The following is a 57,671-nucleotide window of genomic DNA, read 5'->3' on the forward strand; positions in this document are numbered from 1 at the left end:
GCCCCCCGGCGACTCTTTGCCCTTGCTCAATGCGGCGATGCCGCTGTTCATCAGGTACGCCGCGCCACCGCGGCGCGTACAGTTAATGACACGGGTCCAAGGCTGCGCGGCCTGCGGCCTTGCAATCGGCCGCTCTTGCAGCAGCGGGCCGCGCAGCTCGACGCGCTCAGCCGGCGCCCAGGTGCCCCGCGGTTTCCACTGCTTGCGGTCGGACAGGATCCACTCGGACGGCCGCGCCGCGTCATACACGCCTACGGGGCGGTAACGCTGCTCGACGCCGTAGCGGCCTTCTTGCGGCTCGCCATCGTCAATCACGCGCACCCGGTAATCGCGGCCCATCATGGCGCCGCCCTGCGCGTCCATGTAGGCGCGCCAGCAGGCACGGCGCCCGCTGGTCTTGCTAACTGCCGCGTGCGCAGCCTGCACGCAAGGGGTGGCGCCCTGTGCGGCAAGTTCTGACACTCGCCGCAGCTCTCGCCATACGGTGACCGGCGGTTGGCCGATCGCTTGAAATTGCCGGATGCCCCAGGCGGCGGCCCAGCGCTGCACCCGGTTGGCGGTGCCGTCGAACATATCGGACTGTTCGCCGCCGCGTTCGTCGGTGTGACCCTCGGCGCCGATCGCGCCGGTGTCGTCAATGCCCTTGCTGATGTACTTCGCCACATAGGACACGGCGCCGCCCTTGTCGAGCGGCTTGGCCTTGAAGCGATGTTCAGTGGCGCCCGGTTCGTCGGGATGGTCGGCCAGCCAATAGGCCCGGATGGTGGCGCGCAGCGCGTCGAGCTGCGCCGGGTCGCACCACAAGAGCATGTGCCAATGCGGGCATGCGTCGTGATGCGGCTCGGCGACGCGATAGCCGAACACCCGCAAGCCCTGGCGCTGCAGCGCGGCCCGCGCGCGCGCCCAGGTCGTGCATAGCCATGCCTGCGCGTCCTTCGGTGTGTTGGGGCGCACCGGGCCGTAGTTGCCGGCGCCGGGGCTGCTCTCGCCGCCGGTGTGTCGATGGTTGGCGCCGCCCTTGAAGTGCTGCGGGTGGAAGCGCGACGGCGCGGTGTTGGTCGTGAATAGTCCGACCATGCCGCGGGCCTCGGCCCATTCTTCGGCGCCGCGAATCCGCGTCATCAGCTCGGCGCGACGGATGCCCTTGTTCGCGGTGCTGGCCTCGATGGCCTGCAGCAGATTGATTGTCTCGCCGTCAGCACTCTCCAGCTCGGTCGCTTCCAACATGGCGCGGTTGCTGCGGTCGGCCAGCTCGTACCGGCGTAACGTGTCGTTCGTTACGTAGGGCTGGCGGCGCCGGGCGCAGACCTCGCCGGCGTGCATCGCGGCGGTTTCGCGCGACAGCACGGCGGCGCGTCGGAGCTGGCGGCGCCACCACAGGCGACAGCATGCCCGCTTGACCATGCCGGGCAGCTTGTCGGCCTCGTGGCCGGGCTTGCAGACGAAGGGGCGGGCCTGCAGCAGCTCAAGCTGCTTGTTCAGCCACGCGACGGTGATCGCGCGCGGATAGTCGCGGACCAGCGCATAGATCGCATCGGCGCGGGCCTGCGCGACCTCGCGCAGCCGCGCGTCGGGTTCGCTGCCGTCAATGCGCGCCGTCGCCGTGTCGATACGCTCGCCGGCCGCGCGCAGCGCATCATGCGCCTGACCCTGGCGCACGGCCTCGTAGTACGGGGCATCGGCCTGGGCGCGCGCCCATGCGAGGGTTTCGGCGCTGTAGGTCACTTGCGCGGCGCCCTTGTCGCGGGCAGCTTGTCGCCCAGCAGGCGGCGCGCCTTCACCCAGGGGCACCCGCTGCGGTGCTGGTCCAGGCTTCGCCCGTCCGTGATGTATTCCGGCCCGCAGCAGTGCATGCAGTAGGAATATTCGCCGTCCGTCAGCGGAAACTCAGGCGCGAGTGCCTGCAGCAGCTTGCGCGGGATCATCAGCAGCGCCTCGCCAGGTCAACCAGCCACGCTGCGAGCGCCGGCGGTGTCCGCTCGCGCTCGGCGGTGCACATGTTCTCTATGCGGCCTTCAGGAATGCCCAGGGCCAGCGGCATCGCGGGGATATTGAACGGCGCGCAGCCCTTGACATAGAGCCACGTATCTTTCGGGGCGCGGTGGCCCCACCAGCTCTGCAGAATCGGCAGCGTCCAGCCGCCATAGCAGTCGGTTTCGCCGGGCTTGGGCAGGCCGGCGACTTCCCACAGCTTGGAGTTGGCTGGATGCTCAAGCACGCCATTCCATCGGCGCACTTGCTCGACGCCGAACAGGGCCAGCTCTTTTTCGCCGGGCTTGATCTTGGCGACATGGGCCAGCCGGCCCCAGCCGCGGCACGGCGGGTGCGCAATGACCGGCGCCCCGCCCCCGTACGTACGGGCGTCGCGCTGCTCGTCGTACACATCGCAGCCGGGCAGCGTCTTGTAGACGCTCGACTTGCGGGCGAACAGAACGGCGACGCGCATCAGAACAGCGAGGAAACGTCGCGCAGATCGCGCCGCAGCGCGCGCGCGCTCGATGCCATGCGGCATTGATCGGTCGCGCTGAAACTGTCCCAGGGCTGGCGGCACAGGCGCTGCGGCTCGCCGGGTGCCTCACAGGCAACCATGACGATCAGCAGGCGCGTGCTTTCGGGGATGCCGGCCCAGGTGCGCGCCGGCAGGCTCTCGCGTTTGGGCGGCCGATGCTCGCCCATGCTCTTGAGGAAGTTGTCGCGGACTGCTTCGCCGATGCTGACGCCCATAGCGCCAGCCTTGGCGCGCATCGCGTGGCCGGTGGCGGCGCCGGACAGTGTCGGGTTGAGGGCGCCGCTCATGCCGGCATGCCCGCGAAGATCAGGCCGACGAAGCCTAGAAACAGGGTGATCGAGCCTACGACAGCATCGACGCTGTACGCCCGCTTGATGGCTTGGCGCTGGGCCTGGGTGATGAGTGCGCTACGCATGGAGCCCCCGTTCGGTGCCCTCCCCCCTGTGACCTATCGGTGAGCGGCCCGGGCGTCGAACTCGCCGCGCGGGTTAACGGTCCGCCGCAGATCGCGGGCCGCTCGCCGATAGGTGCTGCGGCCGGGGAGGCACCGGGGGAGGTTTGACAAGGAACCCGGCCGCAGCGGAGCGGACGATAGTCAAGCGACACAACCCTAGTCAAATGTCGTCTTAGTATTCCCCCGCTTTCGTACAGGGTATAGAGTCCAGCCTGTCGCACCTCAGCGACGAAACCGGGGGGTTTCCATGCTTTCTACCGTTCAACTGCTCGACTTGGCGAAAGAACACCAAGGCGGCGTCACGGACTACCGAATTTCCAAGTTGCTCGGCCTCAAGCCGCAGCACGTTTCAGGCTACCGCTGCAACCGCAATACGCCATCAAACCCAGTAGCCATGCGGCTTGGCGAACTGGCCGGGGTCGATCCGGTCGAGGCCATGGCCTGGGTCAATTTGGAGCGCGCCAGCACCGACGAAGAGCGAAAAGCCTGGGAATTGGTGCTGCAACGCTGCGCCCGCCCTGCCGCGTCGTAATCGTCACGTACGCCACCAAAAAGCGCCCCACCGAGGGCGCTTTTTTCTTTGTGGAATCAATAACTTAGCGCTGCGCAGCCCGTAACAGTCTGTGTATTATGTTAAATCTCGTCGCCGGCCAGCTGCCAATGATGAGGCATTCGCCGCTGTGGCGTAGCGTTAGACAACCCACTAGAAAGCCTCCCCTGGGAGGCTTTTTTCATGCGCCCTTACGTCCTCGATTTGTTCGGCGAGGTGCCGGTGTATCACCACGATATCGACGCCTGGTTGCGCGCGGTGCCGCGCATAGAGCCTGGCACGCGCCGGGCGGCGCACTATGTCGAGGCCTGGTCGGTGGTCGAGAAAATCAAAGCCGCCAAGCTGGCCGGGCGGTTTGATGAGATCGTTGACCAGGTCGAAGCGCCCTCGCCGTTCTGGTGGACCAGATTCAGCTGGGCGCGTTGAGGTTGCGCGAGTTGTACGAAGAGCGTGCCGCAGCGCCGCGGATCTCTCCAACGGCGCCCATTGCTGCCTTTCGGGCGGCGGCCGGATTTTACCGGCGCACCTGGTCAATTCCAGGCGTCTTTAACCCAGGCCCTGACGCCGGGCAAATTGCGCATTACCAGCGCGGCCAGAAGCGCGCCGCCAATGACGACGGCGGCCTCTATGCCGATCTTTTTTACCAGCGGCGGCATCACTTCTTGCGCTTGCGGAACTGGCCGTTTGCCTTGCGCGGCGGGGTGCGTTTCTTCTTGCTCATGCTCGTTTCCTTTCAAGGGTGGTGATTCGTTCGCCGTGCTGGGCTTGCACGGCGGTCAGGGTTGCCAGCTGGCCGCTGATGCGCCAGAGCAGCGCAACAGATGGGACCAGCAGCAGATTCAGCCAGGCCAGGTCAGCCATGGGCATCGGGCTTGACGATGGCGACCAGGCCGGCAATGCCGCCGACGACTTGCGCAGCCAGGTCGACGGTGCCGGGCGGCAAGCCGAACAGCGTGGCCAGCGCGGCCAGGCTGGCCAGCGTCGAGGGCTCGCGCAGGCGGGCCAAGGTGAAACGGATAAGCGGCTTGATGGCCATGGTCAGAAACTCCGGGTGTAGGTGATCGAGTGGCGGGAGAACAGCAGCCCGCCCAGCTGCACGCCGACATAGGCGCCGATGCCGTCGGCGACCAGGTCGGCGACCGAGAACCCCGTTCCGCCCCTGCGGGCGTCGTACACCTCCTTGGCCAGGCCCGGGGCCATCGCCCAGGCCCAGGCCTTCAAGGGGTCGGAGATCTGCGAGCGCGCCGCGGCGCCCAGCGCGACGGAGACGCCGGCGTGCATGTACTTGTCGCGGCCGATCACGGGCTGCGCCTGGCCGAGCGGTGGCGCGAACAGCACGGCAAACGATGCCGCAGCGATTGCAAGGGCGATGAAGAGGCCGAGGAACTGGGTGACGGTTTTACGCATGGTCGAGGGTCAGAGTGGGAAAGCGAGCGAGTCGAAGCCACCTTGGCCCAGCCCGGAGAGCTGGCCCCAGCTGGTGGCGCCGTTGAAGATGGATTCCGCGCCGGTGCCGCCCGGTGCCGGGTAGCGCGCGGCCAGGCGGGCGGTCTCGTCGTAGCTGGCCTGAGGCGCGACCAGGCCGAGCAGCGCGCGGCCGGCCGGGCTGTCAGCCGCCGGGGGCTTTCCCGAGCCGCTGGCCATCGTCAGCGCGGTCAGGAAGGCGGGCGCGCCGGCCCATTTGCTGGCCTCGAAGGTGCCGACGTTGTCGATGATCCAGCGGGCGACCTCGGCGTCGGTCGTGGTCTGCGCCGGCGTGGGCAGGCCGACCGATTCGGAGACGGCCGAAACCCCGCCGGTGACCAGGCCGCCGGCCGCGTTCACCACGCCGGCGCCGACGGCCTCGGCGGCTTTGGCGATGCCGCCCTTGTGCCAGACGAAAGCCGCCACGCCGGCCAGGCCGGCGAGGGCGAGCAGTTGCACCGTGCGGCCCATCAGCCCCACATCCCGGAGAACAGGCCGGCGGGCGCCTGCGGGCCGACAGCCTGGCGCGGTGCGTTCGGCACGGCGGCCGAGGGCATCGCCGGCATGCCGGGCATGGAAGGCATCATCGGCATATCGGGCATGCCGGCCAGGCGCGGGCCGGCGGCGTCGTTGCGGTTGGCGGCCAGGTCGCCGCGGCGGGCATGCCAGAGGACCAGGGCGCCGAGGCCCAGCGCGGCGACGGCGCCGGCGATCAGGTAAGGGGTTTTCATGCGAGGGCTCCGCCTGCGTTGAGGAATGCGACGCGCAGCGATTCCAGGCTGCGTTCGGGTTGGGCGTAGCCGGCGCCGGGCAGGCTGGCCCAGATGCGGCGCACGCGGCCGACGGCCTGGTCGAAGCGGCCGGCGTCGACATCGCCCAGCGCGCCGGCTTCGCGGATCAGCTCGATCGCGGCGGCGTCCTGGCTTGCCGGCGAGAAGTCGGGCAGACCCAGGCGGGCCGAGACCACATCCCAGGTATTCACTTGGGTCGAGCCGCCGCCGGGAATCGGGCTCTTGGCCATGAACTGATAGGCCCCGGCCGCGCTGGTCCAAAGCCGCTGCCCTGCCCCATTGGTGAAGCTCTGCGCCAGGCGCGGGTGGTCGGCGTAGCTGTCGAAGAGGCGGCCGCCGAAAAGCGTTCGGTAACCGTTGGCGCCGGCGGTGCCCTCGGCCTGGCGGATGGTCAGCAGGAAGGCGGCGCGGTTGCGCGCGGCCTGGTCCTGGTCGGTCGGTTGGATCATGTCTTGCAGCTGGTTGAATACATTGGGCAGTTCGTAGAAGTCGGGCAGCTCTTGCGCGGCCTCGCCCTCGGCGCTTTGCACGGCGTCGGCGCGGCGCAGCAGCAGCCAGGCGGCCAGGCCAGCGAGCGCGGCCAGGGCGGCGGTTTTCGTCATCCGTAGACGGCCACGTAGTAGGTCGGATGGTCGGTGAGCGCGCCGCCGGACGCATTGCTGGTCGTCAGCGCGATAGTCGTCGCGCTGCTGATGGTCGATTTGAAATTGGGCGCGGCGGCGTTGTCCGCGGACGCCTGCATGGCGGTGGTCACGATGACGTCGGTACTTGGCATCGCCTGCGCCATCGTCAGCGTGTAGGTGCCGGCCGCGGTGCGCGCGACAGTGATTCCGGAGCCCTTGACTAGCGCGCCGGTGGCGCCCTTGAACAGCGCCCAGCCCAGCAGCGCCAGGCCCGGCACCTGGCCACCAATGATCGATCCACTCAAAGCCATGGTCAGCCCTCCACCGTCAGCACGTTGGCGTTGTTGGCCAGATCGCCGATCGCATAGATCGCCCCGGTCGGCACGACGGCGGGCTCATAGTTGCCGCCCGGCCCGATGCGGATGCCGTTGGCCTGCGTCGCGGCCGCTCCGAAGTTGATCCAAATGGAGCCGGTCGAGTCCTTGTTCTGGATCAGCAGATAGGCGCGGGTGCCGCTGGCCGCCAGCAGCTGCGCGCTGGCGTTGGTGACGGTTTTCGCGGTGTTGGCGAAGGCGGCCGAGGTAGGCAGCTTGTTGGCGACCATGGTCGTGCCGACCTGGCCGGACAGCGAGACGCGCGAGACGCTCACCTTGCCGACGCCGATGCGCACCGAGCCGACCGCGCCGGCGACCGGCGTGACCTCGATCATCGTCACATAGGCCGGCAGCTCGGCCGAGTCGCCGGGCAGCCATTCGCCCAGGTCCTGGCCGTCTGCGCGGATGCGCACCAGCGCATTGATGGCGCCGCTGGTTTCGGCCTCGTAGCGGATGTAGGACGCCTGCGCGTTGATCTGCCGGCCGCCGCCGTCGAACGTGAAATTCTGGAACATGGGGTCAGCCCTTTCGGAAGACCACGGCAGCGGCGACGACGGCGACGGCCGCCAGCGCTGCAATGGTCAGAGTCTTGTTGCCGTTAGCCTGGCTGGCGGCCGACGAGTAGGCGGCCTGGGCGGTGCCGGCGGCCTGGTCGGCCTGGCGCTGCGCGGAGCCGATCAGCGATTCGGTGAGCTTGGCCATCGTGCCGATGCCCTCGCTGGCGAATCCCATCGCATCGTTGGCCGACTTGAAGGCCTGCGTGTTGCTGCTCTTGGCGAAGTCGAGCGCATCGCGCTGGCTGGCCGTTACCGTGGACATGGCCGATTCCTGCGCCCTCACCGCTGCGCTGGCGGCCATGCTGGCGTTGTCGCTGCTGATGCGGGCGATCTGCTCGGCCAGCCGCGACTGCTCCAGGGCCACGTCTCGCATGCCGGCAATGGCGCCGCCATCGGTCACGTTCTGGGTCCAGCTGTTGTGGCTGTCCTGCGTCCAGGTCGTGTTGCCGCTGTTCCGAGAGTCGGTGTTCTGCGTCCAGCTGGTGTTGCCGCTGTTGTCGTAGCTGCGCGAGCTGCTGTCGCTCAGGTTCGTCGTCTGCGTCCAGCTGGTGTTGCCGCTGTTGCTGGCGTCGGTGGTCTGGTTCCAGGTCGTGTTGCCGCTGTCCACCGTCGAGCGGTTGTCGGCGATCGACTGCTGCCATTGGCTGCTGGTGGTCTGGTTCCAGTTGACCGAGCTGTCGAGCGTGCCCGAGCCGATCACCCCGCCGCCGGCGTCGTTGACCTGGCGCGAGTCGTAGTAGGTCTGCTTGGTGTCGTTGACCGTGTCGTTACTGCGGGAGCCCATGGGCTACCTCCTTTCGCATCACGTAGCCGGCCACCTGGTAGCCGGCCCGCTTGAGTTTCTTGACGAGGCCAGGGCGACGCGTCGTGCAGGTCAGCGCGCGGGCGCCGCCAGGGCCGACCGCTTGCAGCTGCGCCCATGCGTCGATGACGCTGGTCAGGTCGTAGCCCGGAAGGCCGCCGGCCGCCGTCACGGTGATGACGGCGCCGTCGCTGTAGCTGTCCCGCCGAGCCGCGAAAGCGCCGACCAGGCGGTCAGCGTCCCAAAGCTCGAAGAGGCAGCAGCCGCCGACCAGGTCGACCAGCTGGCCGCCCTGCTCCGGGCCGGCGCCGACCTCAAAGGCCAGCGCCCGCGCCAGCAGCGGGCCGGCCAGGGTCAGGTCATTGACCTGGCGAACGGCGATCACTTGCCGCCCTTCTTCTTGATGAAGACCATCCCCAGCAGCAGCAGGGCGAGCGGCCACATGACGCCGGCCTGGCTGGCGGTATTGGCGAGCGGCATAGTGGCCTGGCCGCTCAAGTCCGCGCCGGCGCCGCTGCGCGCGCCGCCGGTGGCCTTGCTGCTGCCGGTACTGACCGTCCAGCCGGAGGCATCGAACGATGACCGGGCATCGTTGAAGCCGCCGGAGGTGGACGGGCCGCCGCCGCCGCCGCCAATCGCATCGCCCAGGCCTTTACCCAGCCCGCCGGCCAGGTTGTTCAGCGCGGGCATGAACAACTCCAGCATCGTCAGGACTTCGCCAGGAAGTAGACGACGCCGGCGACCATTAGCAGCGGCAGGATGGCGCTCAGGTTGAGCGTGGCCACCTGCTGGCCGGTCTGGGTGCGAGTGACCGCGCCATAGCCGGCGATGCCGTTCTGCGTCGTGCCCAGCATCGGCTGCGGCATGCGGCCGATCATCCGGCTTTGCAGGTCGTAGTCGATGTAGCGGCTGAGCGTGCCGGTCGCCAGCGATGCGAGCTGCTGGTAGGCGCTCGAATTGGTGTCGACCGGGCTCTGCACGTAGTAGGCGCCGGAGCTATCGCCCACGCCATCGTTCGACGGGTCGCCGGAGTAGCCGCCGCCCGTCAGGGAGTCGAGTAGTGCGCCCATGCGCCCCTCCTAAAAATGCGCGCAGGCCCGCGCCCGGTCAGGGGCGCAGGCCTGGCCGGTTCATCACAGGTTGCCGGGGGTGTCCAGCACTTCGGCGATGGCGTAGAGGGTGTCGCCGGCGCCCAAGGCGTAGTTGATTTCCAGCGAGCGCGCATCGGCCGTGCTCATGGCCGCGCTGTGGACGTTGTCGGCGATGAAGTCGGTCACATAGACCTTGCTCTGCGGGACCTTCTTCATCTCCTGCTGGTAGAAGCGGGCGTCCTTGCAGGCCACGCGGTCCCAGACGGCAATGCCGTTCTTCTTGACCTCGACCGTCTGGATATTGCCGTCGGTCGACGCGCCCCAATCGGCGCCGGTGTAGAAGTTGTAAATCCGCTGGACCAGCGCGCCCTTGAACTGCGGCGTCCAGGTGACGGCCGTGCCGCCGTTGCTCGGGATCTGGATCTTGACCAGCTTCTTCACCAGCTGGCCGCGCGGGTCCGGGTTGCGCGGGTCGAACTGCAGCGTGGTGAAGTAGCCCATCGCGTACAGCGCAGGCGTGCCGGCGCCGGCGGTGTTCATCACCTCGATGAACATATCCTGGCCGCCCAGGGCCGGAATGTCGTAGCCGCCGACTTCCTTGGCGTCCGGGCTCAGCGCGTCGCGTTCGGTGAAGTCGATGGTCAGGCTGTCGGCCTGGTCAAAGATGCCCTTGTATTTGTTGATCTTGTCCAGCTCGGCGGCGCTCAGCGGGCCCCAGACGGTACGGGAGCCGACCTTGACGACGATTTCGGAGATGGTCGCCTTGGTCAGCGAGTTGGCGCCGATGAACTTCAGCGTGACGCGGGCCAGCGTCATGTCATAGCGCGGGATGGCCAGCGTGGCGCGGGTGCCGTTGGCAACGGGATTGAACGGGGGGAGGCGAAGAGGAATCATGCTCTGGTGTGGTCAGGTTGTCGGGAGGCGATCAGCGTGGCGCGATCACTTCGGCAGGTAGTCGCCGACCACGGGCACAGCGATGAACTTGCGCTGAACGAATGCGACGGTGGCGAATGCCGCCAGCGCAACGGCAGCGGTCATCAGATGGGCCTTGGAAATGGGCATGGGGTCAGTCCTTGCGGGTTGGGTTGGTGGGTGTCACAGGTCGCCACTTTTCCCGTCCCCTGCCCTGCCGGCCAGGTCTGCCCGTCTCTATGGAAAACGGCCCAGCGTCTATAGAGGCCGGGCCGTTTTTCTATGGAGAGCGCGCCTATAGAGGCCGTCGCTTTTTCGCCCGGGGGCTTGACCCGCCGAGGCTCACCCGTCCATGGGCGCGCGCCTTGGTCGCCTTCACGTATTCGATGAACTCGAACTGCGCGAGCGCGTCTATGTCCTCGGCCGAGCAGCCCATGTGCGCCGCGGCGGCCTGGCGGTGCCGCGGCTCGCCCAGATAGCCAACGTGCATATGGGTCGCATTGCCCAGCGAGGCCTTGTCGATGAAGGCCGGCGACTGGCTGCACCAATAGAGCGTGAGGCCCTGGTGATGGCGGCCGCGCGTGTTCAGCTTGCGCCAGGCGGGCGGCGCGTAGCTGGGCGCGGTCACATCGGCCAATTCCTCTACCACGATGGTCGCGCCGACGAAGTGATAGACCAGCAGGCACCAGGCTTCAAACTCGGCGCGCAGCTGCTTGTCGGTGCGCGAGCGCGGGACGTAGCGAATGCGGGCCTTCGGGTTGCGCTGCAGCGTGGCCAGCAACTCGGCCAGGCTGGCGACCTGGCCGGCGACCTGGTCATATTCGTCATTGGTGTCCCAGATGATGAGCGGGGCCGGCCGCAGCTGCGCCAGGCGCTGCTTGAGCCATACCCCCTTGCCCATCTCGGAAGCCGCCAGGACGGCCCAGCTTTCGCCCTTGCGATCAGCCGCCATCAGTAGCCGATGCGCAGGGTCAGGTGCAGAGGGCCCAGCGCAACGAAGAACCGGCGGCCGGAGTAGCCGAGGCCAATGACCAGGTGGCGCGGCATGATCGACGTCTCGAAGATCAGCCGCTTGCTCATGCCGTCACCTCGGCCGGCCGCTGCGCCTGTTGCGTCTGCTGCGCTTGTACGCCGGCGGGGCCGCCGCCGCGGGCGGCCAGCTGGCGGGCGCGGGCCTCCTGCGCTTGGGCCTGCAGCCGCGCGCTGCGCTCTTGCCAGACCATGAAGGCCGGCACGGCGATGGCGGCGCCCAGCTTCAACTCGGGGCCGGTGGCGATGTTGCGATGGAAGGTCCAGCCGTATTTCTCGGCGCACTCCAGGTAGGCGCCGGCGATCTCGCCGCAGGCCTCGGGCGTGTAGTAGCGCGGCAGGGCCGGCTCCACATAGCCGCCGAACTTCACCGCCAGGCACAGAGCCGCGGAGATCTCGCCCAGTTCGCGCTCGGCCTGGTCGGCCGCTGCGGCGGTCTGCTGGGCGGCGGCCTCGGCCATGCCGGGCAGGCCGGCGCCGGCGTCGATCTGAGAGTCAGCCGCCGCCGCGATGGCGGCCAGGTCGGCGGGGATGGCGCCGCCCTCGGGCGCCAGGTCTTGCGTGTCGGTGGTCATTGGGTGTTCGTGGCGTTGAGCAGCGTGTCGAAGAAGCCGGCGCGCTTCACCGGCGCGGCCGGCGTGGGCGCCGCTGCCGGCTGGGCCTGCGTGGCGGCTTTCGGTGCGGGCGGCGCATCGGTCTTGACGATGATGGGTTGATCGGTCGCCGGCGGCTCGGGCATGGCGCCGGTTTCCGGGCGGGTGTTCGCCAGGATCGCGCGGGCCTGCTGGCCGTTCTTGGCCGTGGTCATCATTCCGCAGTCAGGGCAGTGGACATAGGGCAGCTTGCCCTCGTTGCGCTTGACATGCGGGGCGGCGAAGCCGCACAGGCACGGCCTGGTAAGGCGACCGATCAACGACATGCTTAGCCCTCCTGCGGCGTGTTGGCCAGCTCGACCAGGTCGGCGACCTGGTCGCCCATGCGGTCGACGGTCATGGCCATGGTTTCGAGGGCCTGGCGCAGCTCGCCGGTGGTCTGCGCGACGGTGCCGATGGCGGCGACGGCGACATTCACCGAGTCGATCGTCAGGCACGCCGTGGCGACCTGGTCGCGCAGCTGCGTGAACTCGACCGAACCCGGCGGCAGCGGCGTGGCCTCTTCGGCGGCTTTCACCGCGTCGGCGACCTGGTCGCGGATCTGGTCCAGGCCGGTGCGGAAGGTCGAGAAGCGCTCGGCGTGTTCCGGGCGCACGGCGCCAATGGCGTGGATCTCGGCGGCAGCGCCGACCAATGCCGCCACGGCGGCCAGGATGGGGGTGAGGGTTGCTTTCAAGCGTTGGGCTCCTGGGGGTTGCAGGACCGGCGCTCAAGCTCGGCCAGGCGCTTTTCGATGGCGTCCAGGCGGTCGAGCAATGCAGACAGAACCGGCCGAACGAAGGCCGGGGCGAAGTGGAGAAGGTTGCGCGGGTCCATAGGCCAGCAGGTTGCCGCCTATGGGGGTGGCTCACAAGATGAGCCACCAGTCGACCGCGCCGGATCTTGCGCGGCTCTATGGATTCGCCTATAGAGGCCAGGCCCCGTGCGGCGGGTCGATGCGTGAAGCCGCGGCGCAATAGGCCGGGCCGCAGAGCGGGCAGAGGATGTCCCACTGCGGGCCGGTCCAGCCGTCATGCCGCAGCAGCAGGCCGCGCAGGTAGCCGGCCGGCCGTTCGTAGGGGGTCGGGCCGCGCAGGTAGCCGGCCGGCCGTTCGTAGGGGGTCGGGCCGCGCGTCATTGGGCGCGGCTGGCCAGCCAGGCAAACGGATCGTGCCAGCTGTAGCGCCAGCAGTGGCGCTGGGCCGCCGTGGCGGCGTCCATCCATTGGCGCCGGCCCTCCCGGGCCAGGTCGGGGCCAATAGCGGCCCTATGGGGCGTTTTTCCGGGCTGGGTGATGCCCTGCCCTGCCCTTGCCCGTTTAATCGCGTCCTGGTTCATTCCTGCGGCTCTGCGCGTGCTTGATCCTCGGTCATCCACCGCAGGCCATCGCTCAGCCTGGGGTATGGGCACATCGGGCCGTCCGCATCGCCCGCTGGTGGCTTCGCTGCCAGACCGCCGCCGGCATCCACCTTCAAGACTGCATTGCTGGGCCGTCGAATGCGCGCTGACGGTGGCTTAGCGGCCGTGGCGCCCTGGGGGGCGTCAGGTCGTGCCCCCTGGGGGGCACTCGATTGATTCAGCCTCGCACGCATGGCCCTGGTCGTTGGAGAGGCCGGGGGGGCGTGCCCTGCGCCAGCAGGGCGAGTGTCTGGCCCCCTGGGGGGCCCAAATTTTTCCCCCGCCGCGATGCTGATGCTGTCGGCTGGAATTCCCGTCCCTGGAGGCTCAGGGATAACCCTCGTTTTTGTGGATAACTCGTCAGTCTCAATATGACCTTGAATTCCTGTTGTAAGAGGGGTTCGAGTCTGGGGTTCGAGTTCGGACCGCGAATCGTCAGAACCACGATGGATAGGGCCTTTACGGGCCTTGGAGGGGGTTCGAGATAGGGGTTCGAGTTCGGACAATGGGCGAGCTTCAGCGTACCGGGGCGCAACCATAAAAAGAAGCCGGCCCTCGGCCTGGCTGTGCAGCTTGTCGCGCGACAAGATGCGGCGGTCCTCGAGCTGGCGGATCACCTTCTTGATCGCCTGCACATCGGGGACGAAGTGCTTAGGGCCGCTGCGCGGCTGGATGGGCGTCATCAGGCGCACCAGGTGGGCATAGCTGGTCTCGCCCTGCCCTGTCTTGTGGCTGGCGCAGCGCAGCAGCATCACGAACAGGCGATAGACCCAGGGGGCCAGCGTCATCAGCACCTGGTCCTCGTGCTCATGGAGCAGCAGGAAGGCGCCGGTCTGCTTGGCCGCGCGAATGGCGCGGATCTGGAGCTTCGTCACGTTGGCCCCTTCCCAGGGGCCAGAAGCGGCCGATTAGCCGATGGCCAGCGGGTGCAGGTACTGGCTGCAGCGGCCGCCGCTGGAGACGAGCAGGCGCATGATGCCGCAGCGATGCACCAGCGGCTCGCCGGTGACGTTCTCCGAGTGGCCGCAGGTCGAGCAGTGGCCGCCGAGTGGCACCCTCTCCTCGTAGTCGCAGAGGTCAAGGCGGGCCAGTATGTCGGGTGTGAGGTCGTCGTTGTTTGGCATCGGGCCGCTCCCTGTTGAAAGGGCGCCATCATGCCTCGGCTGCTGGCGGGTTTCACCGGCGCGCAGCGCATCACGCGACTTGGACGACTGAGCGAACGACCAGGCCGAAACCTGGCCAGGCGCGGCGTGCAAGTTCTACGGCCTGGCGCGAGGCCTGGTCGGTAGTTTTTGCCTCGATGGTCCAGGTATCCACATAGGCCGTGCCCTGCGCCTGAACCTTCACTTCCCATCGTGCCCCCAATGCGGGGGTGCCGGTCAGCCTCTGCGGGCCTTGTGCCGTTGATTGCTGGTGCATAGCAACCCTCCTTTTCAATCCACACGTGAAACGCGAGTAAACTATACACCACAAAAGCGAGTAAACTAATCCGGCCGAATTAGGAGGATCACTATGAAAGTATCTAGCGGGGACTACCTGGCTCAAGCCAAAGAATCACTCGGAAATCGATATATGAGTGATCGAGAGCTAGGCGAGCGTCTCGGATATTCGCAGCAGCACATTTGGCGCGCGAAGGCAGGCAACATGAGCGACCCATTGGCCCTGGCCATCGCCAGCGTGCTGCCCGACGTAGACGCGGGCGAAATCTTGTGGGTCGCTCGCGTCGAGCGCGAGAAAGACGAAGCGGTCAAGGCCGCGCTGGCGTCCTACGTGGGAAAAATCCTTTCCGCCATGCCCTCGAAAGCCGCAGCGCGTAGCCTGGCTGTTGGTGGCATGGTGGCGGGTTCCCTGCTGCTGGGCGCAGCGCCCTCCCCGGCCGAGGCCAGGACAGCTCCCGGGGAGGGTCTGGGCTCTGTGTATTATGTTAAATAACATTTGAAACCAAACGCCCCCAGCACCCCCCAAAGCTGAAGGCCCCCCGCGGCCTGCCCCAATCTGGCCCCTCGCGCAACACTAGACGGTCGGGATCTGGGTGGGGGATTCATGCGCAAGGCACCGAGTGAACAATCGCGTGGCGGCGTGGTCGAGGAGCGGGATCGTCCATCGAGCGCCATGCCGCGCCTGAGTCTGAAGGCGCTGACGGAAGGCGTTCGCAAGGCGTTCCAGGCAGCCCGGCCCGCGCGTCCGCGGCTGACGCCGCGCATCCAGTTCGACTCCTTCGAGCCGCGCGTGCTGATGTCGGGCGACGGCGTCGTGCCCGAAATCAAGGGGCGCATCGAGGTGCCCGGCGAGGTCGACCGCTACACCTTCACCTTGCCCAGCGATGTCAAGATCGTCTTCGACTCGCTGACCTCGGACGACAAGCTGCAATGGTCGCTGCAGGGGCCGCAAGGCCAGGTGAGCGCACCGCGCGCGCTGGACGCGACCGACGCCAACGGCCAGGGCGGCAATACCGCGCTGAACCTGCAGGCCGGCAGCTACACCCTGCAGATCGACGGCGTCGGCGACCATGCCTCGGCCGACTACGGCTTCCGCCTGATCGACCTGAGCCGCGCGACGGCGATCACGCCGGGCCAGCTCGTCCAGGGCACGCTGAGCCCCGGCAAGGAGACCGACGCCTACCGCTTCAATGCGCTGGCCGGCCAGGTCTTCTATTTCGACGCCCTTTCCAACCCCGGCAGCGTCGACTGGCGGCTGATCGGCCCGGACGGCAAGACGGTGTTCGGTCCCACGGCCGCCAGCAGCGACGTCGAGAACCAGTTGCTAATACAGAGCGGCGTCTACACGCTGCTGATCGAGGGCCGCATCGGCAATAGTGCCGACAGCAGCGCCTATGCCTTCAATGTGCAGCCGGTTCAGGATGTCGTGGCCGCGCTGCAGCTGGGCCAGTCGCAGATCGCCGGCCCGGCCTGGCAGGGCGGCGCCCTGAAGCTGGGCGGCGTGAGTTCGGTGCAGGCGCCCCTGGCGCCGGAGCTGGAGCTGACGCGCACCGTCACGATGGAAGCCTGGCTGACCGTCGACCGGTTCAGCAACAGCTATATGCCCATCGTCTACAAGGGCGGCAACGACGCCAGCCTGGGCGCGCACCGCAGCTACGCCCTCTTCCTCACCAGCGGCGGCGACCTGCTGCTCAGCAGCGGCGATGGCGGCGAGCAATACCTGTACAGCAGCGGCGGCCTGATCAAACCGGGCCAGCGCACTCATGTGGCCGCCAGCATCGACCGCGACAGCGGCCTGATGAAGCTCTTCGTCAACGGCAACGAGGTCGCCAGCGGCGCGGTGCGCACCAACGCCGACGCCTTCTCGGCCGCGAGCCAGCCGCTGATAATCGGCCGCACCGACGAGCCCTGGGGCGGCTTCAGCCCCTTCGCCGGCAGCATCGACGATCTGCGCATCTGGAAGAGCGCGCGCAGCGCCGCCGAGATCGCCGCCCATATGGGAGCGGAACTGGCTGGCGCCCAGCCCGATCTGGTGCTGAACTACCGCTTCAACGAGAGCGGTGGCACGGCGGTGCAGGACAGCGGCCCGCTGGGCCTGGGCGGCAGCGTGGTCAACCCGCTGCTGGGCGTCGAGGGCGCGATCAGCGGCCGCATCGCCACGCCCGGCCAGCGCGTCGTCTACGGCCTGGATCTTGACCAGACCCGGCGCCTGGTCTTCGATGCCCTGCGCGACAGCCCCCTGAACTGGAGCCTCGCCGGCCCGGGCGGCCAGCTGGTCAACGGGCGCGGTTTCGATGCCAGCGACTCGCGCGACCGCGCCGGCGTCGATGGGGTCAATCTCGATCCGGCCGCCTTCAACCGCGTCGTCTACGACTTGGGCCCCGGCCATTACACGCTGTCCATAGACGGCGCCGGCGATACGACCGGCGAATTCGCGTTCCGCCTGCTCGATCTGGGCGCGAGCGCCCTGCCCCTGACCCTGGGCGCGAGCAGCGGCGCCATCCTGCCGATCGGCAGCGCCAGCCAGGCCTGGTTCTTCAGCGTCGCCGCCGGCGACCGCCTCGCCTTCAGCCATCTGACGGCCGACAACCCGGATCTGCAGTGGCGGCTGATCTCGCCGACCGGCGAGCAGCTGTGGAGCACCTATTTCGGCAGCGACATCGCCGAGCGCACTTACACGCAAGCGGGCGTCTACACGCTGCTGGTCGAGGGCCGCCGTACGGCCCTCGCGCCGAACAGCCTGAGCTTTAGGGTCGACAAGACCGGCAACACGCTGGCCGAGCGGGTGGCCGGTTTCGATCAGGGCTTCGACGGCCCCGCGCTCGACCCGCTGTGGCAGACCGGCGGCGTGCCGAATACGCTGACGCCGGTCGGCGCGCCGAGCTACCGCTTCGAGACGCTGGACGGGGCCAGCGTGATCCGCCTGAACAGCGCGATCACCGGCCAGTACCGCGGCGCGGGCTGGACGACGGCCACCAACGCCGTCGGCCAGGGCTTCAGCTACGAGGTCCGTTTCAACACCTTGCTGCAATCGGCGGCGACCGGCTTCGACGAGCTGATCGGCCTGTCGATGATGGACGTGGCCGACCCCAGCCGCTGGGTGGCGACCGCGCTGGCCAGCAATGCCAGCGGCGGCGGCCGCACGCTGCGCGTCGACAGCCGCGGCGTCGGCGGCAGCGGCTTCCAGTCGCCGGCTTACGATTTCGCGGACAACACCTGGTACCGGCTGCGGCTCTGGGCCGCGAGCGACAGCACGATCAAGGCGACCCTGCTCAGCGATGCCGGCGCCGAGCTGATGACGCTGGATTTTGGCGTCACGACCGAGGTTTTCGGCGGTGGCGCGCGCTTCGGCATCTACCAGTCCAACACGACGACCGGCGGCACGGCCACGCACGATGTCGCGCTCGACTGGGCGCGGCTGAGCACGACGCCGGCTGCGATCAAGCCGCTGGTGCTGGGCGAATTCAATACGGGCAAACGGTTGCTGACGACCCAGCGCGATGTCTACGGCTTCAGCCTGGGCCAGCCGGGCCTGTTCGTGCTGGACACCCGCGAAAGCGGCTCGGCGACGCGCTGGACCCTGAGCGACGACCGCGGCACGGTGGCCAGCGGCAACTGGCTGGAGTGGCCGACGCTGGCGCTGAAGGCCGGCGACTACACGCTGCGCATCGACGGCAACACGAGCGGCGACTATGGCTTTCGCCTGCTCGATCTCGGCGCCGCCCCTGCCCTGCCGCTGGACCAGACCGTCAGCGGCACGCTGACGCCCGGCTACGGTGTGCAGAGCTGGCAGCTGGACGCGACGGCCGGCCAGCGCATCTTTTTCGACAGCCGCATGTCGCCCGACGCGGACTGGCGCCTCGTCGGGCCGGACGGCGATCAGATCTTCGCGTCCTGGGCCGGCTCGGACCAGGAGATCACGCTGGCGCAGACGGGCCGCTACACCTTGCTGCTCAATGGCTACAACAGCCACCCGGCGGCGCAGAACTTCGCCTTCCGCGTCGGCGACACCGGCGACCGCAGGGCCGACATCAGCATCGGCAGCGGTATCGACACGACGCCGCTGTGGGTGGCCGGCGCGCCGGGCCTGGGCGGCACGGCGCTGGAGCTGGACACGCAGCGCGACCTGATCCTGCCGCATGGCGCGGCCACCGATCTGCGCAATGACCTCAGCTTCGAGGCCTGGATCCGGCCCGATCGCTACGCCAACACCTGGCAGCCGATCGCCGTCAAGAGCGATGCCAGCGCGCAGCGCGAGTATTCGCTCTGGCTCAACAACAGCGGCTACCTCTATCTGTCGACCGCCGACGCCAGCGGTGAACAGGGCGTGTCCAGCGCCAACGGCTCAATCCAGCTGGGCGAGTGGGCGCATGTGGCCGGCGTCATCGATCGCAGCAACGGCCAGCTGCGCCTCTATATCAACGGCGTGCTGGCGGCGCAGAAGGACGGCCTGCGCAAGCAGGCAGCCGTCGCCAGCCCGGCGCCGCTGCGCATCGGCTCGACCGCCGAGACCAGCGGCGCCTATGGCAATTTCGACGGCGCGATCGACGAGATCCGCCTGTGGAACGTCGCCCGCAGCGGCCAGCAGATCGCCGACAACGCCGGAAAGGCCCTGCCCGGCCCCCAGGCCGGCCTGGCGCTGCGCCTGGGGCTGGACGAAGGCAGCGGCGACAGCGTCGCCGACAGCGGCCCGCAGGCGCTGAACGTGCCGATCAACAAGGCCTTTGCCGGCCTCCCCGGCGTGATCCAGGGCACGCTGAGCCAGCCCGGCCAGACCGACCGCTACCGTTTCACGCTGACGCAGCCGACCTGGATCGCCATGGACGTGCTGAGCAATGCCTACAACGTAGTCCGCTGGAACCTCAGCGGCCCGCAGGGCCTGGTGGCCAATGTCGGCATGACGCAGACCGACGCCAACGACGGCTTCCCGCTCTACCAGCTGCAGCCCGGCGACTACCAGCTGAGCATCGACGCCAGCACCGACAGCACGGCGCCCTATGCGCTGCGCCTGCTGGACCTCGGCCAGGCCGCCGAGCTGCCGCTGGGCAGCGTCGTCAACGGCATGCTCGCGCCGGCCTCGCAGACCCTGGCCTACCGCTTCGAGGCAACGGCCGGGCAGAAGTTCTTCTTCGATCGCCTGGGCGACGGCGGCGGCGACGGCTATTACCGCCTCATCGGCCCGAACGGCCAGCAGGTCTGGGCCAGCAATATCGACAATGACGTGGACACCTTCGCGGTCCCGCTGGCGGGCCGCTACACGCTGCTGGTCGAGGGCCGGCGCAACGAGCCGCGGCAGAACAGCTTCAGCTTCCGGCTCGTGCCGCAACCGCAGCTGGTCACGCCGATTACCTTGGGCGACTCGGTCGGCACCACGCCCCAGCTGGCGCCCGGCCGCTTCGGCATGGCCCTGCAGGCCGATGCGGCCAATTTCGTCCAGGTGCCGGACGGCCCGGCCACCGATCTGCGCGGCGACCTGACCATTGAGGCCTGGATCAATCCGGCGCGCTTCTCCAGCAGCTGGATGCCCATCGTCGCCAAGGACGATGCCAACAACCAGCGCGCCTACACGCTGTGGCTGAACGCCGACGGTTCGATCTACGGCGACACCCGCGACGCCAGCGGTCTGCAGGGCGCCCGCAGCGTGGCCGGCCTGGTGGCGACCGATCGCTGGACCCATGTGGCGATGGTGATCGAGCGCAGCGCCGCCACGCCGCGCATCCGTCTCTTCGTCGACGGCGTCGAGACCGCGCTGGCCTCGGGTGGCGCCTTGCGCAGCGCGCCCGGCATCGACACGGCGGGCACGCTGCGGGTCGGCAATGCTTGGTTCGCCGATACCTCGACCTTCCAGTTCGACGGCCTGATCGACGAGGTCCGGCTCTGGTCGCTCGCGCGCAGCGCCGCCCAGCTGCAGGCCGGCCGCGACCAGGCGCTGGCCGGCAACGAGGCGGGCCTCTCGGTCTATCTGCCGCTGGACAGCGTCGGCCCGGATGGCAGCACGCCGCTGGGCAACGGCGCTGGCACGGGCCAGCTCGTCAACAGCTTCGGCACGCTGAACGGCGTCATCGCCGGCACCCTGGCCAGGCCCGGCCAGACCGACAGCTACAGCTTCACGCTGAGCGAGCGCACCCAGGTGCTGGCCGACAGCCTGACGAATTCCTATGGCGTCGTCAGCTGGCGCCTGCTCGGCCCCGGCGGCCTGAACATCGTCCGCAATCTGAACGCCACCGACGCCGCCAACGGCTACCCCGTGCTGGACCTGCTGCCGGGCAGCTACAGCCTGAGCATCGACGCCAGCAACGACGACACCGCGCCCTATGCCTTGCGCCTGCTGCCGCTGGCGGCGCTGCCGGCAATGACGCCCGGCACCGAGGTCAACGGCACCCTGGCCCCGGGCAGCCGGACCGACGGCTGGCGCTTCGAGGGCCAGGCCGGCGCCAGCTACTACTTCGACGCGCTGGCCGCCAGCACCTCCGAGGGCCGCGTGCGCCTGATCTCGCCCTATGGCACCGAGGTCTGGGCCACTTCCGCGAACACCGACGTCAACACCTTCACGTTGCCGGTCAGCGGCAGCTACACGCTGCTGATCGAGGGCAACCGCGGCAACACCGACCTGCCCAGCAGCTACCGCTTCAATCTGCAGCCGGTCGTCGACACGCAGCGCGCGCTGGTGATCGGCCAGGGCCAAGCCTTCGCTCCGGGCTGGCAGGGGGGCGGCAACGGCCTGGAGCTTGACGGCACGCAATGGCTGGAGGCGCCGGTCGATCCCTCGCTGGACCTGCGGCACAACCTCAGCCTGGAAGCCTGGATCAAGCCCGAGCAGCCGGGCCAGAGCTGGACGGCGCTGTTCTACAAGGGCGATGGCAACTTCAACCAGCGCAGCTACAGCCTCTGGCTGAACCGCGACGGCCGTCTGCATCTGTCCACCAGCGACGGCAGCAACCGCAGCCTGGACACCGCCGCCGGCACCATCCAGTGGGGCCAGTGGCAGCATGTCGCCGCCGTCATCGACCGCGATGCCAAGCAGATGCGCATCCTGGTCGATGGCATCGAGAAGGCCAAGCTCGCGCTCCCCGGCGGCGACGCGGTCGTCTCCAGCACGCCGCTGCGCATCGGCCAGGCCCGCCAGGAGCTGCGCACCGAGATCACAGGCTACCAGGGCTTGATGCGCGATCTGCGCGTATGGAACACGGCGCGCAGCAACCCGGACATCGCCGCCGGCATGACGACGCCGCCGAGCTTCGGCACCCCCGGCCTGGTGCTGAACTACCTGCTCGACGAGAGCGCCGGCACCGTCGTGGCGGACCCGGTCGGGGGGCTGAACGGCAGCCTCGTCGGCTTCTACGACGAACTGCCCGACACCGTGCAAGGCCGCATCACGACGCCCGGCCAGCGGGTCATCTACACGCTCGATGTCGGCAGCACGAAGCGCGTCGTCTTCGACACCCTCAGCGACCTCGGCTTCAGCTGGAGCCTGAGCGGCCCCGGCGGCCGCTTGGTCGATGCGCGCAGCTTCCAGGCCAGCGACTCCAACGACCGGGCCGGCACCGACGGCTATATCGCCAACCCGGCCGACAACAACCGCGTCGTCTACGAACTGCGCCCCGGCCAGTACACGCTGACCGTCGATGCGCCCAACGATGATGTCGGCGACTTCGCCTTCCGCCTGGTCGACCTGGCCGCCGCGACGCCGGTCGCGTTGGGCACGCCGATCAATCTGACGCTGGAGCCGGGCAATGCGACGCGGGCGCTGAGCTTCTCGGTCGCGGCCGGCGACCGGCTGTTCTTCGACCAGCTTGCCGCCGCCACCGCCGGCCTGCGCTGGCGCCTGATCTCGCCCAGCGGCGACCAGCTCTGGAGCAGCGGCTTCAACGGCGACGTGGCCGCGCGCAGCTATCTGCAGGCCGGCAGCTACACCCTGCTGCTGGAGGGCTATCGCAACAACAGCAATCCGAATTCGCTCAGCTTCCAGATCACGCCGCAGGGCAATACGCTGGCCGAGCGCATCGCCGGCTTCGACGACAGCTTCGATGCCGCCCTGCCCGGCGCCAACTGGAACCAGGTCGGCGGCAATATGACGCTGGCCGCCGACACGCTGGACGGCGCCTCGGTGCTGCGCCTGCGCAGCAGCCAGACCAATTACCAGACGGGCAACGAGCTGCGCAGCGTCGGCAATGTGGCCGGCCAGGGCGTGCGCTACGAGGTGCGCTTCAACACGCTGACCCAGGGCGTGGCCGGCGTCAGCACCGACGAGTTCATCGGCCTGTACATCAGCAGCGCCGCCGACAGCAGCCGCAACGCCTGGGTCAATCTGTTCAGCGATGCCAACGGCAACCGCCAGTTCCGCAGCGGCACGAACAATGTCGGCGGCGTCGGCGCCAGCACGCCGGCCTTCGCCTTCGCCGACAAGACCTGGTATCGGCTGCGCCTGGAAGCGCCGGCCGCCGGCACGCTGCGCGCGGTGCTCAGCGACGACAACGGCCTCGAACTGGCCAGCCGCGACCTCGGCGTCACGACCGACGTCTTCGCCGACGGCATGCGCTTCAACCTCTACCAGTACGACGCGCTGGGCGGCGCGGTCCACCCGTCCGAGGTGGCCATCGATTGGGCCCGCGTGACGAGCACGCCCGCCGCGCCCCAGGCCATCGCGCTGGGCGAACTGGTCAACGGCAACCATGCCGGCAGCGGCGAGCGCGACCTCTACAGCTTCAGCGTCGCGCAGACGACCCAGGTCGTGATGGACCCGCGCGCCAACAACGGCGAGCTGCAGTGGACGCTCAGCAGCGAACGCGGCCAGATCGGCAGCCTGAACTTCCAGCAGCGCAGCTGGGATTACCAGGCCAATCCGGTGATGACCTTGACGCCGGGGACCTACACGCTGCAGGTCGGCGGCAGCGCCGGCCCGCTCGACTACGGCTTCCGCCTGCTGGATCTGGCCACGGCCAGCGCGCTGACGCCGGGCAGTTCCCGCTCCGGCACGCTGAGCCCCGGCAACAGCACCGAGATCTACCGCTTCACGGCCCAGGCCGGCGAGCGCTTCTTCTTCGACGCCCAGCAAGTCGGCAATGCCGACAGCAGCTGGCGCCTGATCTCGCCCAGCGGCCAGCAGCGCTGGATCAGCGGCCTGGGCAGCGACGTCGACACTGCGAGCCTGGACCAGAGTGGCGACTGGACCCTGATCGTCGAGGGCCGGCGCAGCCAGGCCAACATCACCAACGCCTACCGCTTCAATGTGCAGAAGGTCGACGACATCGTCGCCCCGCTGACCTTGGGCGCCACCGTGCAGGCCGAATTGACCCAGGCCGGCCAGCAGGCCCGCTACAGCTTCACGCTCGATCAGCGCAAGCAGCTGCTGTTCGACACGCTCAGCAACGCCGACTTCAGCTGGACGCTGACGGGCCCGCTGGGCACCGTGGTGAACCAGCGCGGACTGCGCTCCACCGATGCCGGCAGCATAGCCGGCGATCCCAGCCTGGACCTGGTGCCGGGCAGCTACACGCTGACCCTGGACGCCAGCGGTGACGACATCGGCAAATTCGCCTTCCGCCTGCTCGACATGGCCGTGGCGACGCCGATCACGCCCGGCCTGCCCTTCACCGCCCCCCTGCCCAGCGGCAGCGAGACCCAGCTCTACAGCTTCACGGCCGCGGCCGGCGACAAATTCTTCTTCGACGTCCAGCAGGTCGGCAGCAGCACCGGCGTCTGGCGCCTCTACGGCCCGACCGGCAATCTGCTGGCCAAGCTCGACAGCATGGCCGATCTGGATGTGCAGACTTTGGCCGAGGCGGGCCGCTACACGATCGCCATCGAGGGCCGCTACGACGCCAGCGCCGCCAATGCGCTGCGCATGCTGGTGCAGCCGCTGCCCGAGGTGGCGCCGGTGCGCATCACCGGCCTCGAATACCAGCCGGCCGCCGACCTGGTCGCCCAGGGTCTGCAGCTTGTCGGCGAAGGCGGCGTGATCGAGTCGGGCGGCGCGATCACCGTCTCCTGGAGCGATCGCAACGAGGGCACGCTGCCGACCGCCGGCAGCTGGCGCGACCGCGTCGTCCTCAGCCGCGTCGATACCGGCGAGCTGCTGGCCACCGTGCTGCTGCCCTATGACGCCGGCAACGAGGGCCCGCTGGCCGCGGGCGCCGCGCTGGCGCGCTCGGTACAGCTGACCCTGCCGGAAGGCCTGCGCGGCGCCGGCCTGCTGCGGGTGGCGGTCAACGTCGACGTCGACAACGCGCTGGACGAGCGCAATCCGGCCGGCAGCGCCGAGAACAACAACAGCGCCAGCACCGAGGTCACGGCCACCTTGCCGACCTATGCCGATCTGCTGCCCGAGCTGCTCAGCGTGCAGCCCACCGCCGCCGGCTGGGAGCCTGGCGACCGGGTCACCGTCGCCTGGACCACCCGCAATGCCGGCAATCGCGCCGCCAGCGGGGCCTGGCAGGAGACCCTGGTCGTGCGCAATCTGGTCAACAACCAGATCGTCTACAGCACCAGCATCGAGCACGACGGCAGCCCCCTGGCCGCCGACGGCGGCAGCGTCGCGCGCAGCCTCTTCTTCGCCTGGCCGGACGGCATCAGCGCGAACGGCCGCTTTTCCTTCACCGTCACCGTCGATGCGGCCGGCCAGGTGGCCGAGGTCAATGCCGGCGGCAGCGGCGAGAGCAATAACAGCGCCAGCCTGACCCGGCTGTCCGCGCCCGATCTGCAGCCCGGCTTCCTGCAACTGGCCCCGGGCCCGGTGCAGAGCGGCGGGCCGCTGACCCTGCACTGGTCGCTCAGCAATGCCGGCAACTCGACCGTGCTGAGCGGCTTCGCCGAGCGGGTCACCGTCTTCAACAACACGACCCACCAGACGATTCTGAGCCAGCTGATCGTCTATGACCCCGCCGTGGACGGCGATATCGCCGCCTTTGGCCAGCGCCAGCGCGTGCTGACCCTGCAACTCCCCGAGGGCGCGGCCGGCGCCGGCAATCTGACCATCACCGTCAGCAGCGATGTCAACAACGAGCTGATCGAGGTCAACAACGCCGGCACCGCCGAGTCCAACAATTCGGCCAGCATCGACGTCGTTTCCAGCGTCGCCGCCTACCCGAACCTGAAGGTCGGCGCGCCGGTCGCGCCGGCCAACGCCAAGGGCGGCCAGACGGTCAGCGTCAGCTGGACCGTGACCAATATCGGCAGCGTCGCCGCCACCGGCAGCTGGGTCGACCGCCTGGAACTGTCCGCCAACAGCAGCTACGGCGACGGCGACCAGCGCGCCAGCGCCGAGGTCGGACACAGCGGCCCGCTGGCCGCCGGCGCCTCCTACACGGCCACCGCACAGATCACGCTGCCGCTGCAGTTCGACGGCACGCTGAACTGGATCGTCCGCACCGACGCCGGCAATGCGCTGCTGGAGCCGGACACGCGCGCCGACAACACCTCGCCCGCCACGCCGATCCAGGTGGCGGCGCCCTATTCCGATCTCCATGTCGAGGTGGTCAGCGCGCCGACGGCGGCCGTCGCCGGCACGCAGATCGAGATCGCCTGGCGGGTGCGCAATGTCGGCGACACGCCGGCCACCGGCAGCTGGAAGGACCGCCTGGTGCTATCCCAGGACGGCGTGATCGACAGCGGCGATCTGGTGCTCGCGACCGTGCTGCACAACGGCCCGCTGAGCCCGCAGGACGCCTATACCGAGCGGCGGACCATCGCGCTGCCCGCCGATCTCAGCGGCAGCTGGTTCGTGCTGCTGAAGAGCGATCTGGACGGCAGCGTCTACGAGGGCGCGCGCCTGGGCAACAACCTGGGCATGGCGCCCGCTGCGCTGGCCGTCTCCGCCGCGCCGGCCGCCGATCTGGTCGCGAGCCAGGTGCTGGCGCCCGGCGAGGCGCTCAGCGGCGCGGCCGCCACGGTCGCCTGGACCGTCAGCAATGCCGGCGAGGCCGCCGCGACCGGCCCCTGGGTCGACTACGTCTATCTGAGCGCCAATGGCCAGTTGGCCGGCGCCGTCCTGCTGGGCACGCGCACGCGCAACGAGGGGCTGGCCGCCGGCGCGCATTACGACGCCACGCTGCAGGTCCAGCTGCCGGCATGGGCCGACACCGACAGCGCGCGCATCCTGGTCCTCACCGACGCCGGCCAGCGCGTCTACGAATCGCAGCGCGAGGCGAACAACCTGGCCGCCGCGGCCCAGCCGATCGCGCTGCGCCACGTCAATCTGGTCGCGGCCGAGCTGCAGGCGCCGGACACGGCCGCCTCCGGCGACCCGCTGCATGTGGTGCTGAACGTCGCTCAGTCCGGCAGCACGGGCCTCAGCGGCAGCTGGACCGACAAGCTCTATCTGTCCGCGACGCCGACCCTGGGCAGCGGCGCCCGCCTGCTCGACAGCAAGCCGAGCAGCCGGCAGCTGGACGCCGGCGGCGGCTACAGCCTCAGCTTCGACATCACCTTGCCGGTCGATGTGCAGGGCCGCTGGTATTTGCTTGCCGTGACCGACTCGCAGGACCAGATCGAGGAAGTCGCCAGCGAAAACGACAATCTGGCCGTTCGGGCGATCGATCTGACGCTGGCGCCCTATGCCGATCTGGTGGTCGGCAATGTGACGGCGCCGCAGCGGGTGATCGCCGACCCGGCGCGGGTGACGGTCGGCTGGACGGTCAGCAATGCCGGCACCGGCGCCGGCCTGGTGAACGGCTGGACCGACAGGGTGGTGCTGTCGACCGACGACATCATCGGCAATGCCGACGACCTGCTGCTGGGCAGCTTCGCCCACGAGGGCGGGCTGGCCAAGGACCAGAGCTACAGCCGCAGCGAAACCATCTTCGCGCCGGCCAACTACCGGCCCGATCGCTACCAGGTCTTCGTCCTCACCGACGCGGCCGGCCAGGTGTTCGAGAACGGCCAGGAGGCGAACAACCGCGCCAGCGCCGCCGCGACGCTGGATCTGATGCCGCGGCCCTATGCCGATCTGGTGCTGACCGATCTGAGCGTGCAGCCCAGCGCGCAGTCCGGCGGCAAGCTGGCCGTCAGCTGGAGCGTCGCCAACACGGGGCTGGGCGTCACCAGCGTCAACGGCTGGAGCGACGTCGTCAGCCTCTCGCGCAACCCGGACGGCAGCGCCCCCTTCCTGAATGTCGGCTTCGACCACCTCGGCTCGCTGGCCGCCGGCGGCAGCTACAGCCGCACGGGCGAGATCACGCTGCCGCAGGACCTGTCCGGCACGATCTATGTGACGGTGCGGACCAACAGCGGCCAGCAGGCCTTCGAGTTCATCTTCAACGACGCCGCCAATGCGCGCAGCGCCGGCCCGGTGCAGATCACGCAGTCGCCGACGCCGGACCTCAAGGTCACCGGCATCAGCGCGCCGACGGCCGCCAACGAGAGCGACACGGTCGACATCACCTGGACCGTGCTGAACGACGGCCAGGCCGCCGCCCGGGGCAGCTGGACCGATGTGGTCTCGCTGCGCCGCGTCGGCGTCGACCCCAACGACCCGGCCTCGCCGCGGCCCATCTTCCTGGGCAGCTACACGACGAGCGGCCCGCTGGGCGCGGGCCTCAGCTACACCCGCACCGAGCGCATCAAGCTGCCGGCCCGCATCGAGCAGGGCTGGCAGGTGGTCGTGTCCACCGACACCGGCAACACGGTGTTCGAAGGCAGCCCCGAGATCGACAACAACACGCGGGTCAACAACGTCACCACCGTGCTGTCCCTGCTGCCGCGCCCCGATCTGCAGGTCGAGAACATCACTTTGCCGAGCAGCTCCATCACCGCCGGCAGCACCGCCTCGGTCAGCTTCGTGGTCGTCAACCGCGGCTCGGTGCCGACGACGACGCCGCACTGGGTCGACCGCGTCTATTTCTCGCTGGACGACCAGCCCGGCAACGACATCCTGCTGGCCACCGTGGCCAACGGTTCGGCGCTGGACGCCAACGGCGGCCAGTACCCGAGCAACTCGGTCAGCTTCGTGCTGCCCGAGCGCCTGCGCGGCCCCGGCCGCATCCTCGTGATCGCCGACGCCGACGGTGCGGTGGACGAATACCCGAGCATCAACGAGCGCAACAACTTCGCCAGCGTGCCGGTCACCATCACGGCCCAGCCGCTGGCCGATCTGGTGATGTCGGCCGTCGTCGCGCCGACGCAGGGTGTCTATGGCGGCGAGGTGTCGGTCAGCTATACCGTCACCAACAAGGGCTCGGCGCCGACCAGCGTGCCGAGCTGGACCGACAGCATCTGGCTGACCAAGGACAAGACCCGGCCCAGCCCCGGCCCGCGCTCGGTGCTGTCCCATGATGGCTCGCCCATCGTCATCCCCGGCAATGACGCGGTGCTTCTGGGCAGCTTCGGCCATGCCGGCGCGCTGGCCGTCGGCGAGAGCTATACGCAGACCGTCAAGGTTCGCATCCCGCAGCAGATCGCCTCGGGCACCTACTACATCACGCCCTGGAGCGATGCCTACGACGGCGTCTTCGAAGACCAGCTCGCCAGCAACGTCAATCCGGACGATCCGAACGAGGCCGACAGCAGCAATTACAAGGCGCGCGCGATCGACATCATCGGCACGCCGACCCCGCCGCTGCCCGACCTGATCGTCACCGAGATCAGCAGCAATGCCACGGCCGCGCAGCCGGGCTCGGTCGACGGCCCGCTGACGGTCAGCTGGACGGTGCGCAATATCGGCGAGGGCCAGGCGATCGGCGTCGGCGGCACCTGGTACGACTATGTCTTCGCCCACGACACCGCCAATATCGACGACCCGAATGCCAAGGTCTGGTTCCTGGGCGCCTTCGAGCGCGCCAGGTCGCTGGACGCGCTGCAGAGCTACACGCAGACCAAGAGCTTCGAGCTGGCGCCGGCGCTGAAGGGCCTGCGCATCTCGGTGATCGCCGATGCGAATCCGATCGCGCCCTTCGTCATCGAGAGCAACGAGCTGAACAATCTGAAGACCATCGATGCGACGATCGTCGCGCGCCCCGCCGATCTGAAGGTCACCTCGATCAGCACCCAGCCGCTCAACTACTCGGGCGAGAAGACGCAGCTGAGCTGGACCGTGCTCAACGACGGCGCCGACGTCTGGAGCGGCACCCATTTCTGGAGCGACCGCGTCTACATCTCGCCCGATCCGACCTTCGGCAACCGCGCGGTCTCGCTGGGCAGCTTCGTCCATGCGGCCGGCGGCGGCCTGGCCCATGGCCAGAGCTACACGACGACGGCCGAGGTCACCGTGCCGGCCGGCTGGGACGGGCCCTACTACGTCTATGTCTTCACCGACGCCGCGCCGGAACCGAACGGCAGCGAGCCCAACGCGGGCAAGAACAGCGACGCGCTCGCCTTCTTCGGCGGCTCGGTCTACGAGGGCGCCGCCGCCACCAACAATATGGGCCGGGCCGACATCGCCATCACCTACCGCGAGCCCGATCTGAAGATCACGCAGATCACGGTGCCGGGCGCGGTCAGCTCCGGCCAGTCGGTGGCGCTGAGCTTCACCGTCAGCAACCAGGGCACGCGCGATACGCGGCAATGGTCCTGGTTCGACCGCATCTATCTGTCGCGCGATCCCTCGCTGGACAGCAGCGATCTGCAGCTGGCCAGCTTTATTCACTACGGCGGCCTGGCCAAGGACGGCAGCTACACGGTCAACACGACGCTGCAGATCCCCCCCGATGCCGACGGCCCCTTCTACCTGATCGCCTACACCGATGCCGACGTCGTCGGCACCGAGCCCAATGGCGCGGCCAATGTCGGCGTCAAGCAGGTGTTCCAGAACCGCGACGCGGTCCCCGAGTTCCGCGACGAGGGCAATAACGTGGTCGTGCTGCCGCTGCAGGTCACGCTCTCGCCGGCCGCCGATCTGCATGTGGCCAGCGTCGGCGCCACGCCCGAGCAGCCGACCCGCGGCCAGACCCTGACCGTCAACTACACGGTCGTCAACCAGGGCGGCGCGGCCACGGCAGCCAATGCGGTCTGGCGCGACCAGGTCTATCTCTCGGTCGATCCGGTGCTGGATCTGCGCAGCGACCGCTATCTGGGCGACATCGAGCACAAGGGCATGGTCGCCGCCGGCGGGCACTACGACGGCAGCGGCACGTTCAAGCTGCCGGCCGGTCTGACCGGCTCCTACTACGTCTTCGTCGTTACCGATCCTATCCTCAGCCCGAGCGGCGAGCCGCGCGGCAAGGTCTTCGAGGGCACGCGCGAGGACAATAACGCGACGGCCACCCAGGCGCCCATCATCATCAAGCTGCCGCCGCCGTCCGACCTGGTCGTCGACGACATCGTCCTGCCCGCCAGCGGCACGACCGGCGACGAGGTCAAGATCAAGTTCACCGTCAGCAACAGCCCGACGGCCGCCGCCGCCGAGGGCTCCTGGACCGACTCCGTCTATCTGTCGGTCGACAGCGAATGGGGCCTGCAGGACATCCTGCTCGGCAAGGTGCTCCACCAAGGTACGCTGGCCGCTGGCGACAGCTATGTCTCCGAGCTGACGGCCAAGCTGCCGCCGGCCAAGGCCGGCAGCTACCGCATCATCGTCCGCGCCGACATCTACAACGAGGTCAACGAGGGCTCCGGCGGCAACATCGGCGAGCGCAACAACACCACGTCCAGCGCCGGCCCGATCAGCATCAGCGTGCCCACGCTGGGCCTGGGCGTGCCGCTGGAGACGACGCTCGCCCCGGGCGAGCAGCGCCTGTACCGGGTGACGGTCGGCGCCAACGAGACGCTGCAGGTCGTGCTGGATGCGGACGACGAGCTGACATCGAACGAGCTCTACGTCCGCTACGGCGACGCCGCCAGCCCCTCGGCCTTCGATTTCGGCGCGCTGCAGCAGCTGTCGGCCGACCCGATGACGCGGGTGCCGACCACCCAGGCGGGCGACTACTACGTGCTGATCTCGGGCCGGCCCGGCAACAAGAACAGCACGCCGGTGACGCTGAGCGCCAAGCTCCTGCCCTTCAGCATCACCGACATCGCGCAGGACCAGGGCGGCGACGGCAAATGGGTCAGCGCCACCATCAGCGGCGCCGGCTTCAAGCCGGGCGCCGTCGTCAAGCTGGTGCGGCCGGGCATCCTCGAGGTGGCGCCGGCCCGCTACCAGGTGATCGACGCGACGACGATCAAGGCAATCTTCGACCTGACCGAGGTGCCGCACGGCCTCTACGACGTTGCCGTCATCAACCCCGATGGCGCGATGGCCACCCTGCCCTACCGCTATCTGGTCGAGACGGCGCTGCCGATCGACGTGACCATCGGCCTGGGCGGCCCGCGCGTCGTGCCCTCGGGCCAGACCGGGCTCTACAGCATCTCGCTGCAAAGCCTGACCAATGTCGACACGCCCTATGTCTACTTCAGCTTCGGCGTGACCGAGCTGGGCGACAACGCCAAGGTCTACGGCCTGCCCTACACGACCTTCAGCTCCAACGTCGGCGGCCGGCCGGACGGCGATCTGCGCAGCGACGTCGGCTGGGCCAGCCTGGACAGCGAGGTGAACAGCTTCGGCACGATGCTGGCGCCCGGTTATGCGCTGGACGTCGAGGCCGGTGGCTATGTCGGCATGAATTTCACCGTCACCGCCTGTCCGGGCCTGCAGGCGATCTTCGACCGCAATTTCGAGGCCTACAGGCGCGCCGTCTACGAGGCCCGGCCCGATCTGGCCAAGGCCGATGTGCTGAAGGACGGCGTCGGCTCGCTGGGCAGCTGGCTGGCCGAATGGTTCAGCAACCCGAACGCCAAGATCAACGACTGCATCGGCCTGTTCGCGCCCTTCCTGTTCAATGTGAACGCGGCGGCCACGCCGCTGACCCGCGACGAGTTCGTGCTGCTGCAGACCCGGGAGGCCGAGCGCCTGCGCACGGCCGTGCTGGCCGACACCAAGGCCAATGCGAGCCTGGTCAATCTCGCGGCCGACCGCGACACCTGGGTTCAGGCCTATCTGGGCGCGCTGGAAGAAAGCGGCCTCTTGCGTCCGGCCGACCAGGCGCCGCCGATCCGCAGCGACGAGAAGGTCATCAGCCTGATGGCGACGCTGGCCAGCGGCATCCTGATCGGCCCGGTCGGCCAGCAGATCGCCGGCCCGGCAACGCTGAGCGCCTTCTTCGAACAGATGCACAAGTGGTACGGCGACATGCCGGGCACGCTCACCGATCTGCTCGGCGTCGATCACCGCGAATCGCAGGAATGCGGCGAGTACAACATTCCGGTGCCGGTCTCGGGCAACTATGCCGACTACAACCTGGCGCTCTCGCACCCGACCTACTTCCAGTCGATCAATATCTTCTCGCCGTTCAGCGCCAGCTCGGCCGTCACATCGACCGACCCGGGCTTCTCCTCGCTGGCCAGCAGCAATCAGCTGAGCCTGCTGGAGCTGCAGAAGCTGTTCGACCAGATCGCGCAGAACAACAACGACGGCGCCCTGATCATCGGCCCGAACGGCTATGGCGACCAGCAGTTCCTGCCCGCCAACACGCCGCTGCCCTACACGATCCGCTTCGCCAACCCGAGCGGCGCCGCGACGGCCGCCGAACAGCTGCGCATCTCGACCCAGCTGGACAGCGATCTCTCGCTGCGCTCCTTCCGCCTCGGCGACGTCAACATCGGCGGCATCACCATCCATGTGCCGCAGGACCGCGCCGCCTTCCAGGGCGACTTCGATCTGCGCAACTCGCTGGGTTTCATCGTGCGCGTCAGCGCCGGCGTCGACCCGGACACGCGCATCGCAACATGGTTGCTGCAGGCCATCGACCCCGACACAGGCGAGGTGCTGCAGGACGCCACCCGCGGCCTGCTGCAGCCCGACGATGCGCAGGGCCGCGGCCAGGGCTTCGTCAGCTACACGGTGCAGGCCGCCTTCGAGGCGCAGGACGGCGCGACGGTAGAGGCGCAGGCCCGCGTCGAGCTGGACGGCCGCGCGCCGATGGAAACGGCCCGCATCAGCAGCACGCTGGACCTGAGCCCGCCGACGACCACCTTGAGCGCCGCGCCGGTCCAGGCCGGCAGCGCCGACTACCAGGTGAACTGGCAGGCCAGCGACGGCAACACCGGCTCGGGCGTGCGCAGCACCACCGTCTATGTGCGCGAGGACGGCGGCGCCTGGACGATCTGGAAGCAGCAGAGCACCGACAGCAGCGGCGTCTACAGCGGCCGCGCCGGCCACAGCTACCAGTTCCTGGCCCTGTCGATCGACAACGCCGGGAATCGCGAGCTGGCCCCCAGCAGCGACCTGCCCAGCGACGGCGCCGTGGTCGATCTCGGCGGCACGCCCCAGGTCGGCCGCACGACGCAGGACATCGCCCCCGCACCGCCACCCAGCAATGCCGACAGCACGAAGGAGCTGTTCCTGAAGGCCCGGCAGAACCTGCCCGGCCCGGTCTCCTCGCGGCCCTCGCTGTTCCAGACCGTGCTGGCGCCCTTCGCCGGCGAGGCCTTCGGCACCGGCATCACGCAGAGCTTCGCCGGCATCGGCCCGCTGGCCCTGCTGCAGCGCCCGGACGGGACCTTTGTCGTCAGCGGCGGCGGCAACCGCGGCGCCCTCTATCTGTTCGACGCCACCGGAGGCCGCGCGCTGGCGCCGGCCGTTCAGCTGGACAGCCCCATCTACGACCTCGCCTATGACGCTGGCGGCGGGCTCTGGGCCACCAGCGGCGGCGGCCAGCTGCTGGAGCTCGACCCGCAGTCGCTGGAGATCATCAACCGCTACGGCGACAGCCTGACGCAGTCGCTGGCCTTCGATCGCGCCAAGGGCCTGTTCTACGTCTCCTCCGGCAATGGCGTCGAGCGCTTCGACCCGGTCACGCGGAGCTTCAGCCACTTCAGCAATATCCGTGTCGACGATCTCGCGATCGCGCCGGACGGCAGCCTCTGGGCCAGCGCCTGGCCCCAGCGCGGCCAGATCATCCGTTTCGATGCTCAGGGCCGCGCGCAGGCGCAGCTGGACATAGCCGCCGAGCTCGACTCGCTCGCCTTCGGCCAGGCCGGTACCGCCTTGCAGGGCCTGCTCTTCGTCTCGGCCCGCATCGAATCGGGCAGCCCCGACAAGGCCAGCCTCTATATGGTGGACCTGGCGACGATGAACTGGCTGGCCGTCGCCCAAGGCGGCCCCAGCGCCGAGCAGTTGCTGGCCACCGACGACGGTCGCCTGCTGATCGCCAATGGCAGCCAGGTCGACGTGCTGGCCCCCCTGGTCGCCCCGGCCGTGCTGCGCACCAGTCCGGCCGCCGGCGCCATCGTCGCGCTGCCGCTCAGCAGCCTGACCGTCACCTTCGACCACGATATGCGCGTCGGCAGCGACGGCGACCTCGCCTCGGTTACCAACGTCGCCAACTACCACCTCGTCGATGACACGGGCAAGGCCGTCACGATCGCTTCGTTGGCTTATGACCCGGCCAGCCGCACGGTGACCTTGCGCTTCGAGTCGCCCGACGGCGGCAACTACACGCTGACCATCGCCAAGCGCATCCGCTCGGCGGTCGGCCTGGAGATGGCCGCCCCGCACCAGGTCGCCTTCACCGCGGTGTCGGACTTCTCGACCCTGCTGGACATCCAGTTCCTCGCCACCCGCTCCGACCGCGCCAGCGGCACCCTGTCCTTCGACGTCAAGGTCACGAACAAGAGCGACTACGACCTCAAGGTGCCGCTGCTGCTGGTGTTGGACCCCTCGCGCTACTTCGCCGGCTCGGTCGCCGGCGCGACCAGCGGGGCCAACGGCCTGTGGCTGCTCGACCTGGGCACCGGCCTGCCCGGCGGCGTGTTCGCGCGCGGCGCGTCGACGCAGCTGACGACGATCAAGCTGAACAACCCGTTGGGCCAGCGGGTCGAGATCGGCGCCGGCGTCTATGCCCTGCCCTATCCGAACCAGACGCCGAGCTTCCAGCAGGCACCGCTGACCCAGGCCCGGGCCGGCACGCCCTATGTCTACGAAGCCAAGGCCGAAGATCCCGAGCACAGCGCGCTGACCTGGGTCATGCTGCAGGGCCCGCAAGGCGCGACAGTGGATGCCGCGACCGGTCTCCTGCGCTGGACGCCCACGCCCGACAGCCCCGAAAAGAGCTCCATCGTCCTGCGCGTCTACGACACCCGCGGTGCCTACGCGACCCAGGCCTTCGTCATCGAGACCGAGGGCGCCAACCGCGCGCCGCTGCTGGACCTGCCGAGCTCCGTGCGCCTGATCGAGGGCCAGGCCTTCACGCTGGCCATCACCGCCGCCGACCCCGAGGGTCGGCCGCTCAGCTATTCGGCCAACGGCCTGCCGCCCGGTGCCCGCTTCGACAGCCAGCGCGCCGTCTTTGAATGGACGCCGGGCTATGACGCCGCCGGCGACTATCGCGATCTGAGCTTCACCGTCAGCGACGGCATCAACACGGTGACCCGCGTGCTGAGCGTCATCGTCGACCAGGCCAATGCGCCGCCGGTGCTGCTGGGCATCCCCGATCGCACGGTGCGCCAGGGCGATCCGGTGCAGTTCACGCTGCGCGCCAGCGATGTCGACAGCCAGACGCTCACCTATTCCGCCGAGCTGCTGCCGCCCGGCGCGACGCTGGACCCAAACACCGGCGCCTTCCACTGGCTGCCGCCGCTGGACAGCGCCCCCGAATACAGCTTGCGCTTCCGCGTCTCCGACGGCGAGACCAGCGTCGAGCGCACCGTCCACTTCACGGTGCTCAATGTCAATGCGGCGCCGGTGTTCGCGCCGGTCCTCAATGCCTCGGTGCTGGAGGGCCAGACCCTGACCCTGCTGCTGAATGCCGTCGATCCGGACAACCCGCGCTACATCCCGCAGGTGCGCCTGGCCGACGGCACTTTGTCGGCGCCGGAAGGACCGCAGCCGACCGTGACTTACAGCGTCAGCGGCCTGCCCGACGGCGCGAGCTTCGACCCCTTCACCGGCACGCTGCACTGGACGCCCGGCTATGACCGGGCCGGCCCCTACAGCATCGTCGTCACCGCCACCGACGATGGCGACGGCAGCGGCACGCCGCTGTCGACCAGCATGACCGTGCCGATCACGGTGCTGAACGCGAACCGGCCGCCGCTGGTGCCGGCGCAGGAAAACCTGACCGTGCAGAAGGGCCAGACGGTCGACGTGCCGGTGGAGGTGAGCGACGCCGACGGCAATCCGCTCGACCTGGTCTTCACCGTCACCCTGCGCGGCCTGCCCTATGAGGTGTCGGTCAATGGCCAGCCGACGCGGGCCGATGGTGGCACGCCGTTGTTCAACTTCGTCTCGACCGGCAACGGCACCGGTTATCTGCGCATCACCCCCGGCGAGCGCGACCGCGGCGACTACATCGTCACGCTGACGGCCAGCGACAACGGCGACGGGGGCGGCGCCAAGGACCGGCTCTCGGCCTCGCAGACCTTCGTCGTCAAGATCGCCTCGGCCGCCGAGCCGCCGCTGCTGGCCACCATCGGCCCCAAGGTGGCCCTGATCGGCCAGACGCTGCAGTTCACGGTCAAGGCCAGCGACCTCGACCAGGATGCGCTCATCTTCACCGCCAAGGACAAGCCGGCCAGCGCCAGTCTCGTCCAGGGCAGCCAGTACGGCAGCGCCGTCTTCAGCTGGACGCCGACCGCCGCCGACGCCGGCACGACATCCATCACCTTCATCGTCACCGACAGCGCCGGCAACAGCGACCAGCAGACGGTGGCGATCACGGTGCGCAACGAGAACCTCGCGCCCATCCTGCAGCCGATCGGCAATCGCAGCGTGGCCGAGGGCCAGCTGCTGGACCTGCAGTTCGCCGCCAGCGATGCCAATGGCGACACGCTGACCTACAGCATCGCCAACGCGCCGCCCGGCGCGGTCTTCGACCCGGTGGCCGGCCGGCTGCGCTGGGCCACCGACTTCTTCTCCGCCGGCATCTACCGCGACGTGCTGGTCACCGTCTCCGACGGCGCGATGAGCAGCAGCGAAAAGTTCGACATCACCGTCACGCCCACCAACCAGGCGCCGGTGATCGTGCGCATCCCGCCGCTGGGCACGCAGGAGCAGCGCCTGCTGAACTTCACCCTGACCGGGGCCGACCCCGACGGTGACGTGCTGACTTACCAGCCGCTGGCGCCGCTGCCCGAGGGGGCCGAGTTCGACCGCGCGACCGGCAGCTTCACCTGGCTGCCGGGCTACGAGCAGGCCGGCGCCTACGAGCTGCCGTTCGCCGTGCGCGATCCGCTGGGCCTGCAGGATGCTTTTGTCCTCCATGTGGATGTCGCCAACGTCAACCGCACGCCCGTGCTGGCCTTCACCCATCACCAGGTGGCGCTGGGCGACACGATGCAGTTCCGCCTGGTCGCCAGCGATGCCGATGCGGGCACGAATCTGGTCTTCAGCGCCCGCGGCCTGCCCGACGGCGTCGACTTCAACAGCACGAGCGGCCAGATCACTTGGACGCCAACCGCCGGCCAGATCGGCGACTACCTGGCCGTCGTCGGCGTCAGCGACGGCATCACGACGGTCGAACGCGGCCTCGCCCTGCGCGTCACCGCCCAGCCGGCCGGCCCGGTGCCGACCATCGTGCTCACGCCCAGCTTCCCGGCCGTGCCGGGCCAGCCGGTGGCGATCGATGTGCTGGCCGATGCCTTCTCGACACTGGCCGGTCGCACGCTGAGCGTCAACGGCGCCCCGCTGGCGTTGGACGCCAACGGCCACGCGGTCTTCACCGCGCCGGCGAGCGGCATCTACCAGCTGTTGGCCAGCGCCAGCGACCTCGACGGCTACACGGCCAGCAGCACCCTGCTGCTGCGCGTGCGCGATCCGCTGGACCACAACGCACCGGTCGTGGCGCTGGACACCGGCCTCGGCGGCGCCCACATCACGGCGCCGCTGGCCGTCACCGGCTCCGTGGCCGACAGCAATCTCGAGCGCTGGACCCTGGCCATCGCCCGCAGCGGCAGCGACAGCTTCACGACCATCGCCGGCGGCAATGCCGCGCTTGCCGGCACCCTGGCGACGCTGGACCCGGCCCGCTATGCACCCGGCTTCTACCAGCTGCGCCTGACGGCCACCGACGTCGCCGGCCGCAGCGCCGAGGCGAGGACCGCCTTCGAGCTGGCCGCCGCCCAGGCCACCGGCCGCTATACCCGCAGCAGCAGCGACTTCAGCGCCAGCTTGGCGGGCCATGCACTGGACTTCACGCGCCGCTACGACTCCTTCGCCGCGGACCAGGATGGCAGCTTCGGCAAGGGCTGGCGCCTGGCCTGGCGCGATCTGGATGTGACGGCCGATGTGCCCGCCACCGGCTCCGAGGCCAGCGGCGTCTACAACCCGCTGCGCTGGGGCACGCGCGTCTTCGTCGACACGCCCGACGGCGGCCGTGCCGGCTTCAGCTTCCAGCCGCTGGCCGTCACGGGCCAGGGCTTCACCTATTACGAGCCGCGCTGGGTGGCGGACGCCGGCGTCGGCTGGCAGCTGCTCTCGGCTCAGCTGCCGCTGCAGCAGGCCTCGGGCAAGTTTTATTCGCTGGACGACGGCAGCGCCTACAACCCGGCCTCGCTGGCCGGCCAGCGCGCCCAGTACACGCTGGTCGACACGGCCGGCACGCGCTGGGACATCCAGACCGGCCAGGGCGTCACCGGCATCACCTATGCCGACGGCGTTCACCTGGACGTCAATGGCAGCGGCGTCACCGCACCGGACGGCGAAGGCATCGTCTTCAGCAACGACGCCCAGGGGCGGCTCACCCGCGTCACCGCACCGGACGGCCGGGTCTTCGACTATGGCTACGACGCCGGCGGCAATCTGGTCGCGGCGCGTGACCTGTCGGCGGGCACTTCGCAGCGCTACGGCTATGCCGATCCGGCCAGCCATCTGCTGACCCTGGCCACCGCGCCAGGCAGCGGCGGCGAATCGATTGCCTATGGCAACAGGGTCAGCGTGCGCGTGATCGACGCCGACCTCGGCGCGGCGCTCGGCTACCTCGCCCAGGACCGCAGCGGCACGCTGGCCGCCGGTGCCGAGGCGCTGTACTCGCTGGCCGTGCGGCCCAGCGAGATCCAGCTGCCGCAGGGTGGCGCGATGCTGCTGGGCGTGCGGGTGAAGGCCACCAGCGGCTCGCTGGCACCGGCGATGCCGGTGATCGACGGGGCGGTGGCCATCGTCTCGGGCAGCGATGCCGAGGGCGCCTTCGCGATCTTCCGCATCACGGCCGAAGGCCTGAAGACCCTGCGCATCGCCGGCAGCGGCGCGGGCGACTACCAGCTGCATCTGTTTGCCGCCGGCGACGTCAACGGCGACAGCAAGGTCGACGGCGCCGACGCCGCGGTCTTGATGGCCGCGCGCGGCACGAGCCGCGGCCAGGCCACTTTCCTCGCCGCCGCCGACATCAACCGCGACGGCCAGATCAACGCCGCCGACGCCCAGCTGCTGTTCGCCAACCTCGGCTTCGCGCCCAACCAGGGCCCGACCCTAGGCGCCGGCTCCGGCTTCACCCATGTGGACCTGCTCAGCCAGGTGCCGGTCGCCTCCTTCCTCAGCGACCCCGAGGGCGATGCGCTGAGCTTCCGCATCGTATCGTCCACCCATGGCCAGGCCACGCTGTCCGGCGACGGCACGCGCGTGCTGTTCCGCCCCGAGGCCGGCTTTGCCGGCGACGCGACATTCACCGTCATCGCCGACGACGGCTTCACCCAGTCGTCCGCCGGCAATATCACCGTCCATGTCAGCGATGCACCGCTGCTGCAGCTGGACTTCGCCCAGCGCAATCCGACCCTGGCCCTGGGCGGCCGCTGGTTGCCCACGCTGATCGGCGATTTCGCCGACCAACAGGACGTGGTGCTGGACAGCAGCTACCTGACGCTGTCGATCAGCAATCCGGCGACGACCCGCTTGGTCGCCAACCAGGCCGTCATCGCGACGGCCCAGGGCTTCTCGATGCTCAGCGCGCAACGCGGCAGCATCGCCACCGCCACCGCCCTGGTGCTGGGCCAGCCCAATCCCTTCGAAAACCTGCAGCTCTTCAGCGGCCTGGACGTCTACCCGCATGCGATCACGCTGGTGCCGGGCATCGGCTACAAGCCGCTGACGGTCAAGGTCGAGGGCGGCGCCGAGGTGACGACCCAGACCGCTTATGTGGCGGGCAACAGCCAGGTTGTCAGCGTGGACGCCGCCGGCGTCATGCATGCGCTGGCCGAGGGCGACAGCGAGGTCGCCATCGTCTACAACGGCGCCGAGTTCCGCATGCCGGTGCATGTACGGGCGCCCGATATCGGCAGCGCGACGATGGGCACGCTGGGCGGTGCGGTGGCGACGCCGGACGGCGCCGTGCTGACGATCGCGCCGAATTCGATGGACGCGCCGCGCACGGTGTCGATCGAGCGGGTCGAGCGGTCGACGCTGCCGATGGCCGTGCCCGAGGGCTTCGATTTCCTCGGCGCCTTCAATATCGACCTCGGCGGCGAGACCCTGGACAACCCGGCGCAGTTTGCGGTCCGGGTGCCCGACGAGGTGCCGGCCGGCACGCGCCTGTACCTGTTCCGCGCCGGCGCCCTGCCCAACGAGCAGGGTCAGATGGAAGGCAAGTGGTTCCAGAACGAGGTGGCCGTCGTCGGCCTCGACCATATCGCCCGCACCAGCTCGCCGCCCTGGCCGGGCGTGCTCAACACCGGCATCTGGATGCTGGGCAAGGCCGGCTCCGACGTCAGCCTGGCCCAGGGCATCCTGACGGTAAACCTGCCGGTCGGCATGATCCCCTTCATCTCGGCCCCGGGCATAGGCGGCATCGCCACCTATGCGCCGACGATCGCGGTCAGCTTCAACGTCAGCCAGCTGCACATCGTCGCCATCCCGGTCCAGGGCCTGCCCATCGTCACGCCGGTGGGCGTGCACCTGAACCCGGGCGCCGTCACCACCTTCCAGGCGGTCGTCAACCAGCCCGCCTCGGCCGTGCCGGAGTCGCCGGTGATCCTGGCGCGCGGCTTCGAGTTCCGCAATGTCAACGGCCAGATGCAGCCGCTGCTGACCTTGGCGGGCCTGCATTTCGCCAGCGGCCCGGCCGGCACGCTGAGCTCCGAGCTGAAGGTGATGTTCCAGCAGAACGGCCGCACCGAGATCGGCGATCTGGTCGGCGGCGTCACGACCGATGCCGACGGCATCGAGCACATCGCGATCAAGGTGCCGCAGTCCATCATCCTGGGCCTGGCCAAGGTCTCGGTCGCCCGCATCGACCAGGTGCCTCAATGGGACGAGTGCACCGGCACGGTCAAGCCGCTGGACCGGGCCTATATCAGCCTGCCCGAGCAGTTGCCGGCGCCGGGCAGCTATGTGGTCTCGGCGCTGCGCACGCTGGGCCAGGTCGGTGTCTACACCCAGGGCGATCCGAGCGCGCCCGGCCTGGCCGGCCAGACCGCCGCCTTGCAACTGGTGGCGACGATTCCGGTCGGCACCTACCCGCGCGACACCGCGCTGACCGCCGACCACACGCGCGCCTATGTGAGCGTTTCCGGCAATCCGGGCGGCCGCAACGGCCTGGCCGTGGTCGACCTGATCGCGATGCAGCAGGTCAAGATCAAGGACGAGAACGATCCGGGCAGCACCATCATCAAGCTGCCCGCCGGCTCGCGCCCCTTCTGGGTCGCGCTCGATCCGGCCAACCGCTACGCCTATGTGAGCGAGGAAGATCCGCAGGGCGGCGGTATCCTGGGCCATGGCCTGATCTATGTGGTCGACATCGATCCGAACTCGCCCACCTTCAACCAGTACCTCAAGACCATCGACGTCGGCGTGGCGCCCTTCGGCCTACGCGAGCTGATCGTCAGCGAGGACGGCAAGCGCCTCTACGTTGCCGCGCCGAACCGCACCGGCTACGAGAAGCCGATCACCGGCTTCGAGAAGAGCGCCATCTACGTGATCAATGTCGATGCGGCCGATCGTCCGGAGAATCCCAACCACAATCCCAAGCATTTCTGGGAAGTGCTGGGCGCGATCCCGACCGGCGAGGAGACCTATGCGCTGCGCAACTCGGGCAGCGCCGACCGCATCCTCTTCACCAACCGTTATTTCGACAACGAGGACGCGGTCAGCTATATCGACGTCAAGGACCTCAGCGCGACGCCCTTCGGCACGCCCCATGCGCTGCTGGGCCCCGAGGGCCTGACCCTGGGCGGCACGAACAACAGCTTTGACGTCAACAACGCCAGCGACGTCATCGTCATTCCGGCCGACACCTTCAAGAGCGTGCTGGGCCATGCGCATCCGGAGTACATGCTGGTGGCCGGCTACAACCGCTATCAGCAGGGCATCCCCTCCTCCGACCCCGACTACGCACTGACCGCGCCCGGCAGCGGCCAGCCCAGCGGCAGCAATATCGGCGTCGTCCGCGCCGGCGAGCTGCTGGCGGCGACGACGCCGATCCCGATCGGCGTGCTCGACAACCTGGCCCTGGCCTCCGGCTACAACTACCTGTTCGCGGCCTTCCGCGGCGTCGACGTCGTCATTCCCGACCCCAGCGTGCCCGGCGGCGTGCGGCGCAGCACCGGCGCGGTGATGGCCTACAACCTGGTCAACCTGATCGGCCAGGTCGAGGCGATCTACAACAACAGCACGCTCACCGCCGGCCAGAAGCTGCGCATGTCGCGCTTCCCGATCGAGCAGCTGACCGACAACGCCGAACTGCTGCCGCTGCAGGAGGATCTGCAGGGCTACAACACCGCGATCGACATCAAGGCCGACTACCGCGTGATCGGCGCCAGCTTCGCCCGCGGCGAGTACAGCTTCGGCGTGCCCTATGTGATGGACGGCTTCGGCCACTACATCGATGCGCAGAACACGGTGCTGCCCTACTGGCGCGACGCCAAGGGCAACTGGTACCTGGTCACCTGGGACGCCAACAACAACATCGTCTCCAAGCTGCCCTACACGGCCGGCGTGCCGCCGGGCGTGCAGCTCTCGCCCAATGCACCGTTCGCGACCGGCGGCGCGGCCCAGGGCCTGTCCTCGCACCCGACCGAGGTGGCGCCGGGTCCGCGCATCGTCAACCAGTTCGACTTCGGCCGCAGCAGCGCGCTGAACGACCGCAACGATATGGGCGTCAAGGACCTGCTGGACGCCATCGTCGGCGACCCGCAGAACTGCCCGCCGGATCAGGTGGGCTCGACGGTCCAGATGGACAGCGGCGTCGTCAACGAGACGCATGCGCTGGTGTCCTACCAGTCGCTGGGCCAGACCCAGCAGCTGATGCTGAACTACGACTCGCTGGCCGCCGATCCGCGCCAGATCATCAACTTCAGCTTCGAGGGCCTGGCCGCCGAGCTCGATGCCTACCGACCGCATGCGCGCGCCGACGAGCTGAGCCCCGACGGCAAGCTGATCATGGCGGTGCAGATCACCGCCACCGGCGAGGACGGCACGAGCGTCACGACCGCCACCCAGTACTGGAAGATCAACCCCGGCCAGAACGTCATCACGGCCGCGATGATGGTGGACTTCAGCACGCTGCCGGCCGGCAATGTCTACTACACGGTGACGGCCAAGCTGGGCGGCAAGGACCGCATCAGCAATGGCACGCGGCTGAACACCAATGGCATCGACAGCGCCTTCGGCCGCGGCTGGAGCCTGCAAGGGCTGCAGACCTTGAAGGTGGACGCCGACGGCGGCGTCACCATCAGCGACGGCAATGGCAATGCCCAGCATTACGACCATATCGAGACGCCGGAACTGCAGAGCTCGACCTGCGTGACCGAGTCGCAGGACCTCTACCGCGGCGCGGAGGACAACCAGGTCACGCTGAAGAAAAACGCCAACGGCGAGTTCGAGCGCACGCTGGAGGACGGCACGGTCTACACCTATTCCGCGCCGACAAAGGACCCGGCGACCGGCAAGACCCTGCCCGGACACCTGATCAAGGTGACCGACCGCTACGGCAACGCCACCAAATACGACTACGACGCCGCCGGCAATCTGACCCGCATCACCGACCCGGTCGGCCTGAAGACCGAGTTCGGCTACAGCGGCAAGCAGGTCACCAGCATCACCGACCCGGCCGGCCGCATCACCAAGCTGGTCTACAGCGGCAAGGACCTGGTCAAGGTCATCGACCCCGACCAGTCCTTCAATAGCTTCGGCTACGACGCGCTGGGCCACCTGACCACGTCAACCAGCAAGCTGGGCGCCACCGACCTGCACATCTACGACGAGGTCAGCGGCCGGCTGAGCAAGGTGGAGCGCGCGGACGGCTCGAGCACCGAACTGACGCCCTGGCAGCTGAACGGCCTGACAGATCCGGCCCTGAGCATCGACAAGGCCAGCCCGGCCCAGGCCCAGGCGAAGAAGATCGATACCTTCACGGCGACGATGAAGTCGGCCAACGGCAACGTCCGCATCGAGACCATGGACGAGCATGGCCGCACGCTGCGGGCCGAAGACTCGCTGGGCGAATACCTGAACCACACCCGCGACGCGGCCGGCAACGTCATCAAGACCGGCAATATCGGCGGCGGCTTCACCGAGTCCAGCTACGACAGCCGTGGCAACCGCCTGACCTTGACCGACGCCTATGGCACCAGCAGCTTCAGCTACGACGGCAAGTTCAACCGCCTGACCAGCACGACGGACGCGCTCGGCCACACGACCCACTACCAGATCGACGCCAAGGGCAACAATATCGGCACGACCTGGGCCGACGGCACGCAGACGCTGTACAGCTATCTGCCGCAGGGCATGCTGTCAACGCAGACCGACGCGCTGGGCCGCCAGACGGCTTATTTCTACGACGCGCAGGGCCGGCTGGCCAAGGTCCGCTACCCGGACACCAGCTTCAAGACCTACGAGTACGACCTGGCCGGCAATATCTCGGCCATGGTGGACGAGCTGGGCCACCGCAGCGAATACAAGTACGACGCGATGAACCGCCTGGTGTCCACGCGCACGGCCGATCCGGACGGCGGCGGCCCGCAGACGCCCAGCACGCGCAGCAGCACGTACGACGCGGCGGGCAATATGCTCACCCAGACCGACGAGCTGGGCGCCGTCACGACGATGACGTACGACCAGCTGGGCCGCCTGACCAGCACCGTGGACCGCGAGGGCCACACCACGACGCGCGAGTACGACCTCAGCGGCAATCTGAAGAAGCTGACCGACGGCCGCAACAACAGCACCGAATACAGCTACGACCTGCGCAACCGCCTCGTCAAGCAGACCGACGCGCTGCAGGGCGAGAAGAGCTACGAGTACCAGCGCGCCAATCTGGTCAGCGCCATCACCGACGAGGAAGGTCACACCACCCGTCTGAGCTACGACGAGCGCGGCCGCCTGATCACCGAGACCGACGCCAACGGCAAGAAGACCAGCCACAGCTACGACGGCGCCAACAACAGGACCAGCACGACCGACGCGAACAACCAGCTCACGCAGTACCGCTACGACGCGATGAACCGCCTCTTCGAAACCGAGGATGCGCTGCATGGCATCACGGCGGCCGTCTACGACCCGGTCGGCAATCTGATCGCGAGCTTCGATGCGCTGCACCGCAAGAGCGTCACCGAGTACGACCTGCGCGACCGCCCGGTGCGCCAGACCGACGCCCTGGGCGGCGTCAAGACCTGGAGCTACGACGCGGCCGGCAATCTGATCAAGTCCGGCGACGAGCTGGGCCGCGAGACCCTGTACGGCTACGACAATCTGAACCGGCGCATCAGCATCACCCTGCCCGACCCGGACGGCAACGGCGCGCAACTGCCCTCGGTGACGACCACGGTCTATGACGCGGCCGGCCGGGTGGTCTCGGTGACCGATGCGCTGAATCACAAGACCAGCTATGCCTACGACGCGCTGGGCCGCCTGCTCAAGACCACCGACGCGCTGAACGGAACGATCAGCCGCAGCTACGACGAGAACGGCAATGTCGTGAAACTGGTCGACGCGCTGGGCGCGACCACGGTCAATGTCTACGACAAGCTCAACCGCCTCACCCAGAGCACCCTGCCCGACCCGGATGGCAGCAACGGCCAGCAGACCACGCCGGTGCGCAAGTACGCCTACGACAAGGTCGGCAATCTGACCCATGTCACCGATGCGCTGAACCACTCGACGAGCTACGAGTACGACAAGGTCGGCCGTCGCCTGCTGATGACCGACGCGCTCAACGGCGAGACGCGCTGGGAATACGACAACGTCGGCAATCTGAAATCGCTGACCGACCCGCTGGGGCACAAGACCAGCTACGTCTATGACGCGCTGAATCGCCGCGTCAGCGAAACCCTGCCAGGCGGCGGCTCGCCGGCCTCCAAGACCGAGACCGTCTTCGACGCGGTCGGCAATCTCATCGCCGTCGTCGACGCGCGCGGCAACACCACGACCTTCGGCTACGACGATCTGAACCGCCAGATCACGCGCAAGGACGCGCTGAACGGCCTGACCACGATGGTCTACGACAAGGTCGGCAACCTCGTCGCCTCCACCGACGAGGAAGGCCGCAAGACCAGCTACCTCTACGACGGCCAGGACCGCCGCATCCAGATCACCCAGCCGGACCCGGCCGGTGGCAGCGGCGTCGGTCCCATCACCACGTTCAGCTATGACGCGGCGGGCAGGCTCGTCGCCATCACCGACGCGCTGACGCACAGGACCGAGTACGACTATGACGCGCTGAACCGCCAGACCGCGATCCGCTTTGCCGACGGCACGAGCCGCTCGCAGAGCTACGACGCCGTCGGCCATATGCTGTCCAGCACCGACGAGACCGGCGCCAAGACGACGCGCAGCTATGACCTGCTGGGCCGTCTCGTCACCATCAGCGAGGCCGATCCCGACGGCGGCGGCCCGCTGACCTCGCCGCTGACGCGCCTGGTCTACGACGCCGAAGGCAATCTGCTCAGCAGCACCGATCCTCGCAATAACACGACGAGCTTCAGCTACGACGCGCTGAACCGCCGCGTGGACCGCATCGATGCGCTGAATAAGACCTCCACGCTGCGCTACGACGCGGCCGGTCGCATCGTCGAGAACATCGACGAGAGCGGGCGCAGCAGCAAGTACACGCTGGACGCCCAGGGCCGCGTGCTGAGCATCACCGATGCCGACCCCGATGGCAGCGGCGGCCCGCAGGCCGCGCCGGTCACCAGCTATACCTATGACGCGATGGGCCATGTGCTCACCGTCACCGACGCGCTCAACCGCGTCACCACCCATGTCTACGACAAGCTCGGTCGCGAGGTGAAGACCATCGACGCCCGCAACGGCGAGTGGACGCTGGAGTACGACAAGGTCGGCAATATCGTGGCGTCCACCGACGCGCTCGGCCGGCGCACCGTCAGCGTCTACGACGCGCTGGACCGCGCCATCGAGGTCCATCAACCGGACCCGGACGGCAACGGCGGCCAGGCCGCGCCGGTCAGCCTGATGTCCTACGATGAGGTGGGCAATCTGCTGTCGATGACCGACGCCGTCGGCCGGCGCACCGTCAGCGTCTACGACGCGCTGGACCGCGCCATCGAGGTCCATCAACCGGACCCGGACGGCAACGGCGGCCAGGCCGCGCCGGTCAGCCTGATGTCCTACGATGAGGTGGGCAATCTGCTGTCGATGACCGACGCCGTCGGCGCCGTCACGCGCTACGCCTACGACGAGCGCAACCGCGCCGTCAAGATGACCGACGCGCTGGACGGCGTCATGCTAACCGGCTACGACGCCGCGGGCCGCGTCACCTCGGTGACCGATGCGCTCGGGCGCGTGACGAAGACGGCCTACGACGCCCTCGGCCGTGTCACCGGCATCATGGCCCCCGACCCGGACGGCGCCGGCGGCCAGAGCGCCTCGGAGACCCGCTTTTCCTATGACGCCGCCGGCAATCTGCTGCGCCGTACCGACGCGCTCGGCCGCGTCACGCAGTACGGCTATGACGCGCTGAACCGCCGCATCGAGATCGTCGACGCCGCCGGCCAGACCACCACGCTGGCCTACGACGAGGTGGGGCGCCTGCTGCTCAGCACCGATGTGCTGGGCAACGCCACCAGCTACGCCTACGACAGGCTGGGCCACCTGCTCAGCAGCACGCGCCCCGACCCGGACGGCAGCGGCAGCCAGACCGCACCGGTGACGCGCTACGCCTATGACGCGGCGGGCAATATCGTGTCGGTGACCGACGCGATGAACGGCGTCACGAGCTTCGGCTACGACGAACTGAACCGCCGCGTCACGACGACCGATGCGCTGAACCAGAGCAGCAGCGTTGCCTACGACGCCGTCGGCAATATGACCCGCAGCACCGACGCCGCCGGTCGCGTGACCCTGCGCAGCTATGACGCGCTGGACCGCCTGGTCAGCGTGACCGCGCCGGATCCCGACGGCGCCAACGGCCCGCTGGCCGCGCCGGTGACGCAGTTCCGCTACGACGCCAACGGCCGCGAGATCGAACGCATCGACGCGCTGAACCGCAGCAGCTTTACCGAGTACGACAAGCTGGGCCGCACCGTGGCCGTCAGGGACGCGCTGAACGGCGTGATGTCCATGGTCTACGACGCGGTCGGCAACCTGGTCACGCAGACCGACGCGCTGGGCCGCAAGACCCACTACGCCTACGACGGCATGAACCGCCGCATCGGCATGCTGCAGCCCGATCCGGACGGCAGCGGCCCCGAGACCGCGCCGGCCACCGTCGTCATCTACGACGCCGTCGGCAACGTCACCAGCATCACCGACCCGCTGAACCGCACGACCCGCTACGCTTACGACCTGCTGGACCGCAATACCAGCGTGACCGATGCGCTGAACCAGGTGACGCGCAGCGTCTACGACAAGGCCGGCAACCGCGTCGCCAGCATCGACCAGGCCGGCCAGGTGACGAGCTATGCCTACGACGCGCTGTACCGCCTCGTCAGCGTCACCGAGCCAGACCCGGATGGCAGCAGCGGCGCGCAGACCGCGCCCGTCACCCGCTTCGGCTACGACGCCAATGGCAACCGGACCAGCGTCACCGACGCGCTGAACCGCAGGACCACCACCGCCTACGACGCGCTCAACCGCGTCAAGAGCGTCACCGATGCGCTGAACGGCGTGAGCAGCGTGCAGCGCGACGCCGTGGGCAATATCACGTCCTCCACCGACGCGCTGAACCGAAGCACCTTCTTCGCCTATGACAATCTCGACCGCCTGGTCAGTACAAGGGACCCGCTGAACCACGTCACCCGCCGCGACTACGACGCAGTGGGCAATGTCCTTGCGACGACCGATGCGCTGAACAAGGTCACGCGCTACGAGTACGACGCGCTGAACCGCAATATCACGGTCACCGATGCGCTCGACGGGGTGACCCGCATGGCCTATGACGCGGTGGGCAACCGGGTCAGGACGACCGACGCGCTGGGCCATGTGCGCACGGATATCTACGACGACCTGAACCGTCGCATCGCCCATACCGAACCCGACCCGGACGGCGTCGGCGGCCAGGCCGCGGCCGTCACCCGCTGGAGCTATGACGCGGCCGGCAACCTGCTGAGCAGCACCGACCCGCTGAACCAGGTGAGCACGCGCAGCTACGACGCGCTGAACCGCCTGCTGACCGAGACCGACCCGCTGAACGGCGTGACCCGCTACAGCTACGACAGCCGCGGCAACCTGGCCTCCTTCACCGACGCCAACAACTACCGTACCGACTACGCCTACGACGCGCTGAACCGACGCGTCGTCGAAATGGATCCCTTCGGCGCCAGCAGCAGCTTCGACTACGACGCGGTTGGCAATCTGGTGTCGCAGAAAGACCGGCTCGGCCGGGTCAGCAGCTATGGCTACGACGCCCTGAACCGCCGCAGCAGCGAACAGTGGCTGGACGCACAGGGCCAGGCCACGCGCACGATCACGCGCAGCTACGACGCCGCCGGCCAGCTGCTGAGCGTCAGCGATCCCGACGCAAGCTACAGCTACAGCTACGACCTTGCCGGCCGCCTGCTCAGCCAGGACAACGCCGGCAGCAGCGGCCAGCCGCACGAGCTGACGGTCTACGGCTACGACGACGCCGGCCGCCAGACCAGCGCGGTCCAGCAGGTCAACGGCCAGAACCTGCTGAGCACCAGCCGGGTCTACGACGCGCTGGGTCGCCTGACCCAGGTCAGCCAGTCCGGCAGCGCTGCCGGTGTGGGTGCGCGCGTGACGATCGCCTACGACGCCATCGGCCAGACCCTGGCCGTGGACCGCTTCGTCGGGGCCAGCGGCAGCGCCGCCGTCACCACGCGCTATACCTGGGACGAGGCCGGCCGCGTGCTGGAGATCAAGCATGCCAATGCCGGCGGCACGATCAACGACATCGTCCATAGCTGGGACCTGGCCGGCCGCCTGCTGTCCACCAGCAGCAGCGACGGCAGCACGCAATACAGCTACGACGCCCGCGGCCAGCTGACCGGCGTCGATTTCAGCTTCCAGCCCGACGAGTCCTTCGGCTACGACGCCAACGGCAACCCGACCAGCGGCGGCACGACGACGGGCACGGCCAACCGCGTGCTCAGCGACGAGCGCTACAGCTACAGCTACGACGCCGAAGGCAACCGCCTGACGCGCAGCGAGACCGCCACCGGCCTCGTCACCCGCTACAGCTGGGACCAGCGCAACCGCCTGGTCGCTGCCACCATCAGCACGGCCCAGGGCGAGCTCATTCACAACGAGGCCTTCCGCTACGACGCCTTCGACCGCCGCATCAGCCGCAGCGAGGACGCGGACGGCGCCGCTGCGGGCGCGGCCGTCACCGAACACCTGTTCAACGACGGCAGTCAGGTCGCCCTGGTGCTGAACGGCGCCGGCACGGTGCTGCAGTCCTTCCTCTACGGCAGCCGCAGCGACCAGGTGCTGATGGAGCGCCATGGCGCGAGCTTCAGCTGGTCGCTGGCCGACCACCTGGGCACGGTGCGCGACGTCACCGACCTCGACGGCGATCTGCTCAACCATCTGCGCTACAACGCCTTCGGCCTGATCAGCAGCCAGAGCAACGCCGCCGCGGCGCCGCGCTACAGCTTCACCGGCCGCGAGTTCAACGCCGCGCTGGGCCTCTACGAGCTGCGCGCCCGCTGGTACGACCCGCAGGGTGGCCGCTTCATCAGCGAGGATCCGTCCGGCTTTGCCGGCGGCGACGCCAACCTCTACCGCTACGCCGCCAACGACCCGATCACCCGCTTCGACCCGACGGGCCTGTCCGCCAGCTTCTGGGACGAATACGGAAACCCGGCGGTCGAGACCGCCAAGGACATGGTCGATCCCAACACCATCGGCCAGGGCCTGGTCGGCGGCGGGGTCGCTGTGGGCCACTTCTTCGCCTCTTTCGCCACCGGCGTGGCCGACCTGGTCTGGTTCGCCGGCGATGCGGTGGGCGTGGGCGGCACCGCCCTGGCCGGCAAGGCCCAGTCGGCCTTCGGCCGCCTGATCGGCGACGCGCAGATGCAGCGCGACGGCGAGGCGCTCTACAACGCGGCCGTCGGTCCCATCATCGACAAGTTCACCCGCCCCTGCGGCGACTTCCTGCAGGCCATCGTCAGCCTGCCCAGCATGATCTCGCCCTCCAAGGGCCTGACCACGCGGCTCAACGAATGGGAAGACGGCGTGTTCGACCAGTGGTCACCCGGCTACCGCCACGCGGCCCAGGCCGCGCGCACCGCGACCGACATCGCCAGCATCTTCCTCGACCCGCTGGCCGCCACCAGCCTGGTCAGCAAGGCCAAGGGCGTCGGCAACCTGGGCGAAAGCCTGGCCAAGCTCGGCTCCGCCAGCCGCGCCGAGTTGGCCGAGCTGCGCCTGCAGCGCCAGGCCAGCCAGTTCGGCCGGGCCGCCACCGAGGCCGAACTCGCCGCCGTGCGCGCAGCCGAGCGCTCCGGCATCAAGCTGAGCGAGATCGACAAGCTCAGCAACGGCCTGGTGCGCCAGACCGAACTCGAAGCCCAGATGGCCCGCGCCCAGGCCGGCAGTTCGGCGGCCATGCACCAGGCCGATGAGGCGCTGAGCAGTGCCCGCAAGACCGTGGACGGCATGCGGCCCGATCAGAACCGGGCCCATGTGCTGATCGAGAAGCTCGCGGCGACCCGGGCCGCGGACGAGGCGGATCGCCTGGCCGGCATCAAACATGCGCTGCCCGATGTGCCCTCCACCAAGGTGGACGAGAAGGTCAAGCAGATCAAGGAAGCGCTGAAGGCGAAATTCGGTTCCACCAGCGCGGCCTCCCAGGGCGAGAAGCTGGCGATCGCGACCGAGATCGAGCGCGCCGCACGCGAAGGCATGACGATCTCGACCGAAGCCGGCCGGGTGACCGGCAAGCTGCGCGTCGAGGTGCGCTCGGCCGACTACGCGACGGCGGCAGGCAACCGCTTCGGCGCCTGGCTGGGCCTCGAAGCCAAGCCGGAGGCGGTGAAGGCCAAGTCCCTGTTCGGCCTGGTGCCCAAGGACGGGCTGGAGAACCTGGGGAAGAAGATCGCCGGCGAAGGCGGCCTGCTCAAGTCCATCTGGAACACCGAAGGTGCATGGAACGAGAAGTTCGGCAACTGGATGCGGAGCAACTTCTACCGCGGCGACCAGGACATCGCGCGCGCCACGCTGACCTATGTCAACGCCGACAAGCGGCTGGTGACCTATTCGCTCAGCAACAGCGAGATCCTGGCGATGGGCGACCGCATGAACCTGACGCTCGCCGCCCAGGGCCACACGCCGTCCTTCCTGCACGGCGCGCACACGACGATGGACGTGCCCTGGGGCGGCTATGTGGACGCGGAGCTGATCAGCAAGATCGGCGAGCCGGGCTCGGTCACGCAGTTCCGCATGGACTACGGCACCGGCACGATGCTGGGACGCGAGCGCAGCGCCACCCAGTACCGCAGCATCATCGAGAACAGCGGCGGCACCAGCCTGTGGCACGAAAGCTGGAACGCGAAGTCGGCTATTCCCGGGCCGGCCGACCAGGCGCCGATCTGGAAAGACATCTCCGGCCACGCCACCGAGGCGACCTTCATGGGCACGCCCAGCAAGGCAGCGACCCAGACGGCGCCCATCCCGCTCAAGCGCGCGGTGCCGCTCACGGCGGCAGGCAATCCGATCTACCTGGCTCCCGAGCGCATGGCGCAGATCCAGCACGAGCTGGCCGCGGGTCGCTGGGCGATGGACGAGCCGGATATCAACAACTTCACGCCGATGCAGTATGTCGACGGCCTGATGCAGGCCAAGGACGAGGCCTCGCGCGGCCTGCTGCAGGCGTGGCGCGACGCCGCGCAGATCATGAGCAGCCGCGACCAGGGCATTCCGGTCGGCGGCATCATGGAGCTCTACCTCTACCGCCTCGGCGGTGGCCAGTTCCTGGGCACGGCCGCGTCCGGCGCCGGCGCCCTGGCCACCCAGCCCGATATGGGCTCGGTGCTGGAGCTCAACCGGCTGGCCGGCGAGTTCTGGGGCCAGGCGCTCAACAGCGTCGACGCCGCCCGGCTGGCGAGCAATCTGCGCATCTCCTTCGCCGACCTCCCCGCCGGCGAGCTCGGCGAGGCCTTCATCACGCAGCTGGATGCCGAGGGCCTGCCGTCCGAGGGTCGAATCGTGCTGGACCTCGACGCCGACGGCCATGGCTGGTACCTCGACCCCACGCCGCTGGACGACAGCGAGTTCAAGGGCGCCGTCGGTTCGCCCGCCGCCGGCCGCTACGACCTGCTCACCGTTCTGGCGCATGAGCTTGGCCACACGCTGGGCTTCCTGAAGGGCTTCGCCGGCTTCGACCGCTCCCTGCTCAGCCACGCCGACGGCGCGGTCAGCTTCCGCACTGCGACCTTCAGCGCCGCGCTGATCTCGGGCGGCGAGCACCTCGCGGGCAGCGCCGTCGCGGGCGACCTGATGAGCGTCGGCCTGGGCGTGGGCCAGCGCCGCCTGCCCTCGCTGCTGGACGCGCAGATCGTGGCCGCGGCCCGTGCCGGCGCGGTGGCCTCGGGTTTGCGCCAGCGGGTCAGCCTCGGCGGCTCGCACGACCTCGCCAACGAGGGCCTGCTGCCCAACGGCGACTTCAGCAATGCCGTCACCGGCTCGGCCGGCTTCGGCTGGAGCGCCAGCGGCGCGGCCTCGGTGCTGAACGGCCAGGGCGTGCTGGCCGAGACCTCCACCATCGCCTCGCGCTTCACGCAGACCACCGCCGTGCCCACCGGCGCGACGGTGCTGAGCTTCACCATCGTGCAGGCCGGCTTCGACGCAGCGGCCGGCGGCCCGCAGGACGCCTTCGAGGTGGCGCTGATCAATCCGGCGACCCGGCAATCGCTGCTCGGCGGCATCGGCCTCAGCAATACCGACGCGGTGCTCAATCTGCAGGCCGACGGCACGGTCTACCGCGCCTCGGGCCTGCGCTTCTCCGCGCTGGACGGCCGCCTGCTGGCCGCCCCGCCGGCCAGCGGCCCCTACCGGGTCAGCATCGCGCTGGGCAGCGCCGATCTGTCGCAGGGCCTGTCGCTGTACTTCGACCTGCTCGGCTTCGGGGCCCAGGGCAGCCGCGTGGTCATCGACGATGTGCGCTTCGAGGACGCGCTGCCCAGCAACGCGCTACCGGTGGCCCGACCGGACCTGGTCTTCACCGCCCAGGACACGCCGCTGATCTTCGACCCGCGCGCCAACGACAGCGACGCCAACGGCGACGCGCTGAGCATCGAGCTGCTCGGCAATCCGGCCCATGGCCAGGTCGCGCTGCTGGCCGATGGCCGCCTGAGCTATACGCCCGCTGCCGGCTTCAGCGGCAGCGACGTCTTCGGCTACCGCGTCTTCGACGGCATCGGCTGGTCGGAGCCGACCACGGTCAGCATCACCGTCACGCCGGCCGGCGGCCCGGCCAATACGGCGCCGGTCGCCAATCCGGACAGCGTCAGCACCGGCGCCAACGAAGCGGTCCGCTTCGACGTGCGCGCCAACGACGTTGACGCCGAGGGCGATGCGCTGCAGGTCACCGTGCTGAGCGCGCCGGCCCATGGCAGCGTTGTCCTGCAGGCCGACGGCAGCCTGCTCTACACGCCGCTGGCCGGCTATGTCGGCGCCGACAGCTTCAGCTACCAGCTCAACGACGGCCGCGCCAACTCGCAGCCGGCCCTGGTCAGCATCACGGTGACGGCCGCGCCGAACCATGCGCCGCAGGCGCTGGACGATGCGGCGACGACCCGTCAGGGCCAGGCCGTCGCGCTGGATCTGCTGGCCAACGACAGCGACGCCGACGGCGATCCGCTGACGGCCCGTATCGTCAGCGGCCCGGCCCATGGCAGCCTGAGCGTGGCGCCCGACGGCCGCTTCGTCTACACGCCCGAGGCCGGCTTCGTCGGCAGCGACAGCTTCAGCTACACCGCCAGCGACGGCCTGCTCGCCTCGGAACCGGCCACCGTCAGGATCACGGTGACGGCCCTGCCGCCGCCGGTCAACCAGGCGCCGGTCGCCGTCGACGATGCGCTGACGACGCCGCAGGACCAGGCCATCGTCTTCGACGTTCGCGCCAACGACAGCGATGCCGAGGGCGGCCCACTGACGGTCATCCTGCTGGGCGCGCCGGCCCATGGCAGCGTCGAGCTGCAGGCCGACGGCCGGCTGCGCTACACGCCGGCCGCCGGGTATGCGGGCAGCGACGCCTTCAGCTACCAGCTCAGCGATGGTGACCTGCTCTCGGCCCCGGCGACGGTGCGCATCGAGGTGAGGCCGGTGATCGTCAGCGAGCCGCCGCTGGCCGTCGACGACGCGCTGAGCCTGGCCGAGGACGGCAGCCTACGCTTCGATCCGCGCGCCAACGACCGTGCCGCGCCCGGCCGCAGCCTGACGGTGGAGCTGCTCAGCGCGCCCGCCCATGGCCGGCTGCAGGCCCAGGCCGATGGCAGCTTCAGCTACACGCCGGACGCCGACTTCTTCGGCAGCGACGGCTTCAGCTACCGAGTCAGCGACGGCCTTGCGAACAGCGGCATCGCCCGGGTGGCGATCACGGTCACGCCGGTCAACGATGCGCCGCTGCTGCAGGCGCCGGCCGAGCAGACGATCGACGAGGGCGGCAACCTGCTCGTGCAGCTGGATGCCAGCGACATCGACTCGGCCGGCCCGCTGCTCTACACGCTGCGCGAGGCGCCGGCCGGCGCCAGCATCGACGCCCAGGGCCGCATCGGCTGGCGCGCGCCCGATGGTGCGGGCGACGCCGTCTTCGTCGCCCGCGTCAGCGACGCTCAGGGCGCCTTTGCCGAGCGGCAGTTCCTCGTCCATGTCCGCAATGTGGCGCCCAGCGCCAGCTTCAGCGGCGCCGCCAGCGTGCTGGCCGGCCAGCCCTACACGCTCGGCTTCGCGCTGGCCGATCCGGGGCTGGACAGCGTCTCGGCGCTGGCCATCGACTGGGGCGACGGTCAGGTGCAGCAGCTGGCGAACTCGGCCCGCTCGGCCAGCCATGTCTACCAGGCAGCCATGAGCGGCGTGCAGATCCGTCTGCTGGTCAGCGACGAGGACGGCAGCTATGTCTTTGCCGGGCCGGCCCTCGAAGTGCAGCCGGTCTCGACCGCACCGCCGCCGGCCCCGGCGCCCGTGCCGCAGCCGGCGCCCGTGCCGCAGCCGGCGCCCGTGCCGCAGCCGGCGCCCGCGCCGCAGCCGGCGCCCGTGCCGCAGCCGGCGCCCGTGCCGCAGCCGGCGCCCGTGCCGCAGCCGGCGCCCGTGCCGCAGCCGGCGCCCGCGCCGCAGCCGGCGCCCGCGCCGCAGCCGGCGCCCGGCTTCGCCCTCGGCCCGGTGACGAACCGTCCGCAGCCGGGCGGCCTCGATCCGCTGCGCATCGGCATCACGCCCAGCAATCTCGCGGCGGCCGACTTCGGCATCGTCAGTCTGGGCCAGACCGTGCACTGGAATGTGCAGCCGCTGGCGCACGCCACGCAGGAAAGCCTGTCGCCGGCGCTGCAGAACCTGCCACAGCCGCTGACGCCGGAGGCTATCGCCGCGCTGATCGAGAGCCAGCCGACCTCGGCCGGCCAGCGCCCGGCGCTCTACGTCAGCGAGCTGTTCGCGACCGCCGGCGGCATCCACGTCCGCTTCAACAAGGCGCTGGACCTGCGCGCGCTGGCCCAGGGCGCGCCGCTGTCGGTGGGCCTGCTCAACCGCGACATCGTCGTGCTGCTGAACGGCCGCGAGCTGGCCGGCCGCCTGGTGGTCGATC

Annotated in this window: 32 protein-coding genes (1 of these 32 running past the window's edge); 4 read left to right on the forward strand and 28 right to left on the reverse strand. The window is 69.1% G+C overall.

All coding sequences use genetic code 11. The features are described 5' to 3' along the window. From QWJ38_RS14460 to QWJ38_RS14480, 5 genes are all read right to left on the reverse strand, one after another. A partial coding sequence (locus QWJ38_RS14460) for a replication endonuclease (protein WP_290359816.1) occupies positions 1-1,725 on the reverse strand: 1,725 nt, incomplete at its 3' end. Then, positions 1,722-1,925: a hypothetical protein gene (locus tag QWJ38_RS14465; protein WP_290359817.1), complete on the reverse strand. Its 204-nt coding sequence runs from the start codon at positions 1,923-1,925 to the stop codon at positions 1,722-1,724. The genes QWJ38_RS14465 and QWJ38_RS14460, both read right to left, overlap by 4 nt. Further along, on the reverse strand, positions 1,925-2,446 hold the full coding sequence (locus QWJ38_RS14470; RefSeq protein WP_290359818.1) for a hypothetical protein: 522 nt from the start codon (positions 2,444-2,446) through the stop codon (positions 1,925-1,927). Before QWJ38_RS14470 ends, QWJ38_RS14465 begins: the two co-directional genes overlap by 1 nt. Further along, a complete protein-coding gene (locus QWJ38_RS14475) occupies positions 2,446-2,796 on the reverse strand; it encodes a hypothetical protein (RefSeq protein ID WP_290359819.1) in 351 nt (116 codons plus the stop codon). The genes QWJ38_RS14470 and QWJ38_RS14475 overlap by 1 nt, the downstream gene beginning before the upstream one ends. After that, a complete protein-coding gene (locus QWJ38_RS14480) occupies positions 2,793-2,924 on the reverse strand; it encodes a hypothetical protein (RefSeq protein ID WP_290359820.1) in 132 nt (43 codons plus the stop codon). Before QWJ38_RS14480 ends, QWJ38_RS14475 begins: the two co-directional genes overlap by 4 nt. Before the next feature lie 286 nt (positions 2,925-3,210). Here QWJ38_RS14480 and QWJ38_RS14485 point away from each other — a divergent pair, with 286 nt between their 5' ends. Both QWJ38_RS14485 and QWJ38_RS14490 read left to right on the forward strand, forming a co-directional pair. Beyond that, positions 3,211-3,495: a hypothetical protein gene (locus QWJ38_RS14485; protein WP_290359821.1), complete on the forward strand. Its 285-nt coding sequence runs from the start codon at positions 3,211-3,213 to the stop codon at positions 3,493-3,495. 201 nt (positions 3,496-3,696) lie between these two features. Next, complete coding sequence (locus QWJ38_RS14490) at positions 3,697-3,939, forward strand: hypothetical protein (RefSeq protein WP_290359822.1); 243 nt, start codon at positions 3,697-3,699, stop codon at positions 3,937-3,939. A gap of 104 nt (positions 3,940-4,043) precedes the next feature. Here QWJ38_RS14490 and QWJ38_RS14495 read toward each other — a convergent pair whose 3' ends face one another. The 23 genes from QWJ38_RS14495 to QWJ38_RS14605 form a co-directional block, all read right to left on the reverse strand. After that, positions 4,044-4,250, reverse strand: a complete 207-nt coding sequence (locus QWJ38_RS14495) for a hypothetical protein (protein WP_290359823.1) — start codon at positions 4,248-4,250, stop codon at positions 4,044-4,046. Then, complete coding sequence (locus tag QWJ38_RS14500) at positions 4,231-4,374, reverse strand: hypothetical protein (protein WP_290359824.1); 144 nt, start codon at positions 4,372-4,374, stop codon at positions 4,231-4,233. Before QWJ38_RS14500 ends, QWJ38_RS14495 begins: the two co-directional genes overlap by 20 nt. Continuing rightward, a complete protein-coding gene (locus QWJ38_RS14505) occupies positions 4,367-4,549 on the reverse strand; it encodes a hypothetical protein (protein WP_290359825.1) in 183 nt (60 codons plus the stop codon). Before QWJ38_RS14505 ends, QWJ38_RS14500 begins: the two co-directional genes overlap by 8 nt. A gap of 2 nt (positions 4,550-4,551) precedes the next feature. Next, on the reverse strand, positions 4,552-4,920 hold the full coding sequence (locus QWJ38_RS14510; RefSeq protein ID WP_290359826.1) for a YfiM family lipoprotein: 369 nt from the start codon (positions 4,918-4,920) through the stop codon (positions 4,552-4,554). Positions 4,921-4,929: 9 nt separating this feature from the next. Next, positions 4,930-5,436: a hypothetical protein gene (locus QWJ38_RS14515; protein ID WP_290359827.1), complete on the reverse strand. Its 507-nt coding sequence runs from the start codon at positions 5,434-5,436 to the stop codon at positions 4,930-4,932. Between the two features lie 11 nt (positions 5,437-5,447). After that, positions 5,448-5,708, reverse strand: a complete 261-nt coding sequence (locus QWJ38_RS14520) for a hypothetical protein (RefSeq protein ID WP_290359828.1) — start codon at positions 5,706-5,708, stop codon at positions 5,448-5,450. Then, positions 5,705-6,370: a glycoside hydrolase family 24 protein gene (locus QWJ38_RS14525; protein ID WP_290359829.1), complete on the reverse strand. Its 666-nt coding sequence runs from the start codon at positions 6,368-6,370 to the stop codon at positions 5,705-5,707. The genes QWJ38_RS14520 and QWJ38_RS14525 overlap by 4 nt, the downstream gene beginning before the upstream one ends. After that, a complete protein-coding gene (locus tag QWJ38_RS14530) occupies positions 6,367-6,702 on the reverse strand; it encodes a hypothetical protein (protein ID WP_290359830.1) in 336 nt (111 codons plus the stop codon). Before QWJ38_RS14530 ends, QWJ38_RS14525 begins: the two co-directional genes overlap by 4 nt. Before the next feature lie 2 nt (positions 6,703-6,704). Beyond that, a complete protein-coding gene (locus tag QWJ38_RS14535) occupies positions 6,705-7,280 on the reverse strand; it encodes a hypothetical protein (RefSeq protein WP_290359831.1) in 576 nt (191 codons plus the stop codon). 4 nt (positions 7,281-7,284) lie between these two features. After that, positions 7,285-8,106 (reverse strand): hypothetical protein, encoded by an 822-nt coding sequence (locus tag QWJ38_RS14540; protein WP_290359832.1) that lies wholly within the window; start codon positions 8,104-8,106, stop codon positions 7,285-7,287. Next, positions 8,090-8,509: a hypothetical protein gene (locus QWJ38_RS14545; protein WP_290359833.1), complete on the reverse strand. Its 420-nt coding sequence runs from the start codon at positions 8,507-8,509 to the stop codon at positions 8,090-8,092. Before QWJ38_RS14545 ends, QWJ38_RS14540 begins: the two co-directional genes overlap by 17 nt. Next, positions 8,506-8,829: a hypothetical protein gene (locus QWJ38_RS14550; RefSeq protein WP_290359834.1), complete on the reverse strand. Its 324-nt coding sequence runs from the start codon at positions 8,827-8,829 to the stop codon at positions 8,506-8,508. The genes QWJ38_RS14545 and QWJ38_RS14550 overlap by 4 nt, the downstream gene beginning before the upstream one ends. A gap of 2 nt (positions 8,830-8,831) precedes the next feature. Continuing rightward, positions 8,832-9,194 carry a hypothetical protein gene (locus tag QWJ38_RS14555; protein WP_290359835.1) on the reverse strand — a complete coding sequence of 121 codons (363 nt, stop codon included), beginning with the start codon at positions 9,192-9,194 and terminating at the stop codon, positions 8,832-8,834. Positions 9,195-9,257: 63 nt separating this feature from the next. Next, positions 9,258-10,109 (reverse strand): major capsid protein P2, encoded by an 852-nt coding sequence (locus QWJ38_RS14560; RefSeq protein ID WP_290359836.1) that lies wholly within the window; start codon positions 10,107-10,109, stop codon positions 9,258-9,260. A gap of 45 nt (positions 10,110-10,154) precedes the next feature. Further along, positions 10,155-10,277, reverse strand: coding sequence for a hypothetical protein (locus tag QWJ38_RS14565; RefSeq protein WP_290359837.1), 123 nt, complete (start codon positions 10,275-10,277; stop codon positions 10,155-10,157). A 145-nt stretch (positions 10,278-10,422) separates the two neighbouring features. Beyond that, the gene (locus QWJ38_RS14570; RefSeq protein WP_290359838.1) at positions 10,423-11,079 is read right to left on the reverse strand and encodes a hypothetical protein; all 657 of its coding nucleotides are present in this window, start codon (positions 11,077-11,079) and stop codon (positions 10,423-10,425) included. Then, positions 11,079-11,207: a hypothetical protein gene (locus QWJ38_RS14575; RefSeq protein ID WP_290359839.1), complete on the reverse strand. Its 129-nt coding sequence runs from the start codon at positions 11,205-11,207 to the stop codon at positions 11,079-11,081. The genes QWJ38_RS14570 and QWJ38_RS14575 overlap by 1 nt, the downstream gene beginning before the upstream one ends. Beyond that, the gene (locus QWJ38_RS14580; protein ID WP_290359840.1) at positions 11,204-11,731 is read right to left on the reverse strand and encodes a hypothetical protein; all 528 of its coding nucleotides are present in this window, start codon (positions 11,729-11,731) and stop codon (positions 11,204-11,206) included. Before QWJ38_RS14580 ends, QWJ38_RS14575 begins: the two co-directional genes overlap by 4 nt. Next, the gene (locus QWJ38_RS14585; RefSeq protein ID WP_290359841.1) at positions 11,728-12,075 is read right to left on the reverse strand and encodes a hypothetical protein; all 348 of its coding nucleotides are present in this window, start codon (positions 12,073-12,075) and stop codon (positions 11,728-11,730) included. The genes QWJ38_RS14580 and QWJ38_RS14585 overlap by 4 nt, the downstream gene beginning before the upstream one ends. A gap of 2 nt (positions 12,076-12,077) precedes the next feature. Further along, on the reverse strand, positions 12,078-12,485 hold the full coding sequence (locus tag QWJ38_RS14590; protein ID WP_290359842.1) for a hypothetical protein: 408 nt from the start codon (positions 12,483-12,485) through the stop codon (positions 12,078-12,080). A gap of 637 nt (positions 12,486-13,122) precedes the next feature. After that, positions 13,123-14,061, reverse strand: a complete 939-nt coding sequence (locus tag QWJ38_RS14595) for a hypothetical protein (protein WP_290359843.1) — start codon at positions 14,059-14,061, stop codon at positions 13,123-13,125. 33 nt (positions 14,062-14,094) lie between these two features. After that, positions 14,095-14,310: a hypothetical protein gene (locus tag QWJ38_RS14600; protein WP_290359844.1), complete on the reverse strand. Its 216-nt coding sequence runs from the start codon at positions 14,308-14,310 to the stop codon at positions 14,095-14,097. 70 nt (positions 14,311-14,380) lie between these two features. Then, positions 14,381-14,605, reverse strand: a complete 225-nt coding sequence (locus QWJ38_RS14605; protein ID WP_290359845.1) for a hypothetical protein — start codon at positions 14,603-14,605, stop codon at positions 14,381-14,383. Positions 14,606-14,698: 93 nt separating this feature from the next. Here QWJ38_RS14605 and QWJ38_RS14610 point away from each other — a divergent pair, with 93 nt between their 5' ends. Then, positions 14,699-15,118, forward strand: coding sequence for a hypothetical protein (locus tag QWJ38_RS14610; RefSeq protein ID WP_290359846.1), 420 nt, complete (start codon positions 14,699-14,701; stop codon positions 15,116-15,118). A 180-nt stretch (positions 15,119-15,298) separates the two neighbouring features. Next, positions 15,299-57,671, forward strand: the 5' portion of a protein-coding gene (locus tag QWJ38_RS14615) for an Ig-like domain-containing protein (RefSeq protein WP_290359847.1). 443 nt of this gene lie beyond the right edge of the window; only the first 42,373 of its 42,816 coding nucleotides appear in the window; it begins with the start codon at positions 15,299-15,301; its stop codon lies beyond the right edge, outside the window.

The sequence above is a fragment of the Roseateles violae genome (genome assembly GCF_030410485.1).
GTDB lineage: Bacteria > Pseudomonadota > Gammaproteobacteria > Burkholderiales > Burkholderiaceae_C > Roseateles_D > Roseateles_D violae.

What these genes read in the sequence shown, in the direction of transcription:
- QWJ38_RS14490 (WP_290359822.1), top strand. Translation starts at nt 3,697, where the DNA reads ATGCGCCCTTACGTCCTCGATTTGTTCGGCGAGGTGCCGGTGTATCAC.
- QWJ38_RS14485 (WP_290359821.1), top strand. Translation starts at nt 3,211, where the DNA reads ATGCTTTCTACCGTTCAACTGCTCGACTTGGCGAAAGAACACCAAGGC.
- QWJ38_RS14605 (WP_290359845.1), bottom strand. Translation starts at nt 14,605, where the DNA reads ATGCACCAGCAATCAACGGCACAAGGCCCGCAGAGGCTGACCGGCACC.
- QWJ38_RS14510 (WP_290359826.1), bottom strand. Translation starts at nt 4,920, where the DNA reads ATGCGTAAAACCGTCACCCAGTTCCTCGGCCTCTTCATCGCCCTTGCA.
- QWJ38_RS14565 (WP_290359837.1), bottom strand. Translation starts at nt 10,277, where the DNA reads ATGCCCATTTCCAAGGCCCATCTGATGACCGCTGCCGTTGCGCTGGCG.
- QWJ38_RS14475 (WP_290359819.1), bottom strand. Translation starts at nt 2,796, where the DNA reads ATGAGCGGCGCCCTCAACCCGACACTGTCCGGCGCCGCCACCGGCCAC.
- QWJ38_RS14585 (WP_290359841.1), bottom strand. Translation starts at nt 12,075, where the DNA reads ATGTCGTTGATCGGTCGCCTTACCAGGCCGTGCCTGTGCGGCTTCGCC.
- QWJ38_RS14500 (WP_290359824.1), bottom strand. Translation starts at nt 4,374, where the DNA reads ATGGCTGACCTGGCCTGGCTGAATCTGCTGCTGGTCCCATCTGTTGCG.
- QWJ38_RS14480 (WP_290359820.1), bottom strand. Translation starts at nt 2,924, where the DNA reads ATGCGTAGCGCACTCATCACCCAGGCCCAGCGCCAAGCCATCAAGCGG.
- QWJ38_RS14580 (WP_290359840.1), bottom strand. Translation starts at nt 11,731, where the DNA reads ATGACCACCGACACGCAAGACCTGGCGCCCGAGGGCGGCGCCATCCCC.
- QWJ38_RS14610 (WP_290359846.1), top strand. Translation starts at nt 14,699, where the DNA reads ATGAAAGTATCTAGCGGGGACTACCTGGCTCAAGCCAAAGAATCACTC.
- QWJ38_RS14550 (WP_290359834.1), bottom strand. Translation starts at nt 8,829, where the DNA reads ATGCTGGAGTTGTTCATGCCCGCGCTGAACAACCTGGCCGGCGGGCTG.
- QWJ38_RS14465 (WP_290359817.1), bottom strand. Translation starts at nt 1,925, where the DNA reads ATGATCCCGCGCAAGCTGCTGCAGGCACTCGCGCCTGAGTTTCCGCTG.
- QWJ38_RS14505 (WP_290359825.1), bottom strand. Translation starts at nt 4,549, where the DNA reads ATGGCCATCAAGCCGCTTATCCGTTTCACCTTGGCCCGCCTGCGCGAG.
- QWJ38_RS14520 (WP_290359828.1), bottom strand. Translation starts at nt 5,708, where the DNA reads ATGAAAACCCCTTACCTGATCGCCGGCGCCGTCGCCGCGCTGGGCCTC.
- QWJ38_RS14530 (WP_290359830.1), bottom strand. Translation starts at nt 6,702, where the DNA reads ATGGCTTTGAGTGGATCGATCATTGGTGGCCAGGTGCCGGGCCTGGCG.
- QWJ38_RS14525 (WP_290359829.1), bottom strand. Translation starts at nt 6,370, where the DNA reads ATGACGAAAACCGCCGCCCTGGCCGCGCTCGCTGGCCTGGCCGCCTGG.
- QWJ38_RS14540 (WP_290359832.1), bottom strand. Translation starts at nt 8,106, where the DNA reads ATGGGCTCCCGCAGTAACGACACGGTCAACGACACCAAGCAGACCTAC.
- QWJ38_RS14560 (WP_290359836.1), bottom strand. Translation starts at nt 10,109, where the DNA reads ATGATTCCTCTTCGCCTCCCCCCGTTCAATCCCGTTGCCAACGGCACC.
- QWJ38_RS14575 (WP_290359839.1), bottom strand. Translation starts at nt 11,207, where the DNA reads ATGAGCAAGCGGCTGATCTTCGAGACGTCGATCATGCCGCGCCACCTG.
- QWJ38_RS14555 (WP_290359835.1), bottom strand. Translation starts at nt 9,194, where the DNA reads ATGGGCGCACTACTCGACTCCCTGACGGGCGGCGGCTACTCCGGCGAC.
- QWJ38_RS14535 (WP_290359831.1), bottom strand. Translation starts at nt 7,280, where the DNA reads ATGTTCCAGAATTTCACGTTCGACGGCGGCGGCCGGCAGATCAACGCG.
- QWJ38_RS14570 (WP_290359838.1), bottom strand. Translation starts at nt 11,079, where the DNA reads ATGGCGGCTGATCGCAAGGGCGAAAGCTGGGCCGTCCTGGCGGCTTCC.
- QWJ38_RS14470 (WP_290359818.1), bottom strand. Translation starts at nt 2,446, where the DNA reads ATGCGCGTCGCCGTTCTGTTCGCCCGCAAGTCGAGCGTCTACAAGACG.
- QWJ38_RS14600 (WP_290359844.1), bottom strand. Translation starts at nt 14,310, where the DNA reads ATGCCAAACAACGACGACCTCACACCCGACATACTGGCCCGCCTTGAC.